This is a genomic window from Campylobacter sp. RM16190, from assembly GCF_012978835.1.
In the GTDB taxonomy this organism is placed as follows: Bacteria; Campylobacterota; Campylobacteria; order Campylobacterales; family Campylobacteraceae; genus Campylobacter_A.
Genome location: NZ_LIWS01000006.1, coordinates 1 through 56,467 on the forward strand (window position 1 = coordinate 1; position 56,467 = coordinate 56,467).

Here is a 56,467-nt window from a genome sequence, read left to right on the forward strand (position 1 = left end):
CATACGAGATTGATCTTTAAGTGCCATATCTATATTCCAAAGCACTAAATCATCATATATATAACCATTTGCTATAAGGGGTAAAATTTCTTCACACAAAATCGTATTTCCGATCTTTCTAGCTATAAATGTTTCAAGACCGACAATCCTATTTGTTTTTATATTTAATATAGGTTGATATAGAAGCGAAAATTCATCATTTAAAAGACTTGATGATATTCTATCGGATAATGCATAGTGATCTCTAAAATACTTATCCGCATCAGGATCAAATATATAGTATTTATTTTTGCCTGATAATTTTGACTGATACATAGCCCAATCAGCCTGCTCTATAAGTGTATCTTGATCGATATCGATTTTTTGAGGATATAAGCTTGCACCAACACTGGCACTCACTCTTAGATGCTTATTGTTTATCACAATATCTCTACTTGCAGCCCTTAATATGTCCTCTAATATATCATTAATCTCATTTTTATAAGTTAAATCATTTACAATAGCTATAAATTCATCCCCGCCAATCCTTGCTAAAACATCATTTTCTTTTAAAACAATGCTAATATTTTTTGAAATTGCGATCAATAGCCTATCGCCAACAGAGTGTCCATGCAAATCGTTTATAGGTTTAAAATTATCTATGTCTATGTAAATAACAGCAATGGAAGTCTTTGTGCTTACAGTATTTATCATTGCATCATTTAGTTTTTTAGAGAATAAAAATCTATTCGGGAGTTTTGTTAGTGCATCATAGTAGGCTATTTGCTCTAAATTTTCTTCTTTTTCTTTAGCATGCGAGATATCTGAAAAAATAGCTATAAAGTTTTCTATGCTGCCGTCTTTGTCATAAACGGTGCTTATAGTCAAAAGCTCTAGGTATTTTTTACCATCTTTCTTTTTATTCCAGATATGACCCCTCCAATATCCTTCATTGATAACATTGCGCCACAAATTAGCAAAAAATTTGCTATCATGAGTACCAGAATTTAATAAATTCGAAGAGCTTCCTATAGCTTCTTCTTTAGAGTATCCCGTTATTTGAACAAAAGCATCGTTTACATCTATAAATTTGCCATCAGTTCCTACTATAGCCATAGCTTCTTGAGAATTTGAAAATAAATTTGAGACTATTTTTTTATATTTATCAGCATCATTTTTATACTTTAGACCGTCTATTTCATAATGGTTACCATTATGTAAAGTATTATTTAAAGAGTTATTGTTTAAATCCATTTTATCTATAATAGAACTGTCTACAAAATACCCTATGACCTCATCTATATTTTTATCGTCACTAGATATAAATTTTAAAAAAACATTACAAGTTACAACTTCTAAATTTTTCTTTGATATTCTAATAGATGATAAAAATTCATAATCTTTTTTTATTGCATTAGTACTAAATAATCTAAATTTGATATTAAATTCATTAAAGATTTTATCAAAGTCTGCAGGATGTATAATATTTTTAAAACTAAAATCATCAGCCAGCATCTCTTCTAGCCTATAGCCTAATATAATCTCGGTATTAATCGAGACGCTTAAAATATCTTGCATAAAGCCATTTTTCCAAGATATTTTAAATATCGGAGAGTAGATATTAGCCTCATTCTCTCTTTTAAAATTTCTCTTATTTATTTTTTCCCAAGTAATATCTTCAATTAGACAAAATCCTAGCTTATTATCATCCGCTTCTATATTTTTCTTTTTTATCAATACATCTTTTATATCGCCATTTGAGAGTATATGTCTAGCTTCGTAAGCTACTGTATTGTCACTACAGTCACAAGTCATAATATTTGCACCTTTTGCACTACCGGCATCAAGGTCTTGCAATCTTTTACTTAAAAATTCATCTCTGGAAAATCCATAAAATTCTAATGCCTTTGAACTAGCCTCTACAATATCACCTGTTTTTGCATCGATCAAAAGTATAACCAGAGGACCCTGTTCAAAAAGGTATCCAAATTTTTTCTCATATTCTAAAAAGCTATTTTTTTTGTTTTGAAAATTTTCATTAACATGGATAATCGAATCCACCATTTCGTTAAAATCAGTTATATAGCCAGTGCTTACATATTGACCGATATTTTCTTCTTTTTCAAGCTTTTTTATAAGCTTTTTTATAAACAATATAGGCTTTATAATACCATTTACGGCAAATTTGACATCCACAAAAACTAAAAATAGCCCTATTAAAAAAAATGCTAGACATATACCTAAAAATAGCCAGTTTGTATACAATATATTGCTAATAGGGCGATAAGTTACAACAGCTGTTCTGGCTTTAGGGATGTATTGAACCATATAAAGATCAAAGTTGTCTGCCCCCCAGTTAATTCTAATACTATTTTGGTCTGCATAATTCATGTCTACGCTATAAATATCAAATATGGCTTTTTGCTTTAGAACAAGCTCTATATCTTGGTGAAACAAAATTCTTCCATCTTTATTAATGATAAAAGAGTTCGCTCCTTCTGAATTTTGCATCTGCAATAGCTCATTATATATGTAATTTAGCTTTACTTCGGCAATTAAAATTTTGCTATTTCCAAGATCTTTTACAATAAATCTGGTTGGAATATCTCCATGATGAAAGTCGAATTTGGATCTATAAAATCCATCTACAAATTTATCCTTCCAAGGTTTTGATTTAAAAAAATGCAGATACTCTTTATTTACATCTCTATGAGAAAAGGTAGAAATTTCAATATCGCCATCAATTGTGGCAACATGCATAGCGTAATATTTCTTATGATTACTCATTGAGTAATCCAAAATAGCCTTTGTGTTAGTATCATCTGATGTTATATATCTGCTAATAAGTGCGAGTTCGTCGTTGACAGTTTTGACATTATTTAAGATAATATTTCTAAGCTCTTGATTGCTTAAATGCATATTTTCGCGAATTTCATTGAATTTAATATTTACAGCAAAAGCTATTATGCAAAATATCGCAATAATGGTGACCAAATTTACGAAATAAACTCTATTTAAAATATTATAAGACAAGCTTTTATTTTTATTGCTTGAAAAAATCATACTCTATAAAAACCTTCCAATTTTATCTAGATAGGCATTATTGTATCATCTTTTTTATTTTTATCTAATATAAGAAATAATAAAAAATTGATTAAGAATAAAATTCACATTTAATATGGCGAGAGGATGAGAGAATCGAACTCCCCGCAGAACGGTCAACCGCCCCACCATCGGATTTGAAGTCCGCGAGCGCCACCAGATCGCTTTATCCTCCACAAGGATCGTATTTTATCAAATTTTATATAAATTTTAGTTTGATTTTTATAGTATTTAATCAAAATTCCCTTGGACTGGCTATGAATATCGGGCTGACTATTAAAAGAATTATTATTTTATTACCTATGTTTTTACTAAGTGGATGCTTAGACATGATTACCCGTCCGATTTCTCCTATGACAGGAGTAAATATATATGACGCCTACTCCATATCTCAGGATGAAAGAGGAATCTACTCAATCGCAAGAGACAAATTTGTAAAAAGTAAAATTCAGAGCAAAATTCTATTAAGCTCAGGACTTAGTAATATCAGTATAGATGTAGAGAGTTTTTATGGAAATGTCTATCTAATAGGCGTTGTACCAGATATTAAACACAAAGAAAAACTTATAGAGTTAACCAAAAACACCGAAGGCGTAAAGAAAATTTACACTTATATAAGATTTCCAACCGACGAAAAAGAATGCGAAAGCAACCTAAACATAATGCTTGCGCTTAAAAATAACCTCTTTAGAGATAGTAAGATAAGCGGCACTAGCGTAAGAGTTAGCGTAGTGCAATGCAATGTCGTATTTACAGGCATAATAACCGATATCGAGCAAGAAAAACACGCCATCTGGTATGCTAAACATATCGAAGGCGTAAATGACGTTTATTCTTTTTTAAGAGTTATGAAGTAAATTTAGCCTAACTCAAAAGCTAAATTTACTTACTTAACAACACTTTTTGCATAAAACGTATGAATGAGCGCAGGTAAAAGCACCAATGCACCAAGTAGCATCATAACCATAACCAGATCAGTAAGAAGTCCAAAGTAGATAGTCGGGATAAAGTTACTCGTAACCATAACACTAAAGCCTAAAAAGATAGCAAAGGAAGTGTAATACATCGCGTAACCTATGCTTGCGTGCGAGGCTTTTATACTCTCCGCCACGCTCTTGCTTCGTCGCTCTTCGCGATATCTATGGATATAATGAATAATGTCATCCACGCCGATACCGATACTTATGGAAGCTATAGTAATACTCATTATATCAAGCGGAATCGCCGCTGCACCCATCACTCCAAAGACTACGCAAAGCGGGATGATATTTGTGACAATGCTGATAATCGCAAGTTTTACGCTCTTAAAAATGACGCAAAATATCACAAAAAGAGTTAAAACAACAAAACCGAAAGAATCAATCTGCGAGTAAATAAGGCTTTGAAGCATATTGTTATAAAGCACCATTGCGCCGCTTATCTCGACTTTCACGTTATCGTCTTTGGTTAAATTTACGATCTCGCTTTCAAGCGTTTTTAAAAACTCATCTCGTCTAAGCCTCTCGTCAGAGTCAATAGTCCTAAGCGAAAATCTCACTTGATTACCCGCGATGCTAACATAAGGGCTTAAAATGATATCTTTATAAATTTCAGGCATCTGCTCATACATCACGCTTAGCAAGAAATCATCAATCACGCCATCATTTAAAATTTCAATGATCTCTAAAAGCGTGCCAAGACTTGAAACCTTGCCCACAAATTCCTTGCTTTCAAGATGACTATGCACCTTTTTTACGATATTCATCTTATAGCTGTTAAACCAGTACTTAGCCTCGCTTTCATTAGCCTTAAACTCATCTTCAAATTCATCTTTGGGCTCGTTTTTAGCTTCGTCTTTACTTGCTTCGTTAAATGTTATAAGCACGTCCACAGGCACTGTTCCGCCGAGTTTAGTGTCGATTATCTGCATACCTTTGTTGATCTCGGTTGAGCTTTTAAAATACTCAATAAAGCTATTTTCAACGCGAAGTTTTGAAATTCCGTAAATTCCAAAAGCAAGCATAAGTCCGCTTACGACAAAAACGGCAAATTTGGATTTCAGAGCAAAATTTGCACAAATTTTAGTAAAGTTAAATTTACTCTCAAACGTCCTAACAGGAGCGAGCTTATCAAGAAGAGAGACTACGCTGCCAAATAATAAAAACGCAAGCACAAGCGAAATGGATATGCTAGTACTCATCATCACGCCAAGCATTATAACAGGCTTTATGTCAGAAAACGCAAGCGATAAAAAGCCGATAACGGTCGTAAATATCGCAAAGAAAGATGGCTTAAATTTATCTCTAAGGGTTAGATAAACGAGCTGGTGCTGATTTAAGCTTGGTTTTGTTATGAAAAATTCCCTATAGCTAACTATGAGGTGAATGACTACAGAAATCGTAATTATCAGCTGAAGAGCTATGAAATTTGACGAGATAACCGTTATCTCCCAGCCCAAAAAACCAAAAAGTCCCGTTGCAAATATAACGCTAACCGCACATATAAATATAGGTAGCACGATCCAGCGAATTTGCCTAAAAAAGAGCCAAAGGCTAAATATCAAAAGCAAGGCGACGCTTATACCGTAAGTATAAAGATCCGATTTTACGAAGCTTACCATGTCGCTTGCGATCATATTTACTCCGCCTAAAAACAGCGTCTCATCACCTCTAAATTTATCTATCACGCCTCTTATATGCTCTATACTAGCCTGCTCTTTTGCGCGCAAAGAGTCGCGATAGGATTTAAACTCAACATTTACGCTTTTTAAATTTTGCTTATCGCCTTTGCTTAAAGTACCGTTTAGTTCTTTATTTAAGAGCAAATTTCTAGCGTTTAAAAGCTCCGTGTATCTTTTATCGTCTTTTAAATTTAAGATGATCGCGGTTGTTTTTAGATCCTTGCTTACAAGCGCGTTTGTGTATAGCGGACTTCTTGCAAACTCGCTCATCACCGCAGTTTTGTTGATATCTTTATCTTCAAGAGTTGGCACTCGCTTGATGATATCGCTTAGCGAGCCGCCTGAGCTTTGAAGAAGCGGAACGTTTAGTATGGATACGACATTTGAAACTAGCTCGTTTTGCTCAAATTCTTTTGATAAATTTCTAATCTTTTCAAGCGTAACATCATCTAAAAGCCCGTTTTTTGGAGTGTATGCCACAACTAAATAATTAGGGCTTGCATATCTTTTGGCAACATCGCGAAAAAGGGCTAAATCTTTATCGTTTTCAAGCAGAAGCGTTTCAGTCGAGGCATCAACGGCAAGTTTTGTGGAAAAATATCCAAAAACAAGCGTTAAAAGCAGTACCGCAGCTATAACTCGCTTAGGATAAAAAACGATAAATTTAAAGATGGATTTCATTAAATTTATTTGCTATCCTCAGGCAAATTTACTGTCTCTAGTCTTTTTAGCAGGTCTTCAAAGCTTCCTTTTTCAAGCAGGCTTCCAAACTGACTTCTATAAGTCTGAACTATGCTAACGCCTAAGATATCAAGGTCATAAATTAGCCAGCCACGATCCTTTGCATCATAAAATTTATAGACAAAAGGATAGCTTTTGCCTTCGCCCACGACTTCGCCGTTTAGCCAGTATCTTTTTTCGTTTGGCTTTGTGAACTCTTTTAAATTTATCTGTTGATCGTTGTAGCTTAGAAGTTTATCTACATATGAGTTTTTAAGGCGAGTTTCAAAGGCTTTATCAAACTGCTCTTTTTGCGCATCGCTTAGTGCGTCATAGCGCTTTGATAGGCTGATTTTAGCCATCTGTTTGTAGTCAAAAAACGGATCAAAGATGGCAAAAATTTTATCCGCTTTTTCATCTTTATTTAAATTTTTGTCCTTTAGCACTTTTATCGCGTTTTGAGTCGCGCTTTCAACGCTTGGTTTTATCTCACTCTCGCTTATCGCAAATAGTGAAACACTCAAAAACATAGCACAAATAATTTTTAAAAATTTCATTTTATTCCTTTATCAAATAGTTGCGGCGCTGTTCGTAAGCATCGCGTAAAAATGGGTATAGATCAATAGCGTCTTTTTTAAGTCTATCGTATGCATCAACATCTAAAGAGATATTGTTTAGTTTTTGATAAATTTTGATCCCGTTTGAAGAGGCTTGAGGATCCACAAATGTTATAGGATTTACAAAATAATCCCCCCAAAATCCGAGCAGATCTCTTAAATTATAAGGTCCTACCAAAGGCAATACTATATGAAAGCCACTTCCAACACCCCAAAAACCTAAAGTTTGACCAAAATCCTCATCATGCCGCTGTAAATTATAATATTTAGCTCCGTCCGTTAGTCCACCAAAACCTATTATAGTATTGGCTACAAATCTTAAAGTCTCTTCTCCGGCTTCTTTAAATTTTAGTTGCAAAACATTATTTACAAACCTCACAGGAAACATTAAATTATCAAAAAAGTTATCAACAGCCTCTCTGGCCGGTTGCGGAATAATATAATTATATCCTTTGAGTGTCGGATTTAATAAATTTTCATATAAGAAATCATTGACATTGGTCATGGCCCTATTATATCCGGACAATGGATCAAAAACCTCTGTTTTGTCTTTGAATTCATCATCAAATTCGCTAATATCATTTGCAAATAGAATGATGAAACCAAGCAAAAAAGAAAAAATAAATTTCATCAAAACCTTTCAAAAAAATTAATAATATCAAAAAAATTATAACAAAAGCTTTGATTTTATAATTTTGTTGCTTTTAAATTTATAAAATTATAAATACACAAAAATAACGCTGAAAAAATTTTCAGTTTATTTTTATATATACTATTTTATACTTAAAAAATTATATTTTTATATCAAAGCAAATAATAGAGGAAATTTTAATGAAAGCTGATGTAAGTTTAGAGTTATTTTTAGATAGCGGAGTGCCTGTTTTAGCAAAACATATAAGCCTTCTTAAGGCTGTAGACGAAACAAAAAGCATAACAAAAGCGGCCGAGTTTGTAGGAATTTCATATAAAAATGCCTGGGATAGTCTTGACGCACTAAATAACCGTTCGGAAAAACCGCTTATAACAAGAGCGCAGGGCAATAAGAAAAATAGCGGAAGTGAGTTGACCGAGTATGGAAGAAAGATGATAAGCGTGTACGAAGCTATGCTTGCATCTCAAAAAGTATTTTTGGAAAAAGTATGTTCAAATATTGATATTTCAACTAACGAAATAGCAAATTTACAACGTATGAGCATGAATTTGAGTGCTAGAAATCAACTATCATGCGAGATAATTAAAATTAAAACAGGAGCCGTAAATTCAGACATAATAGCCAAACTATCAAATGGCGAAATTTTACATGCCGCCGTTACTGTAGAATCAGAAAAAAATTTAAATTTAAAAGTCGGCAAAAAAGTAATTTTTATATTTAAAGCCCCAAGCGTTATGCTTGCCAAGGACGAAAATCTAAATATAAGTGCGGCAAATCAACTAAAAGGCAAGGTGATAGAGGCTAAAATCGGCTCGGTAAGCGCTGAAATAGTCCTTGAGATAAACGATCATCAAACCATCACCGCAATCATAACAAAAGATAGCGCAATGGAGATGAAAATAGGCGTTGGCGACGAACTAACAGCCTTAATTAAATCAAGTCAAATCATAATAGGAGTGTAAATATGAAAAAAACTTTCTTTTCGTTAGTTTTAGCGGCAATCGCGACTTTTAATCTAAACGCTGGCGAGATCAACGTCTTTGCCGCAGCAAACGTAACTTATGCGTTTGATGAGCTAAAGGCTGAATTTGCCAAGACAAATCCGGACACAAAAGTAACCGTAACGCTTGGCGGAAGCGGCGCTTTGACAACTCAGATCAAAAACGGCGCACCTGCTGACGTATTTATGGCGGCAAATATGAAATTTGTTGAAAATCTCGATGAAGCCGGCTTTTCTGCGACTCGTCCGATAGTTTATGCTCAGGGTGCGCTTGCACTATTTAGTATCCGCGACATAGATTTTACAAAAGGCATCAAAGCGGTTGAGGGATTAAAAGCCGTTGCTATCGCACTTCCCGAGTCAGCTCCTTACGGCAAGGCAAGTATTGAAGCGCTTAAAAAAGATGGAATTTTTGATAAGGTTGAAAAAAACATCATCTACACAAAATCGATTTCAGAAGCCTTAAGCTCGGCTCTTAGCGCAGCGGATGCCGGATTTATCGCAGCTAGCGCAATGTATGATCCAAAAATGGCAAAGTATAAAGAGGGTAAAAATTTCATCCTAGTTAATCCTGATCTTTACACTCCGATCGATCAAGGCGTAATCCTTCTAAAACGCGGCGAAAACAACCCTGAAGCCAAGGCGTTTTATGATTTTATCCTAAGCGAAAAAGCAAAAGAGATCTTTAGAAAATTCGGATACAACATATAATGATAAATACCCAAGTTTCAAATATCATCAGCAGCGAGGACGTAAATCTCTTTGAATTTACTTCAGGCGAGATGAAATTTTATATGCTTGGGCTTGAAAATTTAGATGAGTTTAAAATAGGCGACAGCGTAAAACTCGCCTTTAAAAGCTCAGATGTCATCATCGCAACAACTCCTTTGAAAAACTGCTCGCTTACAAACGAGATAAAAGCGACAATCTCAAATTTAACCAAAGGCAATATCACAAGCGTTTTGCATTTAAAGTCTTTAAATTTCGAATTTGAAAGCATAATAACGACAAAATCTTGCGAGAGGTTAAATCTTAAACAAAATGACGAAATTTACGCTTACGTAAAAGCCACTTCACTTTATATCAGCGATAAAAACCGTGATTGAATTTAGATGCAAAAAGACCTTAAGCGGCTCTAGCGGACAATTTTGCCTTGACGTTGATCTAGATATCAAAAAAGGCGAATTCGTAGCACTTTACGGCAAAAGCGGAAGCGGTAAAACTACACTTTTGCGCTTGCTTGCAGGCTTTGAAACCCCTGATAGCGGAGTGATAAAAGTTAAGGACAAATTATTTTTCAATGCGGGCAAATCATTGCCGCCTCAAAAGAGAAATATAGGATTTTTGTTTCAAGATTACGCTCTTTTTGAAAATATGAACGTGCTTAAAAATTTGCTTTTTGCAAACAATGATCTAAAACTCGCAAACCACTTGCTTGATCTGGTTGAGCTAACATCGCTTAAAAACGCTCAAATTTCAAAGCTCTCAGGAGGTCAAAAGCAGCGTGTGGCGCTTGCAAGGGCGCTTATGCGAAAGCCTGAAATCATGCTGCTTGACGAACCGCTTTCTGCGCTTGATATATCTATGCGCGAGAAGTTGCAAGACTATCTGCTTAAAATTCACCGCGAATTTGATATGACGACCATCTTGGTAAGCCACGATATAGCTGAAATTTATAAACTTACTTCAAAGGTATTTGTCCTAAGCGAAGGCGTGATAGAGCGCTGCGGAAGTGCGGGGGAGATATTTTTAAAGCACTCAAATTCCCAAAAGCTTAGCTTTCATGCCAAAATTTTAGAAATTCAAAAGCGCGACTGTATCTATGTGGCGATCACTCTTGTCGGACAGCAGCTTTGCGAAGTAGTCTTAAGCCATCAGGAAGCGGCCAATCTAAAAGCGGGCGACGAGGCTACGCTTAGCGCAAAAGCATTTGCGGCGACTCTTAGAAAAAGCAAAAGCGATGTTTGATATATCAAGTATTGATTTTACACCGTTTTATCTATCGTTAAAACTTGCTTTTGTCACGACGATTATCCTGTTTTTTGCAACACTACCGCTTGCCTACTGGCTAAGTAGATCAAATTTCAAAGCCAAACCGATAATCGAATCCATAGTGGCTCTTCCGCTTGTTTTGCCACCATCGGTGCTTGGATTTTATATGCTTGTATTTCTTTCGCCATACAATTTCTTTGGCAAATTTATGGAAGAAAATTTCGATATACGCTTGGTTTTTAACTTCTCAGGGCTTGTCATGGCAAGCTGTATCTACTCGCTTCCGTTTATGTTTCAGCCGTTGCAAGCCGGGTTTTCAAGCCTGCCAAAGAGCCTTTTTGAGGCGAGTTATTCACTGGGTAAAGGCAAATTGGCTACGCTTTTTATGGTTGCATTGCCAAATATCAAGCCTTCGCTTTTAACTGCGCTTATCGTTAGCTTTGCCCATACTTTGGGCGAATTTGGTGTGGTGCTGATGATAGGAGGAAGTGTTGGTGACAAGACAAAGGTCGCAAGTATCGCCATTTACGAAGCGGTCGAGCTGATGGATTATCAAAAAGCGCATGTTTACTCCGCACTCATGCTCATAATCAGCTTTGCTGTGCTGTTTTTGGTCTATTTCTTTAACGCTAAACAGAAAAAAGCCTAAATTTTAAGCTCAAATTTTACTAATTGCAGCTTTACCAGCGCGGCTTTAGCGCAAATTTATGCTATCATAAAATCAAATTTAGTTAAGGATAAAGCATGATCGTAAAAGATATAAACGGAAACGAAATTGATTTTTTAGAACTGATTAAAAATAAAAACTGCGTTTTAATCGTCTATCCCAAAATGGGCGAGAGTGGGAAATTTCTGCCTGAAGAACTAAAACAAACTAAAGGCTTAACGGGTTGTACGAATCAGTGCAAAGCTTACCAAGCAAATCTTAGCGAAGTAGCTAAATTCGGCTTTGAGGTTATCACAGTTGGGGCCTTAAGTATAGAAAAAACAAAAGAGTTTAAAGAGACCTTAAGAGTAAATTTTAGCTTTTTTAGTGATCAGGGTTTCGAGCTTGAAAAGGCGCTAAATTTAGAAACCTTTAGCACGGGTGACGGCAAGAAATTTTATCATCGTCAAACTCTCATCGTAAAAGACGGCAAAATTTTAAAAAGATTTAATAAAATAAGTGAACCAGAAAATGATGTAAAAAATGTCATAGAAGTAATAAAAAGTCAAATATAGGCAAAATTTAAATGTTAAAGATTTCAAAACTAAATTTTTTATATAATCCAAATAAAATTTAGGCAGGTTATGAATCTTTTTTCTATCGAATTTGCAGTCTCTTTTTTTATTTTTTGGCTGCTTTATTATTTTTTTAATTCAAATATAAAAGCTCAAAAATGGCTAATACTTAGCTTTTCATATCTGTTTTTAGGACTGCTTGGGCTTAAATTTCTAATCATAAACATAGTTTTTAGCCTGATTGTATATTTCTTTGCAAAAAAAATCCACGATACAAATTCATCTTTTGATCTATTTTTAGGCATTGCTTTTGTGGTTTTAACCCTTGCATTTTTTAAATATAACGGCTTTTTCGAACTAAAGTTTGGAGTAATAAAATTTGAAAACATAGCTCTGCCTCTTGGAGTATCGTTTTACTCTTTTATGAGCATAATCTTGCTTGTAGATAGTTATAATCAAGAGATAGATGAGCCGAATTTGCTTGATACTCTTTTGTTTTTGAGCTTCTTTGCAGTTATTATTTCAGGTCCGATTTTAAAACCAAAGCCATTTTTTGAAAGGCTAAACACCAAAAAAGAATTTGGCAAAGAGAATAAGATATTTGCCCTTCTCACACTGGCAATTATCAAAAAACTTCTAATCGCAAACCATCTATTTGATATTATAAATCCAGCCTTTCAAGCACCTCATTCGCTTGAAACATCAGAGCTCATAGCCACTCTATTTGGCTACTCAATCATGCTTTATTGCGATTTTAGTGGATATGTGGACTTTGTTTTGGCTCTAGGGCTTATGTGCGGATTTAATCTTCCGCCAAATTTCAATCGTCCTTTCGCTGCATTAAATTTAAAAGAATTTTGGCAAAACTGGCATATGACTTTGATGAATTTTTTCAAAAACTATATCTATATCCCCCTTGGAGGTAGTCGCGGAGGTACTTTGGCTACTCAAATAAATGTTCTAATAGTATTTTTTATTTCAGGCATCTGGCATGGAGCTGGGATAAATTTCATTATCTGGGGATTAATGCATGGATTTGGTGTTATATTTTTAAATCTCACAAAGGAAATTGATCTGCTTAAATTTGACTTTTTAAAGCGATTTTTTACATTTATCTTTGTTAGTTTTATCTGGATATTTTTTGTAACAGATTTTGCAGGAATGTTAAGGTTTTTAAAGGCTATGAGAGCAAATTTAGAGGGAGATTATTTAAATATTATAGCTGTTTTTGCGATGGCTTTTCTATTTACTTTTATATACGCAAATATAAATTTTAGATCTATTATTTTTAATTTTTTTAGCAAAATAAATCTATTTTTTAGTATGATATTTTTAACTGTATTCGGATTAATCGTATATTTTTTAATGCCTAGCGGTATGCCAAATTTCATATATCAAGGATTTTGATGAGAGCTTTTGCGGTAATATTTGGAGCGCTTCTTATAGTATTTTTAATCCTGCTAAACCCTTTCTCTATATATTTTGAAGCAAAATATCAAAAAGATTTTATTTTGAGTGATACAAAACTTGACGAATTTAGTATCCTTGCTATAAATTTTATAAACAAAGAGCTTGAGCGTCTAAATTTTTTAAAAGACAAACCATCTTCTTTACCTCAAACAACAGAACCTGATTTGGATACAAATTTAACCCAAAAAAAACCTATAATAACCCAAAAAACAGATCAGAATTTAACTCAAACATCTAAAGACACAAACCAAACAAAGATAGCGAAAAAAACTGAGATAGTACCACAAAAAAACATAACTCAGCCTAAAAAGGTAAGCTTGGAATCAAATTCGACAGTTATTTTGGTCGGTGATTCCATTATGAAGGGTTTTGGATGGGGTTTTGAAAATCTCTTAAAAAACAAACAGGTTAAAGTAAAAAACTTAGGCAAATCAAGCACAGGACTGCTTAACAAGAAATTTTATGATTGGCAAAGTGAGCTAGATAAAATTCTAGAAGAAAATAGCGATAAAAACGCCATTTTGATGGCAGCTTTTGGGGCAAATGACACTTATAGCTCTACTTTTGGCAATAAAGTAGCAAAATTTGGCACAGATGATTGGAAAAATGGATACAAAAATAGAGTAGAAGAGATATATCAAGTAGCCAAAAAACACGATATAGATATGGTTTGGATCGGGCTACCTTGTATGGAAAATAAAAAATATAGCGATAAAATGCGAGATTTAAATAAAATTTTTAAAAGCATAGCAGACGAAAAGAGTGTGCAATTCATATCTTTAACAGATGCACTTTGCAAAAACGGGAAATTTATAAAAGCAGATGATAACAAAAAGGCACTCAGAGAAGACGATGGTGTGCACTTAAGCATGCATGGTTCAATCCAAGCGGCAAAATTTGTAATAATTGAGATTTTAAAATGATATCAAGGAGGATGATATGACAGAAGAATATTTTAAAAAGTGGGCTTTAGGATTTAGTGGATGTGATGGTGGAGATATAGGCTCTCCGCAAAGTCCAAGTATTTGGCTATGTGGCATAGAGTGGGGAATGGGTTTTAACGAAGATGAGTTAGAAAATATTTTTAAAAACAATGACGAAAGTATACCTAAAGGCCATGAAAACAACGAGGAAAATTTAGCCTGTCAATTTAATCAAAAAGCTCTCAAACTTTTAGCGTCTTTAAACGGATATGCCGACATTTTAAAGTTTAACAAGGAAGTAAAACCGTTTGTTATCAATTCAAAAGGTTATTTTAAGCTAAATTTATATCCTTTGGCTTTTAAAAATACCGACTTTGCTCTCTGGAATAAGCAACTTAGCATCGCTACAGGCTTTAAAACCAAGAACGAGTATATACAATGGATACAAGAAAACCGCTTTAAAGAGATGAGAAAAAGGGTAAAAATTTACAAACCAAAATTAATAATATGTGTAGGAATAAGCTATAAAGATGACTTTATAAAAGCGTTTGGCGATGATAATGTAGATATCAAACAAAGCGAAGCCGGAGGAAAGAAATTTTACTACTTTAAAAACAAAGATGGGGTTTTGGTTGTAATAACGTATTTTCTTGGCAACAGATTTGGCCTAAGCAGTGATTTAATGCTTAAGGAAACAGGCAAAGAGATAGCCAGACTACTAAAGTTTACTTTATAATAGATTCAGGGTTAATAGCCCCTGAATTTACTCTATCCACTTTACGACATCACTCATATCACGGCGATATTTTGGAGGTTGTTCATTTAGTCTATAGCCAAACGGCACGATGATAGCTACGCGGTGCTTAAGCGGGTCAATGCCTAAAATTTTACCTACCTCTTCGCGCTCAAAGCCCTCCATAGGGCAACTATCCACCCCAATACTTGCCGCCGCATTCATCATATTTAAAGCCGCAAAAAGACACTGTTCGTGCGCCCACTGAAAGATAATCTCATCATTATCTTGAAGCTTTTGCGCTAATTTGGTTTTATAAAACTCCTCTTTAGCTGCGCGCTCTTCAGGCGATTTAAAAGGAAATCTATCTATCATCTTATCTATATACTCGCTACCGCTTTTTAGCTCAGAGATCTTTGCAAGGACAACTACAAGATGAGAACAAGTAGTAATTTGAGCTTGCCCCCAAGATTTTTCTTTTATCTTCTCGCGCATAACAGGGTTTTGGACAACTATAAAATCCCATTGCTCAAGCCCAAGAGAGCTAGGACTTAATCTTCCAGCCTCTAAAATAAACTGGAAATCAGAACTTTTTATCTTCTTTTTTTCGTCAAAAATCTTGCAAGCATGACGAAAATTTATAATTTCCAAATAGTTTTTAGAATCCAAATGCTCCATAAAATCTCCTTTATTTTATGGCTCTTATTTTATCAATTCTATCCTTTAAAAAGCTTGACTAAAGCAGGCATAATCAAATTTCTATCTATAAAATTTATTAAAGCGTCGGCAATTCTGCCTTTATTTATAAATTTTAACTCTTGAGAGATTTCAAAACCAGGATTATTTAAAAGCAGCCTAAGCTTTGCCTCTTCAAGCCTTAAAGCTCTCTTATTCCCACCTCTTCCCTCAAGCATAGCTACGACTACGCCAAGCTTTTCTCTTGTCATCTTGCTTTCCATGAAGCTACCTTATATATGATAAATGCGGCTATAAAAGCGACAAAAGAGGTCGATAAATACGCTGCAACCTCACCTATCATAGAAACTAAAAGTATATTTAACCCGACAAGGAAAAATATAAATCCTATGATGGCTAATACAGTCGCCGTAACGGTAAGCAAAAAGCCGCTGGCACTCTTAAAAAAAGAGTGCCTGATATCATCAGCCTGAGCCTCGACAAGCTCTACAACAGAGACTATAAACTCAGATATATTTGCCATTATTTTTTGAGCAACCAAGCTAGCACGAAGCCAACTCCGGCAGCTATGGCAACGCTTTTTATAGGATCTTCTTTGATAGTGTCATTTACGCTATCGATGCTATCTTTGCCTTTTGCTTTTAGCTCGTCGATGTATTTTTTGATCTCTTCAACATCTATCTGGTCTAAAATTTTATCCTTGCCTTCCTCAACTTTGGAAACTCCGATATCTTTAATTGATTTTACAATATCTTTCAAATCTGATTTCAGCGCATCGATATCGTTTTTTAAATCCTCTAGGTTAATCTCTTTTGTAGCCATTTCTGCTCCTTATAAAATAAATTAGGCCCTGTTTTCATAAAAAATCCACTTTACTATATATTTTATAACAGGTATTAAATATAGATGAAATTTAAACAAATGGCTAAATAATGACTGTGTCAGATTAGAAAGATTAATTTTCTATCCATAAAGCACTATACACTATTATCAAAACCTCATCAATATTTCAATATTTATCAATTTTTAGATTTATCCTAAATTAAATTTATCTTATTTGTGTTATTTTTAGTAACACAACCTACTATAGAACTCATCTCATATCCGGCATCTTTTAAGCGTTTAAGAGCTAAATTTGCTTGCTTTTCATCAACTGCAAGCAAAAGTCCGCCTGAAGTTTGAGCGTCGTAAAGCAACATATCAGCCTCCTTGCCGCTTACAAATTTACTAGCAAATTCACGATTTTTATAACTTCCTGCAGGCAAGAGTCCCATCGCTGCAACCTCTTTGGCACTTGATAAAATCGGGACTTTATCGACAAGAATTTCAAAGCTTATATCAGATCTTAGCATCTCGCTCAAATGCCCTAAAAATCCAAATCCCGTTACATCGGTCGCCGCATGAACGCAAATTTCGCTCATCGCCTCTACCGCATAAAAATTTAGCTGAGCCATATAGCTAGCAGCCTCTTTGATTTGGTCCAAATTTAGCATATCGGCTTTTATGGCAGTGCTTAAAGCCCCCATTCCAAGCGGCTTTGTAAGGATCAGTACATCGCCCTCGCAAGCCGTATTATTCGCCCAAAATTTATTCGGTCTAACGCTTCCTGTTACGCTAAGTCCGTAATACATCTCTTTAGTCTCTATCGTATGCCCGCCCACAAGAGCGCCGCCGCACTCAAGCACTTTACTTAACCCGCCTTGCAGAATTTCGCTTAAAATTTCAGGCTCAAGGTTGCAACTATCAAAACCAACGATATTTAGTGCGTTTATTACTTTTGCACCCATTGCAAATATATCGCTTAACGAATTTGCCGCGGCAATCTGCCCATAAAGATACGGATCATCGACAACAGGAGTTATAAAGTCAAGTGTCTGCACAAGCGCAAGCTCGTCGTTTATCTTAAATACGCTCGCGTCTTCATTCGTATCCACGCGCGTAAGCAAATTCTGGTGCGCCAGATCAAGTCCGCCAATGCTTTTGTGTAGACCCGACGGGTCAAGTTTGGCAGCTCAACCCGCAGCAGCTACAAATTTAGTAAGTCTTTTATCGTTATACATCATAGTTTTATCACATCGTATTTGGCAAGCAAACTCACGACCTCATAGGCGTTTGTCATCTCGCCGATACTTAATTTATCAACCAGCTTATAAGCCTCTAAGCAGCTTCCGCAGCTTAAAATTTTCACACCTGCTTTTTCAAGCTCTTTTAGCGGCGCAAAACTCACATGTCCGCGATCGGTTGTCATTTTAACCGCATTGTTTACGCAAATCACCGCATAAGGCCTGGTTTCAAGCTGAAGAAGCGCACCGATAAATTTTGACATAAGTCCAACGCCTACAGGTCCGCTACCTACGTACTCTTCGCTGATATAGACAACTTTGCCCACCTTGCCAGGCACATTACAAACAAACTCATCAAAATTTTCGGTTTTTATACTAGCTCCGCTTTTAACGGCTTTTATAGTAGTTTCATTGCCGTTTTCAAAGATGCTAAATTTGATATTTTGGCTAGTTAAAAAACGGCCAATGTTCTCTTTTGGAGCTACGGCATTTACTAAAATTTCTAAAATTTCGCCCTCTTTTAGCTCATTTAAGGCGTTTTTAGTGTTTATAACCGGCTGAGGGCACTCTAAATTTCTACAATCTATTTGCATGTTTTTCCTTTTTCTTGTCTCTTCAAACGGACTAAGCCCGATAAACCTTGAAGCTTAGAAGTGATTATATCATTTTAAATTTTAAAGATTTAAAAGCGAAGTTGAATTTTAAAAGAAGTGAAATTTAAAAATTACGGCGCCTAAATCTGCTAAGCGCCTTTTGTGGTTGTTATTTGTTGATGAAGTTTTTCTCAAGCCATTCGATAGCTTTTGCTTCGCTTTCGAATTTTCCGCTCTTTGCAACTTGATTTTGTCCTTCGTAGAAGCGGATCCTGATACCGTCTTGCACGCTATCAACTTTTACTCTTGTGATCTTATCTTTGTTAAGATAGACTCTGTCATTTAGTTTGATATACATTTTTCTCCCTTGTATAAATTTGGTTGTTATTTCTCTTGTTTTTTGATAAACAGCTCTTTAAAGCGCTTGTTTGCGTACTCTTCGATATCGGCTTGAAGCTGCTTATATGCGTTAATGAGCTCATAAGCGCGTTCATTTAGCGTGGTTCCTGCATTATCTCCTCCGCCTTGCTTTGTATTTACAAGATCTTCTTTCATATTTTTTTGTAAAATTTGCAAGTGATTCCAGCACTTTTTATAGTTCATTCCTAAAATTTCAGCCGCTTTAGAGATAGAGCCAACCTGAGCGATCACCTCAAGCACTTCGGTTTTGCCTTTGCCAAATATTAGCTCGCCTTCATTATTTTCTATCCATGTTTTAGTTTTTACTACCATTGTCTTGCCTTTTTTTTCTTTAAAACAGCCGAGTTTGCAGTATTTTACGTCGATCTTATAATCTTTTAAAGTTGAGCGAATTTTCTTTAATCCAACTCCTTTAGCCGCGTCTCTACCATCAGCGCAAAATATCCTTCTTTTCTCATCCAAAAACGGCTCAAGCTTAGCTAAAACCTCTACACTCCCGCTTTCACAATCAAGCTTTCCAAACTGCCCAAGCTCGCAGTTATCTATCTTAACACCGATATCTGAAGCTATCTTGCCAACCTCTTCAATAGGCGTGTTTGTCTTAGCTGAAATTTTAAAAGCCGAACCGCAATCAAGCCTGCCATTTGAATTAAGCAGATCATTTATCAAATTTTCGACCTCTTTGCTCATCCTATAATCCTCTCAAGACCGCTATAAACGTTCATATTTTCGCCCCTTGCAAATCCGCAAAGAGTAAGGTTAAATTTACGCGCTATCAGCACTCCAAGGCTAGTCGGAGCCGTTCGTGAAATAAGTGCCGGCACACCGTGCATAACAGCCTTTGCCACCATTTCAGAGCTTAATCTTCCGCTAACCATCAAAAACGTCTTGCCAAGATCAACTCCTGCTAAACAGGCCTTGCCTACGGCTTTATCGATAGTGTTGTGCTGAGCGATATCCTCTCCGATAAAGAAAGTATTTTCATCCACATAAAGCTTTGCCGTATGCACACAGCCCGTCATCTCATAAAGCTCGCACTGCGTGTAAAACTGCCCCATCTGCTTTAAAATTTCATCTTTTTTAAATTTGACATCGGCTTTTACGACTCTTGCCGCCATCGCCTCCGGATCGATGTTGGCGGTTTGTCCTCTACCGCATCCGCTTATGATGATAGCTTCTTCATCAAAGCGTTCCATACTCTTTTCATTTACTTTTGCGGCTATTTTGACCATAAGTCCGTCATCCTCAAGCCTAACTTCGCTTATATCTTTTGGACTAGCTATTATATTCTCGCTTATAAGATAACCTGCGGCAAGTGCTTCTTGATCCACAGGTGTCGCCATCATAGCACCGAAGCGTTTGTCGTTGATCTGAATTTCAAGCTTGATCTCACGAACCAAAATATCATCTTTTAAAATTTGCTCATCACCTTTAAATTTGGTGATTTGCGTGGTATAAATCGGTTGCATCGACTTCCTTTAAATTTTAATAAAACATAGTTATTCTATTAAAATTTACATTTGAATTGTATTAGATTTTAACTTAAATAAAGCATAAAACTTAAACTTAGTTTATATCGTAGTATTGGGTATCTTGAAGCTTTTTAGATATGATTTTTTAGCATATTTCTTAAATTTTAAATTTAAAGGGAATTTGAACCCAAATTCCCTCTTTATAAATTTTAAATTTGACCCTTGCTTTGAAGCTCTTTATACCAATAGCTATGAAGTATAGCCACCTCTTCTTCCTCTTTATATCCCGTAACCATTGACCAGATCGCTCCGTGAATAGCGATTGCCGCCATGTAGATATGCACAAAGAAGAAAGTAGCGCACACGATACCTAGGATGTTGTGGATGATAGCTGAAAGTCTAAGAACCTCTATCTGGCTCATGCCAAGCCAGCCTGCAACGTTTGGAGTTGAGAAGTCTAGGAAATACATCGCTGCTCCCGTTGCTATCATGATAAGACCGCCGGGAATCGCTATCCAATACCACGCCTTTTGACCGGCGTTAAATTTACCCGCAGGCACAGGTCGCTTAACCTTTGAAAGATAGCCACCCACTATCATCATCCATTTGATGTCATAGATCGCAGGAAGCATTCTTTTTGTCCAGTAAATCATCATCGGAGGCACGGAAACCGCAAAGATAATAGTTGCTATACCGTGCAAATTCTTACAGACTCTAACAAAAGTTCCGCCACCAAACAGATCGCCCCACATCATGATTATGCCCGTTGGGACAAGCACTATCCAAGATACCGCCGCAAGAGCGTGAGATACGCGCTCAATCACTCCAAAAGCATAAATTTTCTTTCCGTCATGGCTAAAATGCTTTGGACCTATGATCAAAAAGTGAAGAACAAAGGCAAACACAACGGCAGCAAGTATAGCAACTACGCCAAACGCGAAGTAGTCATTTCCTTGGATAAAGGTAAAAAGGGGACCAAATCCGTCTTCATAAGGCTTGATGTTTTCAACCCTGCCCGCAGCCCAAACATTACTTTCATATTGATTTGTGCCGTCAGGTAAATTTAGAGCAAAAGCGCTTATAGCAAACGCAAAAAGAGATAATATTTTTCTCATAATCTATCCTTTGTGTAATAGGCTATCTTCCAAGTCGGGCTTTGCTTGATATCTTTTATACCGTAACCTCTAGCGTTTACCCTGTCTTGATAGATTTGTGCAATTATAGCAGATTCCCCCACAAGTAAAGCTTTAGTTGAACACATTGCCGCACATACCGGCACTTTCCCCTCTGAAATTCTGTTTTGACCATACTCTTCAAATTCATGTTCGCTATTTGTAGCCTCAGGACCGCCCGCGCACATGGTGCACTTATCCATAGAGCCCTTAACCCCAAACACGCCGCTTTTTGGAAATTGAGGCGCACCGAAAGGACAAGCATACAAGCAGTATCCGCAGCCTATGCAAATTTCTTTATCGTGAAGGACGATTCCGTCGTTTCTAATATAAAAACAATCAACAGGACAAACCAAAGAGCATGGAGCATCTTCACAATGCATACAAGCAATAGATGTAGAAATTTCCTTGCCTTGAATTCCTTCGTTTAATGTAATAACTCTACGCCTTCTAACACCTATAGGCAGCTCATGAGCCTCGTCACAAGCTACGGCGCATCCGTTACAATCTATACATCTATCATCATCGCAATAAAATTTTAATCTAGTTAAATCACTCATATTACGCCTTTTCTATGCGGCATAGACCGCCTTTTGTCTCAGGAATTTGAGTTACTATGTCATATCCGTAGTTAGTAACCGTATTCGCACTCTCGCCGGATGCAAAAGGTTTAGTTCCATCAGGGAAATTTCGAGTCAAATCAACACCTTGCATCACTCCCGCAAAGTGAAACGGTAAGAATATCATATCAGGCGCTACGGAGTGAACTATCCTTGTTTTTACTTTGATTCTAGTTCCCTCAGGAGAGTAAATCCAGATCATATCGCCGTTTTTAAGCTGATATTTCGCAGCAAGCTCAGGATGCACATCGGCAAACATCTCAGGAGTTAAGCGCGCTAGATATTTGCTCGCTCTATTTTCCATACCGGCTCCATTTAGATTTACCAAACGTCCGGTAATCAAATTTACAGGGAACTCTTTAGCAAAATCTTTGCTTTGCTGCAAGCTCTCGTATTTTGTAAATACGCGGTAGTGATTTGGCTTATCCTTAAAGCTTGGATATTTTTTAGCAAGATCTGTTCTTGGCGAATGTATTGGCTCGCGGTGCTGAGGAATTTGATCCGCAAATGTCCAAACTATCGCTCTTGCTCTTGCGTTTCCGTAAGGAGCTATGCCCTTTTCCATACATTTTTCGGCTATGATATTGCTATCGTCAGTCGCCCAGCTGGCACCTATTTTAGCTTTTTCTTCTTCTGTTAGAGTGATGCCTAAAACTTTTTCGATATTCTCTTTTGTGATTTGAGGATATCCGCCTTTAACAGCAGAACCTACAGGCGCACTGCCCTCGCCTGCTAGCTGATTTACGCCGTTATGCTCTAAACCGAAGCGATTTCTAAAGCCCATACCGCCGTCGCTTACAGGCTTATCTATGGCGTATAAATTTGGACTTCCGCAGTGGCTTGTAGTCCAGCAAGGCCATGGCAAGCCGTAGTATTCGCCCTCAACAGGGGTGCCTTTTTTACCAAGAAGAGTTTTTTCATCAAATTTATCCCAGTTTTCTTGGTGTTTTTTAAGTCTCTCAGGAGTCCAGCCCGTAAGTCCGATACTCTTTACTATGCTTGAAATTTCTCTAGTAGCGGCTTCCGGCCACTCGATCTTACCGTTTTCATCACGAATAGTTCTGGTTAATTCGTCATAAAATCCTATACGTTTAGCAAGTTCAAATAAAATTTCTTGATCAGGTTTGCTCTCATACATTGGCTCGATAGCCTGAGATCTCCACTGCCCTGAGCGGTTTGTGGCTACAACCGTTCCGCTTGTCTCAAACTGAGTAGCAGAAGGAAGCAAGAATATATTATCTTTTTTATTTGTAACAATACCCGCTTCATTTACGAAAGGATCGGCTAATATAAGAAGCTCAAGATTATCAAGACCCTCTTGAACTTTAGCTTGTTGAGCTGTGGATGTGATACCGTTTCCTATGACAAATAGCGCCTTTAGGCTTGCTCCTGCGTTATCTATAGGATCGTTTCCATTCTTTCCGTCAAGCGGTCCAGCCCACCATCTAGCAAGAGTAAAGCCCGGTTTAAACATCCATTCAGGCTTAACGAAATTTCCTTGCAACCACTCGTAATCAACTTTCCACATCTTAGCAAAGTACTTCCAGGAGCCTTCATTTTTAGCGTAATATCCAGGTAAGCTGTCAGGAGCGTTTGCCATATCACTTGCGCCTTGAACGTTATCGTGTCCGCGAAGGATGTTACATCCGCCACCGCTTACGCCCATATTGCCAAGTATTAGCTGAAGGATAGGAGCTATACGAGTGTTTGAGCTTCCTATGGTGTGCTGAGTTAGGCCCATAGCCCATACGACAGAGCCTGGTTTGTTTTTAACGAAAACTTCAGTTATCTCTTTAAGCGTGCTAGCTTTTACACCAGTTACATCCTCAACTACTTCAGGAGTCCATTTTTTAGCCTCTTCGCGGATTAAATCTATACCGTAAGTTCTATCTTCTATGAATTTTTTATCTTCCCAGCCGTTTTCAAAGATCAAATTCATCATTCCATACATAAAAGGTATATCTGTTCCCGGACGAATTTGAGCGAAATAATCAGCCTTTGCCGCAGTTCTTGTATATCTTGGATCAACTACGATAAGCTTAGCACCGTTATTTTCCTTAGCTTTTAAGAAATGTCTAAATCCAACAGGGTGATTAACTGCCGGATTTGCGCCTATTATAAATATAGATTTTGCTTTTTGGATATCTCCAAGGTGGTTTGTCATAGCGCCGTAACCCCAAGTATTCGCCACACCGGCGACTGTTGCACTATGTCAAATTCTAGCTTGATGATCTAGGTTGTTCGTTCCAAACATAGCAGCGAATTTACTTATATAGTAGCTTTGTTCGTTGCTAACTTTGGCAGAACCTAGGAACATAACTTGTTCTGGATTTTCCTCTCTATATTTTTTAAGCTGAGCGCCTATTCTGTCAAACGCTTCAGTATAACTTATGCGTTTCCACTTGCCATTTTCTTTAACCATAGGGTACTTTAAGCGACAATGAGAGCGAATCATATCGATCATATCGCTACCCTTACAGCAATGACCACCTGCACTTACCGGGTGATCTTGAGCAACCTCTTGACGAACCCAAACACCATTTTCAACCTCTGCAATAACTCCACACCCAACAGAACATGCTGTACAGATGCTCTTTACGATTCGAGAATTTGGAAATGGATTCTTTTTCTCTTCACTACTAGCCTCTCTTGTAACTCCGCTTGCGGCAAGTCCGCTAACAGAGCCTATGGCAGTAGCAAGCGATGCCATCTTCAAAAACGATCTACGACCGATTTTGCTTGGCGCAATACCTATATTAGCTTGCGACATCCTAGCCCTTTCTATACCTTATTAAATTTACTTTGCTTGTTGATAGTAAAATTCCCATGTTTTGCTTCTTGTATAAAGCACCTCACTTTTCTTACTTTTCCCACTTTTTAAATTTGATCCTGCAGAATATGCAGCAGTTGCAGCTACAGCTGCTGCACTTCCGGCAAAACCAAGTTTTTTGAGAAATTCACGTCTTGTTTTTTCCATTATTCCTCTCCCTCAAAATTTTTAGCTGTCATTTTTCTAACTCTATTTTTCTCTCTTCTAATCATCTCCGAACGAGATATATTGTCATAAGATTTCTTACTTGACTCGTCACGAACTAGAGGTTTTGATAACTCATAGCATATTCTTTCAAACTCTATAAAACTTTGAAGAAGCATCGCTACATCTTTATAAATTTTAGCCTCTTCGTGCATAAATAATTTTTCACAAAACTGATCTATATATGGATTTATAGCCACTTTAAACAACTGCTCGGCAAGCTCTTCGTATTCGCTTTCTCCTCTGGCAGATCTATTTACAAATTCGCTCATAAGAGTAAAAACGAATCCTACGCTATCTTCATTCTCTTTAAAATTTTTCTCATTCCTTCTAATGTCCGTATGCGCCAGTATCTTTCTTATCTTGGCGCATACACTTCCTATCTCAAAACCCTCGTCGTAATAGGATAAGCTATTTCTAAGCGGCTTTGGAGGAGCGTGAAATATATTATCGTATTCATCTATTATATTTTGCGAATTTTTCTCATCAAAATTTGAGTTAAGCCTCATTACGGTTGCAACCGAATTTTCATCAAAGTTAGCAGTAGTCATTAAAGATAGCATTTTTGAAACGCCATCGAATCTATCCTCTTTAATACTAAAGACAAAAAGTCTTGAAAAAAGCGAATAGTAAAGCGCTCTAGCAGCTGCTATTTCCCTCATGCTTGCCATCTTTATTTCCTTTTTAATCTCAAAGCCAAAACTATTTATCCAAAATTTCGACAATGAAACTATACTACGACTAAGCTTAGCAAATATACTTAAAAAAATATAAGCCCAAAAAGTTAATTTTAGCTTAAATATGCCTTAATTGCATAATTCAAACTCTCTATTTTTAGGGCTTTTAGAGCTATTCCTGAAAACAAATTTTTACTATTTTTTATTAGAAACAAATCTTAAAATCAATTTATATTATTATCAAAATAGTATAAATTTTAAAAAACTAGAATTAAGTATGATATTTTTATGAATTTTATTGTTTTGTTTTAGAAATTGCCAAATTTATCTTATCATCCATCTCATAAAATTTATATATCAAATCAACACTTTTATAACTTATGCTTTTTTGGTTCCAAGGCTCTTTTTTTACTTTTTTTAGCTTTTTCATTTTTGATAGCTCTTTTTTAATAAGGCTTTTTATAGACATATTCATGCCATGTTCTAAATTTTTAATAAATTTACCGTCTATTTCACTCTCATCTTTTATCATATTTAAAGTAGCATCGAATCCAAACTCTCGAAGTATTTTATAAAGCTCCGCCTTGTCGCTTGCTGGAGCAATACTAGTATCTTTTACGGAGTGATAACTGACGTAAATTGGCTTTGGATACCCACTTTGTATTTTTAAGTGATCCAAATTTAACAAATAACGTATCTCCTCCCTTGCTTCAGAGAAATAGTTTGGCGAATTTTGACTTAAGGTCCAATAAGTCTTATCAGAGCAAAAGATATTAATATTATTAAAAAATAGTGTAGTTGAAAAGCCATAATATTTTTTATAGTCAACCTCTTTGCCAAATCCTATAAAAGAAAAAGGATTGTTTGCATAACAACTATTATCTATCACTCCGTCAATTAACCACGGGGCAATTTTTGCAGCCATGTGAGCTAAATATCCACCATGTGAGCTACCCAGCATAATAATATTAAGATTATCCGTATTTGCTCCAAAAACTTTAAATGGCGGAGAATTTTTAATAAAAAGCAGTGTGTTTATGAGATCTTGAGCTTGCATAATCCCAAAATTTTGATATTCATTTTTAGTTGGCTGAATAGTTACGGAAAGTTCCATTAAATAATCATCAGGAAGTTCTCCTTTAGCTTTTTTGTCAGATATTGTTTGATTAAGACCAAGTAAAATGCTTTGTGTCATTTGATAACTCTCTAAAGAGCTTAGATCTCCGCCTATTGGCATTTAGCAGCTAAATAATACTGATCAATTTTATCCATACAAAAGACAGAACCGACTTGAGGTCTATTTCCGATACAATGATAATTCACAATGACAACAGCTACACCAAATTCCTTTACAGCAAACTTGGCCAGATGCTGTTTGTAAGATGAATCTGCATCGCCGCCAAGTCCTGACACTATAAATAGCATAGTTTCTATCTCGCGCTCGTCATCATAACTTATACGAAATTCCAAAAGTGAATCTCGCTTGATATTAAGCTCTACATCATCACATGAAGCAATTTCATAGCTCTTATTGACTATCATTTTATCTCTTTAATTCCTATCCTTATATTGCTCGTATCCAAATTTTCTAATTGTTTTTATTTCGCCGTTTTCTTTAAGAAGTAGCAGATCAGGCAGTTTAATTCCGTTAAAAGTCGTGTTTTTTACGATAGTGTAGTGGATCTGATCTTCAAATATCACTCTATCGCCGATCTTTAGCTCGCTATCAAATTTATAATCCGCTTCCCCCGCGTCAATCCCCACGATATCGCCTGCTAAACAGGTATTGCCGCCAAAGCGGTAGCTAAATTTGCCGTTTTTACTCTCGCCGCGCACCGCAGGACGATAAGGCATTAGTATGGTATCAGGCATATGCGCTTCAGCTGATGTGTCTAAGATGGCGATATTTTTCTCGTTTTCAACGATATCTAGCACGCTTGATATCAAAAATCCGCACTGCCAGCCAACCGCCTCTCCAGGCTCTAGATATACTTCTACGCCGTATTTTTGGCGGAAATTTTTAACCAGCTTTATAAGCAGATCAACGTTATAGTCTTTTCTAGTGATATGGTGTCCGCCGCCGAAATTTATCCACTTCATCTTAGGTATAAACTCGCCAAATTTCTCTTCAAACGCCATAAGTACGGTCTCTAGGCTCTCGGCACTCTCTTCGCAAAGCGCGTGAAAATGAAGCCCCGTGATACCATCAAGCAGATCAGCTCTAAAATTTTTAGCAGTTATTCCAAGACGGCTAAATTTGCCGCACGGATTATACATATCAGTCGGCGCAACCGAGCTTTCAGGATTTACTCTAAGTCCGCATATAGCGCCTTTTCCAAGAGCTTTATCCTTAAATTTTTGCCATTGATTAAAGCTATTAAAAACAACATGCTTTGAGATATATAAAATTTCATCGATATCCTCGTCTTTAAACGCCGGCGAATAGGTATGAATTTCGCCTTTTATGTAATCTTTTGCAAATTTTGCCTCATGCAAGCCGCTGCAAGTAGCTCCGTCAAGATATTCGCTTACGATATCCATCACCCCGCTTAGCGCAAAGCCTTTAAGCGCTACTAGAATCTTCGCGCCGCTTTCATCTTTAACACGTTTTAAAATTTCTAAATTTTTGCGTAAAAGCGCCTCTTCGCAGACATAAGCAGGTGTTTTTATACTATTTATTATTTCTTTCATTTTTTCTCTTTGAGTTATAAATATAAGTCTACTAGTATATCTAAATTTAAAAATTTTAGGCTAAAATGGGATAAATTTTTAAAGGATATATGATGGTAGAAATTGAGTTTTTAGGACCCATCAAGCTCGATACTATAAAGCTTGAGGCCTCAAATTTAGCAGAGGTTAAAGAAAAGCTAAACAGATATACCGATTTTGAATTAAACGAGTGGCTTAAAATTTGCGCGGTTGCCGTAAATGACGAGATAGTTAGCTCTCTTGAGACCCCTCTTAAGGATGGGGATAAAATTTCGATTTTACCACCGGTTTGTGGAGGTTAAGATGGAAATTTACGAAGGAAGCCTAGAGGTCGAAAAGATCACAAATGCTTGGTATAACGAATTTAAAGACAAAAATTGCGGTGCGTTTATAACCTTTGTGGGCATAGTGCGTGAAGAGGGTGGCATAAGTGCGCTTAGCTTTGATATCTATGAGCCGATTTTAGCCAAATGGCTTAAGGGTTGGGAAGAAAGAGCCGAAAAAGAAAACGCTTATGTGCTTTTTGCTCACTCAAAAGGCGACGTGCCGGTGCATACAAGCTCGTATGTAGCAGGCGTTGTGAGCCCTCAAAGAAAGGTAGCTTTAAAGCTTATAAACGAATTTGTAGAGGACTTTAAAGCAAATGCGCCTATCTGGAAATACGACATCATAGATGGCGAGAGAATTTACGCTAAAGAGCGAAGTCAAGCGATCAAAGGCGCAGGACTTTTGGCATAATCCTCTTTATATTAGCACCAAACTACGCCATTTTAAAAGCGTAGTTTGGAAATATTTTAATACCTATTAAGCAACTTTTTTATGAAAAAATCCTACATATACAGCGAATATAAATCCGATAACTACAGCCCAAGGTGCTGCCGCGGTTATTCCGCTTGGAGAGCTAGCTAATAAAAAGTTATGCGCTACTGCAGCGCCGGCCATCATACCTATAACAAAAATTACAGAGCTTAGGTTTCCAGCACCCATTTGAACTAGGTGTTTACCAGGGCATCCCTCGCTTAGGCTAAAGCATAGTCCAGCCAGTACCATACCCAAGAAATTCCAGATATAGTTGTTGTGTGCGATAGGTTGAGCTTCAAAGCCGAATTTATACTGACCAAGAGCAATATTGGCAATAGTTGCAAATACTATCACACTTACAATACCACTAAACATTGAAAAGTCTTTTCTAAATAATCTACTAAACGATCCAACACTACAAAATTTGCTCTTTTGCATCAAAACACCGATTATAATACTTAAAACAAGCGAGGCAACTATAGGGGCATGCTGAGATCCAGGGCCTTTAGCAGACTCAAACAGTGGTGCATTGTCGCCAAGCTTTAATCCAAAAACCAAAGCCAAAAGCATAATGACTCCTATAAAAGTAGGCAAAAATCCCATAGCTGCAGGGAGTCTCTCACCTTCTGTGAGTGCATATCCGCGCTTTTTAAAGAATATTCCGACACCAACTCCAGCAGCAAGTCCTAGCAAACCAGCTATTGCGGTCATATCACCGCCTCCCAGACGCAAAAAAGCTCTCCAAGGACATCCTAAAAACACAAGACATCCTATCATCGCAAAAGCACCTAAGAAAAAGCGAGTAAATGGCGATGAGCCCGTAGTAGCTGCAAATTCTTTAGTCCAAAACATGCTAGCAATAAATCCGCCAATAATCAGACCTATAATCTCAGGCCTCACATATTGCACAACAGCAGCTCTATGAAACCCAAGCGCACCTGTAGTATCACGCAAAAAGCAAGCAGCACATACACCCATATTTCCAGGGTTACCAAGGTATACCAAAATCGCACCAAGAAGACCCAAAGCACCGCCGGCAGCGATAAACCATTTATAATTTGCAAAATTCATTGAAGTTCCTTGAAGAATTGTAAAATCAACCTGATTTCTTGGATGTGATTTTACAATTGTGAAAATAAAAAGCTAATAAATTTTACTGCTTCGTTTAAATCAAAAATGATAGAATATGCAAATTTTAAATAATACTATAATTACACTAAGGATACATAATGAAAGAATGGGCTAAATACGAGGATACTTTAGAGATCTTAAAATCCACCATCACACCTTGGGATAAGGTGCAAAAGGTAGCCATCACCGAAGCACTTGATCGCAACATAGCGGTAGATATCGTGGCTAAAGACAACTACCCTCCAAAGCCGACCTCGGCTATGGATGGATATGCTTTTAAATTTAGTGAAGATATCAGCGAACTTGAGCTTCTCACCGATCTTCCAGCTGGCACACACAAAGGCATAACGGTAGAAAGTGCAAAGTGCATTAAGACCTTCACAGGCTCGCTTATGAGCGAAGGAACCGATACTCTCATACCTGTTGAAAACGTCGAAGTAGAAGGCACAAAAGTTATCATAAAAAAGCCTGTTAATAAAGGTTTTGCAGTTAGAGAGATAGGCGAAAGCTATAAAAAAGGTGAAATTTTAATCAAAAAAGGCACCAAAATAGGCTACGCAGAGGTTGCCTTGCTAGCAGAGCTTGGGATGTTTCACATAAGCGTATTTGTGCGCCCGCGAGTTGCGATACTAGCAACCGGAAGCGAGATAAGAGATCTTGGCGAGCCGCTTGAAAACCCTGCTCAAATTCACAGCTCAAACCATATAGCAGTTGCACAGATGGTTCGCAAAATGGGAGCCGAGCCGATAGTTTGCGAGATAGCAAGAGATGATGCAAATACCGTAAAAAACGCTATTATCAGCGCTTTAAAAAGTGCCGATATCCTAGTAACTACGGGTGGAATTAGCATGGGGGATTACGACTTCGTAAAGGGCGCGCTGAATGAAAATTTTAAACTAATAATAGACGGAGCGGCGATAAAACCAGGCAGACATATAAAAGTCGTAAAAAGCGAGGATAAATATATCTTTGCGCTTCCCGGATTTCCGTATTCGGCGATGGTTATGTGCGTGCTTTACGTGCGAGTTTTGATAAATTCGTGGTTTAATCTGCCCGAGCCAAAGATAACTGCGATAATGGATGAAGATTATAAAAAACGCTCGCCGTTTTTGGAATTTACGGCTGCAAATTTAGTAAATCGCGACGGCAAACTCTACGTAAATTTAGACGGTAAGAAGCTTGGAAGCTCTGCTATCGTAAATAACCTCTTAAACGACGCAGCTCTTTTAATCATCCCAAAAGAGACCGAATTTATCGCTCGTGGCGAAGTGGTCGAAGTTCTAAAGATGGTTTAATGAAAATTTTGGCTCTTTAAAAGAGCCTAAATTATACCTCAACGTTCTTTTACATTAAAAGCGAGGCTAGCCATATGAAATACATTCTTAGTCTTTCCAAAAAGCTCTTTTAACTCCCCGTCTTTTGTCACACTTTGATTGTAAGAGATACTAACGACCCACTCGCCAGGATGCGTAAGTCTTATCTTGGCCACTCCATTCATCAAAAACGAATAATAAGCAGTACCGCCAACTTGACCTAAATTTTCATTATCAGCTCTTATAAATTCGTTCATCTTATCGCTTACGCTTATTTTCTTTCCATTAAAAAGAACTTCAAACTCAACTTCATCGCCAACTTTTAAATTAGATATATTACCCCTTGGCATAATTTCAAGAGCGTGACCAAGAGGCTTTAGTTCGCTATTGAAATTTAAATATCTCTTCGCAAAGGCTTGATATTTAAGCGCAAAAAGCACCTTTGAAGCGTCATTTATCTCATTAAGAGGCTTTTGTTTCATTCTGGATTTGCCGTTTTTATCGATGTATTGCGTGACAAAAGCTGGTTTTGTGACGGCTTCAAAAGTTACATTTTTAGGCATATCTTTTTTGAGTGAAATTTTATTAAAGGCAAAATCGGCCTCAAAAACACTAAATTTATCACCCTCCAAAAACGGCTTTGGCGGACTAAATTCAGGAAAATAAAGCTTTGAAACTCCATTCTCGTCTATCATTTGAAATTTTTGTAAATTTACGCTTCCGTTTTCAGAATTTACCATATCATCAATTGGTATTTGATGCCCCCAGCCGACATTTACAAGCAAATGCCCCGGTCTATGCACCGTATGCTCGCTTAAATTTATCCAAAAAGTATGAGCAAAAGCGTTTATTGCTAGCGCTGCAATTAAAAAGAAAATTTTTATATTTTTCATTACATCTCCTTTAAATTTATACCTAGTATAGTCTTTATGATGAATATTATCAATTTAAATTTATCGCCAAAAGGATTTATTTTAATGCTAAAAGGATTTTTTTATGAAATTAAATTTCAAAAATTTTTTGCTTAAAATCTCAAAATTTGCAGTACAATAGCGCCTAAATTTTAAAATTTTAGGAACACTTCAAAATGCTTGTCATAGGTGATTATAACCTCGAAAAATTCAGCATTACAACAAAACCTTGTATGCAAAAATATCTTGAAAAACTCCAAAATGAAATCGAACTTAGCATAAGCGATTATACATTTGCGGCAAATTATATCTGGCTTTCAAACGCAAGCGGCTTTTACGCGGTCATAGAGGATTGCTTTTGCCTCTTTGTGATGACAGGAAGTGAACTTAGCATGCTTTTGCCACCTATCGGTAAGTTTGAAAATCTGAAAAACGCTACGGAAAAATGCTTTGAAATCATGAATTTAAACAACAGTTCGCGCCACTACTCAAGGATTGATTACGTGGCTGAAAATATCCTTGAAAAATTTGCCGTGATGATCGATGAGAGCGCAAATATCTTTGATGTTTTTGAAGATTACTTGTTTGAAAAAAAGCTGGTTGATTACATATACAAAACCGATAGTTTGATCGAGCTAAAGGGCAACTCCTATCATACAAAACGCACAGAGATCAACAAATTTAAAAACACCTATCCAAATTTTCGTATCGAGACGCTAGAGCCCGCAAAGCACAGTAAAGAGATCATAACTCTAGCTAATATTTGGGCGCAAGAGCGCATAAAATACATACCAAAAGAGCAAGCAGATGAGTTCATGGAGGGCATGTATCAGGAAAAAGCGGCGATTAAAAAAATGCTTCAAAACTACGAGGCTCTCGAGCTTAGCGGCATAGTTTTATACATCAACGACATATTGCAGGGCTTTACGGTCGGCGAGAGGATCAACGATAAGGTAGCAAGCGTCATCATAGAAAAGACGAATTTTGAAGTGCTTGGTTGCGCGCAGTTTATATTTCGCGAATTTAGCAAAATTCTCAAAGAAAAATACGGCTGCGAGTTCATAAACGTGGGCGATGACATGGGGTTTGAAAACCTTAAAAAAGTAAAGATGAGCTACCGACCAGAGCAACTTTGCGTAAAATACACGATCTATCAAAAATGACCTTACAAAAGCCAAATTTAACCGATATAAAGGCACTTTTTGAGCTTGAGAGCGCCTCTTTTGATAGGTTTAGCAGCCCTCTTTCAAAAAGAGCTTTTAGGTATCACATAGATAAAAATTTCATGCTCGCAGCAAAAGAAAATGGCGAAATTTTAGGCTACATTTTGATATTTGCCTATCTTAAAACTCCTCGCATCTACTCGCTTGCAGTTAGTCCAAAAGCTAGAGGTAAAGGAGTTGCAAAAGCGCTTATAAGCGAGGTTTTAAGCTGGTTTGAAAGCTTGCGTCTTGAAGTTAGAGTTGATAACGTAGCGGCGATAAATTTGTATAAAAAATTTGGCTTTAAGCAAACTAAAACGCTTAGCAAATACTACGATGACGGTTGCGACGCTTTAGAGATGATTTGGTTAGCAAAGCGCGAATTTAAATAGTATCAAAGTGGCGCGCTAGAGTTTTTGCGCTTGCAAAGGCAAAGTGTATGTTGTATCCTCCAAGCATGCCCGTAACGTCCAAAACTTCGCCGATAAAGTATAAATTTCTTTGCTTTTTACTCTCAAAATTTTGATTTAGCTCGCTTGTTAGCACACCGCCTTTTGTAACTTCCGCTCGCTCGAAACCAAATGTGCCGGCAGGTGCGAATTTGTACTCTTGCAGCTTTAAAATTTCGGTTTTTTCGGCTTGGCTATATTCATTAAAGCTCTTATCGGCTAAATTTCTTGACCTTAAAAACTCAAGAGTAAATCGCTTAGCAAGCGGTAAGATCGTAGAAAGCTGCTTTTTTGAGTTTAAATTTTTAAAGCTAAAATTTGGCAGAAAATTTAAACTCATCGTGCCCTTTTGCCAAAATAACGAAGCGTTTAAGATCGCTGGTCCGCTAATGCCTTTATGCGTAAATAAAACATCTCCGATAAATTTTCGCTCGGCTAGATTTTTTGCGCTTAAAGAAATTTCGGCATTTAGGCTAACGCCGCTTAAATTTTTAAACCAAAACTCATCCTTTTGCACCGTAAAACCGACCAAAGCAGGAGCTGTTCTGGCTACTTGCATGCCAAAGCTGCTAGCTATCTCATAGCCTATCTCACTTGCGCCAAGAGCCTTATAGCCAAGTCCGCCGCTTGCGATTACAAGATGTTTGGAGCTGAATTTTTGCCCGCCGTGAGTTAAGACTTCAAAGATTTCATTTTGTGAATTTGATAAACCATTATGGGTGTTAACATCGCTTTTAGTAGGATCTGAAATTTTAGACACACTTTTTACATCGCAGTTATAAAATATCTTTGCTCCGCTTTGCTGCGACGCTCTTAAAAGCACGCCAAGAACGTCTTTAGCCGAGCTAGCGCAAAAAAATTGATTTTGTTTTATCTCTTTAAATTTAAGCTCGCTAAAAAACTCAAGCACTTCGCTAAAATCTAAATTTAAAAGAGCTTTTGCGACAAATTCTTCATCACCAAGATAGTTTTGCGCGCTTATATAGCGGTTTGTGACGTTGCATTTACCGCCTCCACTTGCGATGATTTTTTTACCGGCGGAGGGATTTTTTTCAAGGATGGCTACACTTTTGCCGTGCAAATTTGCTGCCAAAAAGAGCCCGGCAGCTCCTGCACCGATGATTAAGATATCGTAAATTTGATTTGCAGCAGTCATCTTGCCAACCTCTAAAAATTAATATATGGCAAGATGACTAAAAAATTTTTAGAAACTATCTTTTAGCGCGAAAAATTTCTTCTCTTGCTCTGAGTCTAGGTTGTGCTTCTCGTCGCGATTTATATAAAGCTTAAAGATTATATTATTGTCTTTGCCGTAAAAATGCAAACTATGTCCAAGCATACCCATAAATTTAGTACTTGCAAAGCCTATATTGGCTATCGCATCTTTTTTTAAATGTCCGCCTAAAAAGCCACTTTTACCGCAGAAATTTAAATATCCTTGAGCTTTTTTAGGGCTTGAAACTTTAACTTTAATCTCTATTATAAATTCAGGAGTATTTTTTATGAAATTCATCTCTCCCCAGCTACTAAGCTCTTCAAAAATTTTTTCCAAATGCTCAGAGCCAATAAGCTTAAACTCGTCCTTGCCTCTATGTTTTAAAACCTCGAACTCGCTAACTCCAAGTTGCTTTGCAGCCTCATAAACAGACATCTTTTGATCTTCAAAAAGCTTGTCAATTTTTTGTTTTAAATCACACATTGTTTATCCTTTAAATAATTTTGGTAATTATATTCAAAATTTAATAAAGAATAAATAAAATATTGCTAAATAAAAATTTAAGCTTTTAAAATCTCTCTGATTCTCTCTTCAGTGATTAGAGTTGAATTGTATTTAACGACAAAATTTGCCGAAGTCTTGTAATACTCTATCAATCCTTTTTCGTCTTTTAGCAGTTCAAAGTCTAGTACTTGATCTAATCCAAAATACAAATTTTTAAATATCACAGGATTATCAAGCCATCTTAAAAGCACAAGCCAAATAATACAAAGTGCTATGAAAACAGCACAAAGCACATCTAAATCAAAATATTTTAGTAATACTCCAGCCCCGACTCCGCCTATGAAACTACCCATAAAACCAGATGAGTTAAATACGCCAAGAGCAGCGCCCTTTTCGTTAGCCTTTGCAAATTTTGAAGCAATTGACTGCATTATAGGCTCATGCATGTTAAAGCCTACGAAAAACAGCACAACACCTATACAAAACACTATCTCGCTATTTGCCAAAGCAAAAAAGAGGTAAGAGGCTATAAATAGTACTATGCCAAGTATCAAAAGGTGCTTACCAAGACCTCTTTTTTCGCCCATTGCGCCACCTAAACCCATTGCGATAAATCCAAAAACCGTCGAAACGGCATAAATCTTCCAAAGCTCATCTTTGCTTCCGCCAAAATTATGAACCAAAGCGATAGGAATGATGAAAAAAGCTACAGACATCAACATCTTTTGCATAAAATTTGTAGTATTCATAAGAAATAAATTTTTGTTTGAAAGTAGCTTAAAAAATGGAGTCTTCTCCTCTTCATGCCAAGTTTTGCTCTCTTTTGGAACGGCAGTGTATAAAAGGATAATACAAAAAAGACTCAAAGCAGCACTTATATAAAATAAGCTAGAAAGCCCGAATTTCGCACTCATTACTGGGGCTACGAGCATAGATAGCGCAAAGCTTATGCCGATAAATGCGCCCATTATAGCCATCGCTTTGCCCCTTACTTCTTCTTTTGTGCTATCGCTTATCATGGCAGTGGCAACCCCACCTATAGCGCCGGCTCCTTGGATAAAACGACCTAAAATCATGGTGTAAATATCAGTCGCATTAGCGCAAATCAAAGCTCCCACGATAAATATCAAAAGCCCAAAAAGCAGAGTGATCTTTCGACCAAACCTATCTGAAATATATCCAAAAGGTATCTGAAATATAACCTGGGTAAGTGCATAAACACCGATCAAAACTCCTACTAAAAATTCGTTCGAGTAGTTAAGCTCCAAGGCATATACGCTAATAACCGGCAAGATGATAAAAATACCAAAAAATCTGCTTCCTATAATAAAAGATAGAGGCAAAACACTTTTTAACATATAAATTTTCCTTTTAAAAGAGAGATTGTAGCTTAAAATGGCTAAGATATTTTTAAATTTTAAATAGATTTTAGGTAAAATCACGATTAAAATTTGAAAAAAGGCAAACCGTGAAAATATTACTAGCCACATCAAATAAGCGCAAAGTTAAAGAGATAAAAAGTTTCCTAAAAGAGTATGAAATTTATGCCTTAAGTGAGATTTGTGAGCCTTTTGAGATCATTGAGGACGGAGATAGCTTTAAAGAAAATGCACTCATTAAAGCAAGGGCGGTTTATAATAAAATTTGCGAGCTAAATTTGCAAGATGAGTTTATAGCTCTAAGCGATGATAGCGGCATTAGTGTTGATGCGCTTGGCGGAAAGCCTGGCATTTACTCGGCTAGATTTAGCGAGATCGCAACGGACGAGGCAAATAGAGCCAAGCTGATATCAGAACTAAAGGCGCTAAATTTAAGCTCATCGCCAGCGTATTATACAGCCTGTATCGCGGTTACAAGTAAATTTGGAGAGTTTAGCATGCACGGCTTTATGCACGGAACTTCCCTTACTAAAGAAAGAGGCGAAAACGGCTTTGGCTATGATGCACTATTTGTCCCAAAAGGCTTTGATAAAACCCTTGGCGAGCTTGATGATGAAATGAAGCTTGAAATTTCTCACCGTTCAAAGGGCTTGGAATTGGCTAAATTTGTGCTCAGAAGTATAGAGAGGAAGTTTAATTACTCTTTATCAAATTATTAAAATTATGTTCGCTTAATTTTAAATCAGCCCTAATTTTTAAAAAGATTGCTTCATAGTTTCTAGTATCAGAAAATTTGATGACTTTATTGTTTACTATTTGAGGAGGAGTAAAGACAGTATAGCTAGTCCTTCCACCAACCAACACTCCGCCATCCAAAGTAGGCAATAAGATATTAACAGCCGGATCTTCTCCGATGTTATGCATATCTTTTTGATCTATAATTTTTCCATTGCTACTTAGCTCAATCATTTTTACAAGATTCCTGCCCTTTTCTTCAGTGTTTATAGCAACTAAAATGTTATCTTTCCTGTATTTGGCTAATGAAAATGCAAATGCTCTGCCACTTTTACTTTCAAAAATTTGCTTTTCCCAAATGACTTTACCGCCGCTTGCTATATTCATTATATTAATGCTTTTTGAATTTTTTAGAACTTTAGAAAACAGCACATTTAAAGAACCGTCACTCATCTCAATCATATCATAAAAATATTCATCGTTTTCATCATGCTTAATGTTAAAAAGCATTTTGCCATTCATATCAAATTTAAATATTCTTAAATTTCTAACAGCCAAAATAAAATTTCCGTCTTTAGTCTTTATGATCTTTTTAATCACATCTGCAGGTCTTGTATGCTCAACTACGGTTGCATCTTTATTTAAATCTTTTGGGTCAGAAATATACTCATAATGAATATCTTCAGGAATATGTGATGCATCAATATTTTTTTGCCAAATAATTTCTCCATCTTTACCAAATCTATAAAGTTTATTGTGATAGTCACATGCTAAAATCTCATTGTTGTTTATTGATATTGCTTTTTTTAATATATGAGGAAACTTTTTAACAATCTGATGACTGTGTTTATCTATCATATAGGCATCTTCTTCATGACCCAATATAAAATACTGCCCCATCTTTGCAGCAGCTAAACTTAAAATTCCTGAAATATTTTTTGTAAATTTTTTATTCCAAATTTCTTGTCCGCTTTCGTCTATTTCTACAAAAAAAGCAGGACGACTATCAAGTTTATGCTCTCCTGCTATCAAATATCCATTATCGGTTTTAACAATATCAACAATAGATACAAAGTTATTTTTAGCAAATGGCAGCTCCCAAAGAGGTTTCGGTTTTTCATAGCTCTTATTAAGAGGCTCTTTTATAATTTCTGTTTTTATCTCAGTTATAACTTTTGCTTCTTTAGGCTTTTGTCTTATATCTAATTTTTCTCCAAAATTATAAAATACAATAGACAAAACAATAATAATTAAAGATAAAAATACAAATATTTTATCAGCAAATATCTTGTTTGGGTCATTGTATTTATCTTTGATAAACACCTATAAATCCTTCAAATTTCACTTCAGTAGAAACTATCATATATTTTTCATCCGGAGATAAGAGCATTACGACATCTTCTGCCTCAGGAGCATTGCGCTTTATCATCCTAATCGGCTCTAGCTCATTGCTCAAATTTACTATATCTACACCTGATAAATTTATACTATTTTTACCACCTCTACTGATAGCCAGATAAGCCTTGTGCCTATCTTTTGATACATCAAAGTTATATAATCTACCATCTGCAATGTATTTACCCAGTGGTTTTATAATACCGAATTCACTGATATCGTAAACATCTAAACTTTCAAGCTTGTTCATATAAAGTCGTTTTTTATCTTCTGAAATTTTAATGCTTATGATGGCTCCGGTGCCCTTTTTACTTGCAACTTTTTTGATATTTTTTGGATCGCTTATATCAAACATATATAAACCTTCAAAGTCAGACATAAAAATATACTTATCAGAATATATAGCTATATCGCCCTTTTCTATAGGAGCAGCGCCACGAAAACCTTTAAACTCTCCGACTTTTTGCATATACCCTTTAGATAAATCAAGTATAGCCATACCGTCAATAGTTTTAATAAAAGCTAGATTGCCGTCATTGCTTAACTTGATTCTAAAACAACCTTTCATATCAAATTTTGCAATTACTTTTATATTTTTAAAATCTCTAATATCAAGCTTTAAAACTCCGATATTAGGACTTACAACATATAAACTTTGTCCGTCTTTACTCTCGGCTATGTCAATATCTTCAACATAATGCTTTGCTTCAGGAAAATAAAAAAGCCCAAGCAGCTTGATTTTTTCTATATTTGATATATCTATGATGCTTATACCGTCTCTATCATGCCCTAAAGTGAATAATCTTTTTTTGTCATTAGATATTTTCATATCACGAACTTCAAATGGAATTTGAATTACGCCGCCTATAGAGTCCTGTCTGTAGATAGTAGCATCCGAGCTTTTTATCTCTTTTATCTGAACTTCTTTTATTACTTTTACGATAGGCTCATTTTTTTCTTCAACACTCAAATATTTAAGATAAATAAATACAAAAGGAACAAAAATCAGTATTAAGCTAAGATATACTGCAATTTTTTTCTTTTGTCTATTATTTGGATCCAGCATATAAATTCCTATCACACATCCATCAAAAATGACTCTTTGATGGCTTCATTTTTTTGACTATTTTTTATCTTTTCATCAAGCTTTAAAGTAACTTCTTTTAGCGCTTCAACTTCATTTTTTACTTTTTTTAGCGCTTCTGATTTAAGACTATCCATTTTACTCATAGCCTCATCTATCTGTGCAAAAGCTTGTTTTAATACCTCTATATTAAGAGTTCCACTTGAAGACATCTCATATACATCGATTGCTTGAGAGTTCATTCTTTTGGCGTTTTCAAGCAAAATTTCATTTGCAAGTGTTTTTGTTTTTTCAGCTGTCTGTATGACATTTTTTTGATTTTCTAAAGATACGGCTAGAGCAACACCTATCTCTATCGCTCTTTTAGTGACTAATTTTACATTTGAGATATTATCTATAAGCTCCCAATTTGTATTTATTATAAAATCACTTGACAATAATCCTTGCTGAGTAACAGCTAAAATTTCATATATACTTCTTGTTTTTTTATTTAAATTGAGTAAAACATTATTCTCGTAAAATTCTCTTTCTTTTGGTTCTAATTTCAATAAATTTTGCTCTATGGCTTTAATGATTTTTTCAAACACAATAGCTTTTTTTTGAAGACTTATTGCTCTATTTTTATAATACTCTTTATCATCTTGCAATATAGCATTATCCTGCCTCAAAACTTGCTCGCCATCTTCTATATGAGATAATGTCTCATTTATTACATCTTTTGAGTTTTGAAACTTCTTTAAGTATCTATTGATAGGTTTTCCGATAAATGGTATAGCAGATAGAAAATTATTTTTACTAAAATCAAATTTATAAGGATTTATCTCCGTAAGCTCTTCATTTAATTTAGTTAAAGAACGACTTATACTTTGAGTTTGATCACTTTCTATACTATCAAGCTTGCCAAATTTAGTCATAAGCAAAGATGAGGAATTTTCAAGCTGTTTAACATCATCAATTGTGATATTTTCTAATATCTCTCTAATATGCGAAGCGTCTTTTCCTGACAAAAATTCTAACAGCTCTACAGCTTTATTAGATATTTTTTCTTCATCTTCTTTGCTTAAATCATTTTTAAAAACAAGCTTATCTTCATCTATAAAAACATTTAAATCATTACTTTTTAGAGTGTCTACTACAAGATCATTTTGCACCATATCTCCTTATTTTTTATTCATATTTTTCAAAATTTCAAGCATTCTTTCAAGCTGCATTTTTATAGATACAACTTCCTTGTTGTTCTCGCTTTTTACGCTAAGTTCGTTTATGTAACTATCAAGTAAATTTAGCAATGTATCGTTTTGGTCTTTGTTTTTCTTAATTTCTTGCAAAATATTATTTTTCTGCACTAAACTGCTTAAAGCGCCTACTCCTTTTTCAAGACTTTTTATAAGACTTAAATTATCAATATACAAAAATAGAGTTTTATTTATAAGAGTTAAAATTCTAGTTGATGCCAAGCTTTGTTTTGCAAAATTTTTATTTACGAAAATTTGCACAGCTTCAATCTTTTTAAAAATATTTTCATCTTGAGATAGATCAAAATCTTTCACAACTCTAGCTTCAAAAAGATGAAATTTCTCTTTTTCTCTTTCAAATTTAAATTGCTCTTTAGTATTTATAAAACTCATATAAAATACCAAAGACCATATCAAACAAAGACCGACAAGTACCGTAAAAATATCTTTTTGAAATGGCGACCACTCAAAAAACAAAAGTGCCAATATAAAACTGTATAAAGAAGTAAAAACAGCCAAAAACGAATAAAAAAAATAAGGCTTTTTTCTAAGGAAATATAATAATTGTTCAGACATCATAAAGACTTTGAATTTAAATTTTTAATTGTAATTGTATCTAAAAAATATAAAAATTTACTTTTTATTAAATTAAGTGTATACATCAATTTTTATCAAGCCGAATGCTAAATTTCAAAAATGAATTCAAATTTTACTTACTCTGCTTTAAGCTTCACTGACTACTTATAACCTTCTTTACCATTCTCTATAAAAGCTTCATTTAAAATATATGTAATTCAATTATAACCTAATGTATCATTGCCCTATTATGGTTTTTGCCTATTTTACTACGCAACGGACGTGAGCTGCTTAAATGCCAAGAGGTCTATATCACGAGATGAGCATGCGTTCGCCAACTCCGTTTGCACACCCTAGAAGCTGGATGTATCACGCGTTTTGCTTTATGCTTGGCTTTGGCAACTCGCGAACAGACGTAGATCACAACAAAAGATGAGAAAAGTGTATAGAAAGACGGTTGAAGTAGCGGCTACAAACGGCTTGGGCGACTACCGAGCAGCACTAACATTTCAAGATGACGTTATGGATACGTATTCGTCTAATACACGCTTAGTATAATAACAAATCTAATATTTTGCTTTTTTATAGTTGTCTTACTGGCTATATTTATCAATTTTTTTACCAAATTTGAACCTGCCAAATTTACATCTTTCTTTCAAGGCTCAATCAGATATAACACCTATATATTTTTTAGGTATAGTAAACGCAATGTACGGAGAAAACGGCATCTTAACCGCTGCCTTTTTAATGGCTTTTATCATACCACTTATAAATATATTTTGCGTTTGCATTTTTGCAATTTATATCAAAAACGGCAAATTTTCAATACAAAATACATTTAAAAGCATAGTAAAAAATCCTCTGATTTTAGCCTGTGTTTTAAGTCTTTTTGCAAACTTTTTGGGCATTAGAAGTGAAATTTTTGAACCCTTAAAGCTTATAGGAACGGCTGCCATCACAACTGGTCTTTTATCAGTCGGAACAGGATTAAAATTTGAACAAATTATAAATTTAAAGCTTGATTTTTATTTATCTAGCTTCTTAAAACTTATTTTTTATCCAATGATAGTTTTCATAGGCTCTAAAATGATAGATTTATCGCCACAAACTGCGATGGTTTGCATATTTTTTGCCTCTATGCCTACGGCAACGTCAAGCTATATATTAGCAAGTCAAATGGGAGGCGATAAGAGCCTAATGTCAGTTATCATCACCTTTCAAACGCTGATTTCTATCGTCACAATCTGGCTGATTTATGTTTTGGCAGTAATTTAAATTTAAATATACTTGTTATTTTATTTATTTTTATAAATTAAACACTATAATACTCCATAATTAATTTCAAATATAGAGATCAAATCATGAGCAGCACTAACAATCAAGAAAATCAAGATATAGCAGAATACAAAGAAGAACAAGAATCAGAATATGGCTCATATGAAATAACGTATAATCTAACAAGCTACGGTATAGATTTCCCAGTTGATAGTCTTGTAAGCAGATATGATAAAGAAAAAATATACTTACCAAATTTTCAGAGAAATTATGTTTGGAATAAAAAACAAGCTTCTAAATTTATAGAATCTTTATTATTAGGTCTTCCTGTGCCTGGCATATTTTTATATAAAGATATAGATGAAAAGATGCTTATAATTGATGGATATCAAAGAATAGAATCTATTTCAAGATATTTTAAAAATTCATTCGATAATAGCGATTTTAAACTGAGTGGTGTCAATAAAGATTTTAATGGAAAGATTTACTCTAAGCTCAATGAAAACGAAAAAGATAAAATAGCTACCTCGATCATACATGCAACCATTATAAAAGCAGATAATCCCAAGAAAAAAAACTACCATGCTATTTATGAAATATTCGAAAGACTTAACACAGGTGGCGTAAAATTAAGTCCACAAGAGGTTAGAAATTGTGTATCTGATGGAAAATTTAGACAAAAAATAACAGAATTATCTAATCTTGATATAGTCAAAAATTTTATATCCATTGACAAAAAAAGAAAAAAAGATGAAGAAATTATATTGAGATTACTAGCTTTATCTTTCATTGAATACACAGGAAATATGAAGCAATTTTTAAATGATTTTATGTTTGCCAACAAAGACATAGATAGTCAACAAATACATCAAGCACTTAATCTATTTGTTGAAATAATACAATTTATGAACCAAATTGATGCTAAAGAATATTTTAGAAAAAACGATCAGCTTAGTATAGCAATACTGGATTCTTTATGGGTAGGAATTTATAAAAATTATGAATTGTTGAAAAATAAGCATATTGAACAGATAAAAGAAAAAATTGACCAATTAATGCAAAATGAGCAATATAAAGAAGCTATAAAGACTGGCACAACGCACAACACTAATAGTGTCAAGGATAGATTAGAAAAATCGATAGAATTTCTTAGTAATGTATAATGATTTTATAAAATTTAATCAAGCAATAAATGATTTAAGCGTCAAAATAGACAATTTGACAAAAGATGACAGTATAGATATGGACATAATAGACCATTTAACAAAATACTTAATAATATTAATGTCCGGATATATTGAAAAATTTTTTGAAAAAACCATTAAAGACTGCTTAGATGGCAAGTCAATACCCAAAGAAATTAAAAATTTTATTAATAACAATTTACAAGATATTACAAATTTAAAACCAACAAAACTAAAAAGTATTTTAGAAAAGTTCGATAGTGCATGGAAACAACAAATAGAAGAAAAGCATGCAAATGCGCTAGGTGCAATAATAAAAGCAAGAAATGATATAGCACATTGCAATAATACCAACATATCAAAGCAAGATTACATTAAACACTTTAACACAACAAAACAAATGCTAGAAAAAATAGAACAGGAATTATTTAATAAAATATAAGGAGCAATTATGAAACATATCTTAATTATCGGAGCGGGTGGAGTAAGCCAAGTAGCTACGGTAAAATGCGCGATGAATAGCGATGTATTTACCACTATCACGCTTGCAAGCCGTACAAAAAGCAAGTGTGATGCGATAGCTAAATTTATAAAAGAGCGCCTTGGAGTAACTATAAACACAGCTCAAATCGACGCTGATGACACAAATGCGGTCGTAGAGCTCATCAAGCAAATAGGGGCTGATTTACTGCTAAACGTAGCGCTTCCTTATCAGGATTTGACACTGATGGACGCGTGCGTAAAAGCCGGAATTCCTTACATAGACACGGCAAACTACGAGCATCCTGACACTGCGAAATTTGAATACAAACTTCAATGGGCAAAAGACGACGACTTCAAAAACGCAGGCACTATGGCTTTGCTTGGAAGCGGCTTTGATCCGGGTGTAACAAACGTATTTTGCGCCTATGCACAGCAAAATTTGTTTGATGAAATCCACGAGATAGACATCCTAGACTGCAACGCCGGCGATCACGGATATCCTTTTGCTACAAATTTCAACCCAGAGATAAACCTGCGCGAAGTTAGCTCAAAGGGCAGGTATTGGGAAAAAGACGAAAGCGGCGAAGGCAAATGGATAGAAACCAAGCCTATGGAGATAATGTTTAAGTGGGACTACCCGAAAATCGGCGTAAAAGACAGCTACCTGCTATATCACGAAGAGCTTGAGAGCCTAGTTAAAAACATCAAAGGACTTAAAAGAATTCGCTTCTTTATGACCTTTGGACAAAGCTATCTAACTCACATGAAATGCCTTGAAAACGTCGGTATGCTGCGCATAGACGAAGTCGAGCATAATGGCATGAAGATAGTGCCTATCCAGTTTCTAAAAACCTTGCTTCCTGACCCTGCCAGCCTTGGTGCAAGAACAAAAGGCAAGACAAACATCGGCTGCGTCATAAGAGGCATAAAAGACGGCAAAGAGCGCCAAGTCTATATCTATAATGTCTGCGATCACGAGGCTTGCTATACTGAAACAAGCGCGCAAGCTGTTAGCTACACCACAGGCGTTCCTGCGATGATAGGCTCGATGATGGTTGCTAAGGGCATTTGGAACGGCAAAGGTGTCTTTAACATGGAAGAATTTGACGCTAAACCGTTCATGGACGAGCTTATGAAGCAAGGCTTGCCGTGGGAGATCATCGAGATGAAACCTGGCGAGAGATATGAGGTAGTAAGAAAAATTTGATATTTTGGGTCATTTGACCCAAAATAATTTTGCAAAAACACACCTATAAGGCATTTGATGAACATAAACAAAAAATACTGCATAGAAATGCTTCAGAAAGAAAATGACAAAATATGCCTTAAATTGAAATATGAACAGATCAAACAAATTATAGGAAAAGCCGAGAAGGAAAAAATAAATAACGAAGAATTTTTTACACTTGATAATAATATAAAATTTTTAATTATCAAAAATGATTTTGTTATAAATAATTACAATCTTACAGAAGTATATCCAAAAGAAACTTTATTCGTCTGTTTTGAAGCTTATAGTACTATATTTATTGTCACTCCTATGGATGTGGCAAACACTTCTTACAAATATTTTTTTGCAGTAACAAACAATAAAGATATATTTGACAACCCAAACAATATATATAAATACTTTAAAAAAACAGTCACCAATCACTGTGAAAATCAAAATTTTATAAATCAATGTTTTAGCAAGTATTATGATATAAATAATAAAATATTCAAAAGAGAGTTTGTTGATGATAAATACAGTTTTTTAATGTATGCAAATACAAAAAATGAAAATTCTATAGTCCTTGTTAAACCTGCTAAACAAATAAATAAATATTTTTACGGAACAAGCATATATATAAAAGTATTAAAACAGCAACTCTTATCAATAATCTATATAGCCAAATTAGAGTATTTTATGAATAAGTTACAAAACAAAAACATTAAAAACATTGAAGAGTTAATAAAAACTAAAGAAAATTTCTTAGAATATATAATAGATTTTCCTAAACCAAAAAAGTCTAGCTTTGAAGATTTTGAAATAAATAAGACAATAAGACTTGCTTATGAAATAGATAGTCAGACAAATGAAGTGTTAAAATATTTTAATGAGATATTTTCTGTAAGACAAGAAAAGTTTGCCGCAAAAAACAATCGTAGAATGTTTTTGATTACAATACTTGCATCTATATTTACAGTACTTACATTCATAAGCGTCATAACAGATACTCTAACATTAAAAGATAGGTACGATTGGCCTATAAATGTTTTATCAAAAGAATATATTATTGAATATTTAAAGCAAGATAAACTCATTGATATAGATATAAATAAAACAAATTTATTAAATTACAAAATAAATCAAGAAGTTATAAGGCAATTAAATAATATAAATAAAAAATAAGATTAAAACACTTTATATTAAAATTTATATTAGTCAGTTATTTTTTATTTTGCAGCTTCTCTCTTAAAAGATTAAAAATTTCATATTTTGATTTTTCGTATTTATCTAAGATTATCGCGTCGTTTTCACCGATTGGCTGGATAAGCCCGTCAGCGGCTTCTCTATCAAGCCTTCCTCTTTTAAATTTCACGTTTAAAACCTGAATATCTCGCTTTTTATCCACAACGCGAGTACTTATCTCATCGATATCTTTAAAATAAAATTTATGATACTTAGAGCCTTTTTTCACGCCAAATCCGTCATCAAAAATTTCTATAAAACTCTCTTGAACTATCTTTTTCAAACAAAAAACGGCACATACCAAAGTCACAGCCATAGTAAAAATTCCAGATCCGCCAAGCCCGTAGTAAAAGTACCCCACAAAGCCCGCTGCAAATAGCAAAACCGACATCACAAGCGAGCCTATAGCGCCTTTTTTATTCTCTTTTATCTGCATAATCTTCCTTTTTGTTTCACAAAATTTCGCGCTCAAAAGCTAAAATTTAAAAATTATTATATCAAAACGGCTTTACAAATTTAAAGTATATAAAAACTCAAATTTAGCCGCTAAGTTAAGTTGCGCTATAATAATATCACGTTTTAAGGAGCTATTTTTAGCATTTGCACTCTAAATTTAGGAGTAAAAATGAATGCAAAATTTATAGTTTTATCTCTTTTTTTGCTACTTGCCGGTTGCGACAAGAAGGTGGACGACACGCATTTTAACGGCTATTTAGAAGGTGAATATATCCACATATCGCCTTATTTTAGCGGACGCATAGTAAAAATTCACGTAAAAGAAGGCGAGATTATTGATTCGGGCAAGTTGCTATTTGAGCTTGAAGATACTTTGCAAAAAGCGAATTTAAACATAGCTAAAGCGAATTTAGCCTCCCTTGAAGCAAAGCTTGAGGATCTAAATTTAGGCATGCGAAAAGAAGAGATCGAGCGTATCAAAGCCAAACTGCAAGAAGCCAAAGCGGCAAGTTGGCTTGCAGATAAAAATTGGCAACGAACTAAAAAACTAATAGCCAAAAACTCGGTTTCTAATAAAGAAGCAGATATCGCAAAAGCCGAATTTGAAAGAGCAAGAGCCGTAGTAAGCGAGCTTGAAGCCTCTTTAAAGATCGCAAATTTGCCCGCCAGAGCAAATCAAATAAACAGCCTAAAAGCGGACATTAATGCACTCAAAGAAGATATCAAAGCCAAAGAGTGGCAGCTAAATGAAACCAAAATTTACGCTCCAAAAGCCGGCAAGATCGAAGAAATTTTTTATAAAGAGAGCGAGTGGGCGTTAAACTCAAAGCCCGCTATACTGCTACTTCCCGTAAACGAGCTAAAAGCCAAATTTTTCGTGCCGATCGCTTATATCGGCGAGTTTAAAGAGGGACAAAAGATAAAAATCGGCTGCATTGGATGTGAAAATTTAACCGCAACCGTTAGCAAGATAGCCTCTAAGCCCGAATACACCCCGCCCATCATATACAGCGAAAACACCCAAGATACGCTTACGTATCTCGTTGAAGCCCTGCTTGATAACCCAAGCGAGTTTTTACACCCATCTCTTCCCATCAGCGTAAGGCAAAAGCGATGAGTGAGTACGCCATAGACGTGCAAGGACTCTCAAAGAGTTTTGCCGGGCGAGTCATCATGGATAAGGTCGATATCAGAGTGCGAAAGGGTAGTGTTTGCGGATTTTTAGGACCAAACGGAAGTGGCAAGACGACCACGATAAGAATGCTTTGCGGACTTTTAAAAGCCGATAGCGGAAGTGGGCAGTGTCTTGGATATGATTTTTTAACGCAGTCTGACGCCATAAGGCTAAACACGGGCTACATGACACAAAAATTCGGCTGGTACGCCGATCTAACCGTTAGAGAAAACTTAGAATTTGTAGCGAAACTTTTTAAGATCAAAAACCAAAAATTTGAGATAGATAGGACGCTTGACGAGCTTGGTCTTACAGCTAGACAAAACCAAAGTGCAGGCGCTCTCTCAGGCGGCTTAAAGCAACGCCTTGCGCTTGCGATGTGCCTTGTACATAGCCCTAAACTACTCTTGCTTGATGAGCCTACCGCAGGCGTTGATCCAAAGGCTAGAAGAGAGTTTTGGGATATCATACATCGCCTTGCAAACGACGGCGTAACGGTGCTAGTTTCAACCCACTACATGGATGAAGCCGAGCGCTGCCATGAGCTTATCTACATAGCTTACGGCAAAATTTTAGCCCAAGGCAGCGAAAATGAGATCATCTCCAAATACAAACTTGACATCTGGGATCTAAGCGGCTCGCGCGCAGCTGAAATTTCAAGGCTAATAGCCTCAAGCAGAGCGGTTCATACAGTTTCTGCCTTTGGAAACAGCTATCACATCGTAGTGCGAGATGCGAATTTGCTCCAAAGCGAGATAAAAAATCTTGGATACTCAAACGCTCAAGCAAATTTAAAGCCGATAAAAACGAGTTTGGAAGATATATTTATCCATCTTTTAAACATTTTTGAAGATGAGCGTGCGTAGGAAAAATCATGCAAAAATTCTCAATCCTTAGAATTCACGCCGTAGTTATCAAGGAATTTCGCCAAATTCTAAGAGATAAAGGCACACTAGCCCTTATCATCATCATGCCGCTTATGCTTATGCTGCTTTTTGGCTACGCGATCAACAACAATCCAAGAAATTTACCAACCGCACTTGTCATAAATTCGCAAGGAGAGCTTAGCAGATCGCTTATTAAGGCCATGCAAAACACGGGATATTTTCATATAAAGAGCGTTACGAGGGATTTAGAGCTTGCAGATGAACTGATGAGAAAAGGCAATGTGCAGTTTATTATCCACTTCCCGAATGATTTAGAACGCGATCTGACAAGAGGCTTTGTGCCAAAAATTTTAATCGACATTGACGCTACCGATCCCGCCTCATCGGCTCAGGTTTCAAGCGCGCTTATAAGAGCTTTTAACCAAGCCATCTCAAGGGATAAATTTAGCACAGAACGTCAAAACAGCGAATTTGAACTGATAGTTCATACCAAATACAACCCTGAGCTTTTAACAAGATATCAGATCATCCCGGGGCTAGTGGGCATACTTCTTACGCTTACGACTATTTTGCTGGCGGGAATTTCGATGACTAAAGAGTATGAGCGCGGCACGATGGAAAATTTGCTCGCGACACCGCTATATCCGACTGAGGTGATGCTTGGTAAAATTTTGCCCTATCTTTTTATCTCGTATCTGCAAATTTGCGTGCTTTTGTTTATCGCGCGATATCTTTTTGAGCTTCCCGTCATAACGAATTGGGGCTCTCTCATAGCCTGCTGCACTCTTTTGATGCTTGCAAATTTGGGAGTTGGATTTACTTTTAGTACACTTGCTAAAAATCAGCTTCAAGTTATGCAGATGACTTACTTTTTCTTTTTACCTTCACTGCTACTTTCGGGGTTCATGTTTCCGTTTTACGGTATGCCAAAGTGGGCGCAAATTTTAGGAGAATTCTTCCCGCTGACGCACTTTTTACGTATGATTAGAGGAATTTGGCTTAAAAATGCTCTTATAACAGACTACGTCTATGACGTGATAGCTATGTTTGTGTTTTTATGCGCTAGTACCGCTTTATCGCTGTATAGATATAAAAGAACGCTTGATTAGATTAAAGCCCGAATTTGGGCTTTAAATCATTTTTCTACGGCAAGCTTTAGGCTAACTTCAGTTTCGCTCCAAGTTTTACCTGCATGAAGAGCCTTGCACATCTACTACTTTAGCCATTATCGGCTCTTTTTTAAATATCTCTATACTCTTTGCAAAATCGGCAAATTTATCGCTTTTAGTCGATTTAAACTCAAATTTCTTACTCGGGATCGTCGCTAAATTCATTATTTTTAAAAATTTTATAAAAATCAACAAACCATAAAACAAAAGCAATTACGATCAAAGTAGCCGGCAGATGTATATAAAATCCACTCCAAGCATAGGCAAAAAACCCTCTAAAAATTCCCGCAGCCACGACCAAAACAAAAGCTATCTTGCTAAGAAGCAAAAACTCAAGCTCCTGTCCGCTATGACGAAGCCCAGCGATATTAAAGATAAGCATAATGCTAAATATCATGCCGTTAAGCGCGAGGATGTGAATCATGTTTGCTTCAAGTCCAAGACCCAAAATTCCGCTTATGCCAAAGATAGCGTAAGCAGCCGCCACAAGAAGCTGCATAAGGTAGTAAAAAACGATGAAATTATGCCTTAAAAGCTCTTTATAATGCCACTCCTTAAGCTTGGCAAACACCGCAGCACCGCAAGCTAACGCCACATAACTTATCGCGCCGCTTGATTCAAAAAACACGCTTAAAATCAAAAACACACAAACGCAACAAATGGCGATATTTTTATAGACCAAATTTGGAACAAACACAGCCTCATCCATATCGCTTTCGCGCTTTATCGCCTCGCGTCCAAGCACCATACTAACGCGAAATGATATGAGCAAAATCGCGATGATATGCAGATGAATTTGCAAATTTAAAAACTTCTCTTCACCGCTTAAAAGATAGCAAATTTCAAAGAGCAAAATTCCAAGCAAAAAGCCCATAACCCCGAATTGATCGTCGTTTTTATCAAGCCAGATCATATAAGCGCAAAGCATCACCAAATACGCCCAAAAAATCGCCATAAAAAGATGAGCAAACCACAAATTTACGAGTGAGGCAAAGAAACTAAGAGCAAAAATTCCAAACAAAATATAAGCATGAATTTTAAGCGATTTAGTAAAATTCGTCCAGTCGGTAAGGCCAGTGAGCAAAAATCCCGCATAAGCAAGCGCGCCCACAAGGTGTAAAAATATAAATTTATGAAGGCTTATAAAATCAACCGGCGCAAAAAATACAGCCCCGCCAAGTGCCGCACAAATCGCGCTTGAAAGGAAAAATATCCGCATAGGATAGGTAAAAAAATCATTAATCATAGTAAATTTTCCCCTTAAAATTCTCGTTTATCACGGCGTTTAAGTAATCAAAATTCCTATCTTCAAAGCGCTTTTCAAGCTTTAGCTTGCGCTCGATGACAGCACCCTTGCTCTCAAGGAAGCAAATTTCATCACTCATCTTAGCCGCCTCCATCCTGTCATGCGTCACAAGCACTACGCTCATGCCGTTTTTCACGCGGTCTGCGATCATCTCCATCAAAATTTCTTTCATATCATAATCAAGCCCCGAAAACGGCTCATCCATCAAAAGCAAATCAGGCTGGGTAACGATAGCGCGCACGAAGGCGACCCTTTGGCGCATTCCGCCGCTTAGCTCATCAGGATATTTTCTAGCGTCCTTTTTGCCAAGACCAAGCCTTTCAAAGTAGCTAAGCACTAGACTTTCATCAGGTTTATCCATAACCAAAAGCACGTTTTCAAGCGCGTTTTTCCACTCTAAGAGGCGGTTTTCTTGAAAAAGATAGGTCGTGCGGGCGAATTTGTTGATTATGCGCCCTTTTCTTGGCTCTATGATACCGGAAATTAGCCTAAGTATCGTGGTCTTACCGCACCCGCTTGCGCCAAAAAGAGTTATAATCTCGCCGCTTTTAACATCTAGGCTAAAATTTCTCACGACCTTATCGCGCAAAATTTCATATTCTACATTTTTAAGTTCCAGCATTATCGCTCCTTAGCGCTTCCAAGGCATGAGTGCTATCTTTAAAGGCTCGATGATTAGGTATTCAAAAAGCATGATAAGCGTGATAACAAGCACGACGTAAGCCATCACCTCGGTCGTATCAAGCATGACGCGCGCGCTTGCTATCTTTGAGCCCATTCCTTCATTCGCTCCCAAAAGCTCAGCCATAATGACTATCTTAACGCCCATCGCCACAGCCACACTCAAAGAGCTTATGATATATCCCGTAAGATGCGGGATATAAAGGTGGCGAATTTTCCTAAGAAGCCCAAGATGATATGCGTCAAACATCTCCTTTAGCTCCTCGCTAACGCTCATCATACCTACCGCCGAGCTTGCAAACGTTAGCGGCAAAACGGTTATGATGATGGTAAAGATAGTGCTAAAATTTCCAAATCCGAACCAAAATATTGCCATCACTATCCAAATGATCGGCGGCATAGCCAAAAGCACCGTTATAAGCGGCTTTAAAAGCGCGGCAAAGCTCTTATAAGCACCGGCAATAAGCCCAAGCGTGATGCCGATGATACATGCAGTTCCCACACCCACAAGCGACCTAAACAGCGTTACATCAATCTCGCTTGCTTTATATTCAAGCAGAAGCGAATAAGCCTTAAGAAAAACGACCTTTGGAGCAGGCAGCATAAATTCGCCGAATTTCTCGCTACCAAGCTGCCAAAGAGCAATCAAAAGACATATCGTGGCAAAGCCGCTAAATCCGCCCCAAAGATAATCAACCACGCGGTTTATCACCGCGCGATCCCTTTTAACGTTATCGATTAAAATCATAAAAATAGGCTCTTATCAGGCATTTTCCCGCCTAAAATTTTTGGATTTAGCTCAAACAACACTTCAAAAAAGCTCATCAGCTCATCAGTCAAATCGCTTGCTTTAGTTACAGTCAAATTTGAACGTTCAAATGCATTTGCAAGAGCGGGTTCCGGTGCAGGAAGATACTGAGCGCCGATCTTAGCTGCACTTTGTTTGTTTTGCAAAATCCACTTAAGAGCGTTTTGCAAGTCATTATGAAATACTTCAAAAACCTCTCTGTTAGCGTTATAATAATCCAAACTCACTATAAGACCTGCTTGCGGGATATATGGCTTTATGCCAAAGCTCTCGCCCCAAATTTCAGGCAGTTCAAAGCCCACGCTTACATCCACGCCCATCTTTTTACCCTTAAGTATGGCAGCCGAGCTCATAGGCTCGATGGATAGTGCAGCGTCATAGTCTTTTTGTAAAAAGAGCCCAACCGACTCAGGCGGAGTTTGCACGTAGGTGATGTCGATCTTTGAGATGTCTATGCCGCGCTTTTTGCAAATGGCGCGAAAGACGAGATCGGGCATATCGTTTTTAAAAGGCATGATAAGCTTTTTACCGACCAAATCCTCTATACTTTTTATGCTTGCGTCTTTAACAAGGACGTTTTGAAGTCCGTTTGTCATGATGTTTAGCATGCCAAATTTTATGCCTTGGTTGGCTAAATTTACGCCCACGTTACTAGGTGCGGCAGTTAGCTTCATATCTCCGCTTGCCACACCCGCGCGAAGCTGGTCGGGGTTGCTCCAAATTCGCAGTTTCATATCGTGAGTTTTATTAAGCTCTCCTTGCATAGTCGCAACCGCAAGCATAGTACTTGGGATGGCAGGCATTCCCCAAATATCAAACCTCTCTTTTGCAAACAAATCTGGGGCTAATGCCGTTACTCCAAGAGCTGCGCCTAAACCTAAGAAATTTCGTCTTTTCATCTTTTATCCTTTGTATTGATCTAAATTTTTAACTAAAATAAAGTCGTAAAAGCAAAGTATCGCGAGATGATTTTTTGAGCTTTGAAGCAAAATTAAGCAAAGCTAGGCAGATAGCCTGCTGCAGTGAAAATTTTGCAAAATCTCAAAAAAGCGCTCGCGAGACTAGCTTTTATCAAAAACTTGAGTGAAAACTCACAAACACCGTTCTGCCTGGAGCATTTACTCTCCTTGGATCAAGAGCAGCAACGTGATCGCCACTTATAAACTCCGCATACTCCTTATCAAAGATATTATTTATGCCAAATCTTAAGCCGAATTTATTTCTAAACTCAACCGCACCGTAAACGTCTATGAGCGTAAACGCTTTGGTCTCTTTGCTGTCTATGCCAAGACCTGTAGTTTTATCAAAATCGCCTCTGTTTTGCTTGGCAACATATCTAAGCGCACTGCCTAAACTAAAGCTTCCAAAGCTTGCGTAGCTTTTGTAATCAGCTGCCAAATTCGCTTCAAACGGACGAATTTGATAAAGGGCTCTGCCGTCTGTTTTGTTTTGTCCGTAGTTGTAAAAAAGCGCCGCTTTTAAGCCAAAATTTTGTAAGAAGTTATAGCTTGCGCTTAAATTTGCGCTGTAAATTTTAGCATCAACGTTTCTGGAGATAACGGCGTTTTTATTCATCGGCGCAGGAGCTTTTGAGTGCCTGCGATCATAGATGATGAGATCTTTTACGTCGCTTGCGATAAGATGAGCTTTAATCGCAAAGCTATCCTCGCCCTGCTTTGAGCTTAGGTACTCTTTGAAAAACTCGCTTTTATACTCAAGTCCCAAATTCACGCGGTTGTGGCGCTCGGGTTTTAAGAACGGATTTGATATCCAGCCGTTATCAAGCGGTCCGTAAAGGGTGTTAAAGCGCTCCATATTTGAAGGCATCCTGCTAATGCTCTCAAGTGCCGCGTAGTAAAGATCCTTTTCATTCGGGCTAAATTCGTATTTCAAACTCGCGCTTAAAGCCTTATGCTTGATGTCGCCGTCTAAATTTTCGCCGTAAATTGACTTAACCAGCCCTTTTATCGTTGAAATTTGAGGCATAGGCGCTGAGTATGCGTTGTTCGCCGCACGCAAATTCGAGCTCATCCACTCGTAGTTAAGCGCCAAATTTAGCTTGTTTGCTTCGTTAAATTTATAAGATATCTCGTCAAACACTCTCACGCTTTGGTTTTTAACATCACCGAAGCGATAT

At 36.3% G+C, this 56,467-nt stretch carries 60 protein-coding genes, 1 tRNA gene and 1 pseudogene (1 of these 62 cut by a window edge); 25 read left to right on the plus strand and 37 right to left on the minus strand.

The genetic code is table 11. From position 1 onward, the window contains the following. Both CDOM16190_RS07265 and CDOM16190_RS07270 read right to left on the minus strand, forming a co-directional pair. A partial coding sequence (locus tag CDOM16190_RS07265; protein WP_170019690.1) for a diguanylate cyclase domain-containing protein occupies window positions 1-3,042 on the minus strand: 3,042 nt, incomplete at its 3' end. Between the two features lie 116 nt (window positions 3,043-3,158). Further along, window positions 3,159-3,256: transfer RNA gene (locus CDOM16190_RS07270), tRNA-Sec, on the minus strand. A gap of 82 nt (window positions 3,257-3,338) precedes the next feature. Between CDOM16190_RS07270 and CDOM16190_RS07275 the strand changes: the two genes are divergently transcribed. After that, window positions 3,339-3,938, plus strand: a complete 600-nt coding sequence (locus CDOM16190_RS07275; protein ID WP_170019692.1) for a BON domain-containing protein — start codon at window positions 3,339-3,341, stop codon at window positions 3,936-3,938. A 29-nt stretch (window positions 3,939-3,967) separates the two neighbouring features. Here the strand turns inward: CDOM16190_RS07275 and CDOM16190_RS07280 are convergent, their stop codons facing one another. From CDOM16190_RS07280 to CDOM16190_RS07290, 3 genes are read right to left on the minus strand one after another with little or no spacing between them, the layout of a single operon-like run. Then, window positions 3,968-6,421 carry an efflux RND transporter permease subunit gene (locus tag CDOM16190_RS07280; protein ID WP_170019694.1) on the minus strand — a complete coding sequence of 818 codons (2,454 nt, stop codon included), beginning with the start codon at window positions 6,419-6,421 and terminating at the stop codon, window positions 3,968-3,970. A gap of 5 nt (window positions 6,422-6,426) precedes the next feature. Then, window positions 6,427-7,017, minus strand: a complete 591-nt coding sequence (locus tag CDOM16190_RS07285; RefSeq protein ID WP_170019696.1) for an MlaC/ttg2D family ABC transporter substrate-binding protein — start codon at window positions 7,015-7,017, stop codon at window positions 6,427-6,429. Between the two features lies 1 nt (window position 7,018). Further along, the gene (locus CDOM16190_RS07290) at window positions 7,019-7,708 is read right to left on the minus strand and encodes an MlaA family lipoprotein (RefSeq protein WP_170019698.1); all 690 of its coding nucleotides are present in this window, start codon (window positions 7,706-7,708) and stop codon (window positions 7,019-7,021) included. A gap of 200 nt (window positions 7,709-7,908) precedes the next feature. Between CDOM16190_RS07290 and CDOM16190_RS07295 the strand changes: the two genes are divergently transcribed. From CDOM16190_RS07295 to CDOM16190_RS07335, 9 genes are all read left to right on the plus strand, one after another. Next, entirely contained in the window at window positions 7,909-8,691 is a 783-nt protein-coding gene (locus tag CDOM16190_RS07295) for a TOBE domain-containing protein (protein WP_170019700.1), read from the plus strand. Window positions 8,692-8,693: 2 nt separating this feature from the next. After that, on the plus strand, window positions 8,694-9,440 hold the full coding sequence (modA, locus tag CDOM16190_RS07300; protein ID WP_170019702.1) for a molybdate ABC transporter substrate-binding protein: 747 nt from the start codon (window positions 8,694-8,696) through the stop codon (window positions 9,438-9,440). After that, on the plus strand, window positions 9,440-9,835 hold the full coding sequence (locus tag CDOM16190_RS07305) for a TOBE domain-containing protein (RefSeq protein ID WP_170019704.1): 396 nt from the start codon (window positions 9,440-9,442) through the stop codon (window positions 9,833-9,835). The genes modA and CDOM16190_RS07305 overlap by 1 nt, the downstream gene beginning before the upstream one ends. After that, window positions 9,828-10,697, plus strand: coding sequence for an ABC transporter ATP-binding protein (locus CDOM16190_RS07310; protein WP_170019706.1), 870 nt, complete (start codon window positions 9,828-9,830; stop codon window positions 10,695-10,697). The genes CDOM16190_RS07305 and CDOM16190_RS07310 overlap by 8 nt, the downstream gene beginning before the upstream one ends. Then, window positions 10,690-11,370: a molybdate ABC transporter permease subunit gene (gene modB / locus CDOM16190_RS07315; protein ID WP_170019708.1), complete on the plus strand. Its 681-nt coding sequence runs from the start codon at window positions 10,690-10,692 to the stop codon at window positions 11,368-11,370. The genes CDOM16190_RS07310 and modB overlap by 8 nt, the downstream gene beginning before the upstream one ends. A gap of 95 nt (window positions 11,371-11,465) precedes the next feature. After that, the gene (locus CDOM16190_RS07320; protein WP_170019710.1) at window positions 11,466-11,942 is read left to right on the plus strand and encodes a redoxin family protein; all 477 of its coding nucleotides are present in this window, start codon (window positions 11,466-11,468) and stop codon (window positions 11,940-11,942) included. A 69-nt stretch (window positions 11,943-12,011) separates the two neighbouring features. Beyond that, on the plus strand, window positions 12,012-13,349 hold the full coding sequence (locus CDOM16190_RS07325; RefSeq protein WP_170019712.1) for an MBOAT family O-acyltransferase: 1,338 nt from the start codon (window positions 12,012-12,014) through the stop codon (window positions 13,347-13,349). Further along, entirely contained in the window at window positions 13,349-14,335 is a 987-nt protein-coding gene (locus CDOM16190_RS07330) for a DUF459 domain-containing protein (RefSeq protein WP_170019714.1), read from the plus strand. Before CDOM16190_RS07325 ends, CDOM16190_RS07330 begins: the two co-directional genes overlap by 1 nt. Before the next feature lie 16 nt (window positions 14,336-14,351). Next, window positions 14,352-15,071: a hypothetical protein gene (locus CDOM16190_RS07335; RefSeq protein ID WP_170019716.1), complete on the plus strand. Its 720-nt coding sequence runs from the start codon at window positions 14,352-14,354 to the stop codon at window positions 15,069-15,071. A gap of 27 nt (window positions 15,072-15,098) precedes the next feature. Here the strand turns inward: CDOM16190_RS07335 and CDOM16190_RS07340 are convergent, their stop codons facing one another. The 16 genes and pseudogenes from CDOM16190_RS07340 to nspC form a co-directional block, all read right to left on the minus strand. After that, on the minus strand, window positions 15,099-15,746 hold the full coding sequence (locus tag CDOM16190_RS07340) for an NAD(P)H-dependent oxidoreductase (protein ID WP_170019718.1): 648 nt from the start codon (window positions 15,744-15,746) through the stop codon (window positions 15,099-15,101). 38 nt (window positions 15,747-15,784) lie between these two features. Beyond that, window positions 15,785-16,027 carry a hypothetical protein gene (locus CDOM16190_RS07345; protein WP_170019719.1) on the minus strand — a complete coding sequence of 81 codons (243 nt, stop codon included), beginning with the start codon at window positions 16,025-16,027 and terminating at the stop codon, window positions 15,785-15,787. Continuing rightward, complete coding sequence (locus CDOM16190_RS07350; RefSeq protein WP_170019721.1) at window positions 16,012-16,287, minus strand: hypothetical protein; 276 nt, start codon at window positions 16,285-16,287, stop codon at window positions 16,012-16,014. Before CDOM16190_RS07350 ends, CDOM16190_RS07345 begins: the two co-directional genes overlap by 16 nt. After that, window positions 16,287-16,586, minus strand: coding sequence for an ElaB/YgaM/YqjD family protein (locus tag CDOM16190_RS07355; protein WP_170019723.1), 300 nt, complete (start codon window positions 16,584-16,586; stop codon window positions 16,287-16,289). Before CDOM16190_RS07355 ends, CDOM16190_RS07350 begins: the two co-directional genes overlap by 1 nt. Before the next feature lie 215 nt (window positions 16,587-16,801). Then, the gene (selD, locus tag CDOM16190_RS07360; RefSeq protein WP_170019725.1) at window positions 16,802-17,824 is read right to left on the minus strand and encodes a selenide, water dikinase SelD; all 1,023 of its coding nucleotides are present in this window, start codon (window positions 17,822-17,824) and stop codon (window positions 16,802-16,804) included. Next, on the minus strand, window positions 17,824-18,420 hold the full coding sequence (gene yedF, locus CDOM16190_RS07365) for a sulfurtransferase-like selenium metabolism protein YedF (protein ID WP_170019727.1): 597 nt from the start codon (window positions 18,418-18,420) through the stop codon (window positions 17,824-17,826). The genes selD and yedF overlap by 1 nt, the downstream gene beginning before the upstream one ends. Window positions 18,421-18,589: 169 nt before the next feature. Beyond that, window positions 18,590-18,778 (minus strand): sodium-dependent tyrosine transporter, encoded by a 189-nt coding sequence (locus CDOM16190_RS07370; protein ID WP_169941203.1) that lies wholly within the window; start codon window positions 18,776-18,778, stop codon window positions 18,590-18,592. A gap of 26 nt (window positions 18,779-18,804) precedes the next feature. Next, window positions 18,805-19,530 carry a winged helix-turn-helix domain-containing protein gene (locus CDOM16190_RS07375; protein ID WP_170000845.1) on the minus strand — a complete coding sequence of 242 codons (726 nt, stop codon included), beginning with the start codon at window positions 19,528-19,530 and terminating at the stop codon, window positions 18,805-18,807. Then, entirely contained in the window at window positions 19,527-20,309 is a 783-nt protein-coding gene (gene fdhD / locus CDOM16190_RS07380; RefSeq protein WP_170019729.1) for a formate dehydrogenase accessory sulfurtransferase FdhD, read from the minus strand. The genes CDOM16190_RS07375 and fdhD overlap by 4 nt, the downstream gene beginning before the upstream one ends. Window positions 20,310-20,521: 212 nt before the next feature. Then, a complete protein-coding gene (locus CDOM16190_RS07385) occupies window positions 20,522-21,427 on the minus strand; it encodes a formate dehydrogenase subunit gamma (protein ID WP_170019731.1) in 906 nt (301 codons plus the stop codon). Beyond that, a complete protein-coding gene (gene fdh3B / locus CDOM16190_RS07390) occupies window positions 21,424-22,044 on the minus strand; it encodes a formate dehydrogenase FDH3 subunit beta (protein WP_170019733.1) in 621 nt (206 codons plus the stop codon). The genes CDOM16190_RS07385 and fdh3B overlap by 4 nt, the downstream gene beginning before the upstream one ends. Window position 22,045: 1 nt before the next feature. Beyond that, window positions 22,046-24,874, minus strand: a complete 2,829-nt coding sequence (locus CDOM16190_RS07395; RefSeq protein WP_170019735.1) for a formate dehydrogenase subunit alpha — start codon at window positions 24,872-24,874, stop codon at window positions 22,046-22,048. A 27-nt stretch (window positions 24,875-24,901) separates the two neighbouring features. After that, complete coding sequence (locus CDOM16190_RS07400; RefSeq protein WP_170019737.1) at window positions 24,902-25,081, minus strand: twin-arginine translocation signal domain-containing protein; 180 nt, start codon at window positions 25,079-25,081, stop codon at window positions 24,902-24,904. Next, window positions 25,081-25,809: a TorD/DmsD family molecular chaperone gene (locus CDOM16190_RS07405; protein ID WP_170019739.1), complete on the minus strand. Its 729-nt coding sequence runs from the start codon at window positions 25,807-25,809 to the stop codon at window positions 25,081-25,083. The genes CDOM16190_RS07400 and CDOM16190_RS07405 overlap by 1 nt, the downstream gene beginning before the upstream one ends. Window positions 25,810-26,110: 301 nt before the next feature. After that, window positions 26,111-27,357: pseudogene (locus CDOM16190_RS07410) on the minus strand (DUF2920 family protein). A gap of 9 nt (window positions 27,358-27,366) precedes the next feature. Continuing rightward, entirely contained in the window at window positions 27,367-28,506 is a 1,140-nt protein-coding gene (gene nspC, locus CDOM16190_RS07415; protein WP_170019740.1) for a carboxynorspermidine decarboxylase, read from the minus strand. 92 nt (window positions 28,507-28,598) lie between these two features. Between nspC and CDOM16190_RS07420 the strand changes: the two genes are divergently transcribed. Both CDOM16190_RS07420 and CDOM16190_RS07425 read left to right on the plus strand, forming a co-directional pair. Next, window positions 28,599-28,826, plus strand: coding sequence for a MoaD/ThiS family protein (locus CDOM16190_RS07420; RefSeq protein ID WP_170019742.1), 228 nt, complete (start codon window positions 28,599-28,601; stop codon window positions 28,824-28,826). A gap of 1 nt (window position 28,827) precedes the next feature. Beyond that, window positions 28,828-29,262: a molybdopterin synthase catalytic subunit gene (locus tag CDOM16190_RS07425; protein WP_170019744.1), complete on the plus strand. Its 435-nt coding sequence runs from the start codon at window positions 28,828-28,830 to the stop codon at window positions 29,260-29,262. A gap of 66 nt (window positions 29,263-29,328) precedes the next feature. Here CDOM16190_RS07425 and yedE read toward each other — a convergent pair whose 3' ends face one another. Next, window positions 29,329-30,396 (minus strand): YedE family putative selenium transporter, encoded by a 1,068-nt coding sequence (gene yedE, locus CDOM16190_RS07430; protein WP_170019746.1) that lies wholly within the window; start codon window positions 30,394-30,396, stop codon window positions 29,329-29,331. Between the two features lie 158 nt (window positions 30,397-30,554). Here yedE and CDOM16190_RS07435 point away from each other — a divergent pair, with 158 nt between their 5' ends. After that, window positions 30,555-31,751, plus strand: a complete 1,197-nt coding sequence (locus tag CDOM16190_RS07435; protein ID WP_170019748.1) for a molybdopterin molybdotransferase MoeA — start codon at window positions 30,555-30,557, stop codon at window positions 31,749-31,751. A 38-nt stretch (window positions 31,752-31,789) separates the two neighbouring features. Here the strand turns inward: CDOM16190_RS07435 and CDOM16190_RS07440 are convergent, their stop codons facing one another. Next, on the minus strand, window positions 31,790-32,662 hold the full coding sequence (locus tag CDOM16190_RS07440) for a DUF4198 domain-containing protein (protein WP_170019750.1): 873 nt from the start codon (window positions 32,660-32,662) through the stop codon (window positions 31,790-31,792). Window positions 32,663-32,856: 194 nt separating this feature from the next. On the opposite strand from CDOM16190_RS07440, the gene CDOM16190_RS07445 reads away from it, so the two are divergent. Next, complete coding sequence (locus tag CDOM16190_RS07445; protein WP_170000843.1) at window positions 32,857-33,843, plus strand: DUF2156 domain-containing protein; 987 nt, start codon at window positions 32,857-32,859, stop codon at window positions 33,841-33,843. Continuing rightward, window positions 33,813-34,274 (plus strand): GNAT family N-acetyltransferase, encoded by a 462-nt coding sequence (locus CDOM16190_RS07450; RefSeq protein ID WP_249321577.1) that lies wholly within the window; start codon window positions 33,813-33,815, stop codon window positions 34,272-34,274. The genes CDOM16190_RS07445 and CDOM16190_RS07450 overlap by 31 nt, the downstream gene beginning before the upstream one ends. Here the strand turns inward: CDOM16190_RS07450 and CDOM16190_RS07455 are convergent. The 3 genes from CDOM16190_RS07455 to CDOM16190_RS07465 all read right to left on the minus strand — a co-directional run bounded on the left by CDOM16190_RS07455 (window position 34,267) and on the right by CDOM16190_RS07465 (window position 37,409). Beyond that, window positions 34,267-35,487 carry a BaiN/RdsA family NAD(P)/FAD-dependent oxidoreductase gene (locus tag CDOM16190_RS07455; protein ID WP_170019752.1) on the minus strand — a complete coding sequence of 407 codons (1,221 nt, stop codon included), beginning with the start codon at window positions 35,485-35,487 and terminating at the stop codon, window positions 34,267-34,269. The two genes, CDOM16190_RS07450 and CDOM16190_RS07455, sit on opposite strands and share 8 nt — an antisense overlap. A 48-nt stretch (window positions 35,488-35,535) precedes the next feature. Next, complete coding sequence (gene hutX, locus CDOM16190_RS07460) at window positions 35,536-36,030, minus strand: heme utilization cystosolic carrier protein HutX (protein WP_170019754.1); 495 nt, start codon at window positions 36,028-36,030, stop codon at window positions 35,536-35,538. Window positions 36,031-36,107: 77 nt separating this feature from the next. Continuing rightward, window positions 36,108-37,409 carry an MFS transporter gene (locus CDOM16190_RS07465; protein WP_170019755.1) on the minus strand — a complete coding sequence of 434 codons (1,302 nt, stop codon included), beginning with the start codon at window positions 37,407-37,409 and terminating at the stop codon, window positions 36,108-36,110. A 110-nt stretch (window positions 37,410-37,519) separates the two neighbouring features. On the opposite strand from CDOM16190_RS07465, the gene CDOM16190_RS07470 reads away from it, so the two are divergent. Continuing rightward, window positions 37,520-38,149, plus strand: a complete 630-nt coding sequence (locus CDOM16190_RS07470) for a non-canonical purine NTP pyrophosphatase (RefSeq protein WP_170019757.1) — start codon at window positions 37,520-37,522, stop codon at window positions 38,147-38,149. On the opposite strand, the gene CDOM16190_RS07475 is transcribed toward CDOM16190_RS07470, so the two are convergent. Genes CDOM16190_RS07475 through CDOM16190_RS07490 form a run of 4 tightly spaced genes read right to left on the minus strand, consistent with a single transcriptional unit; the run spans window position 38,124 to window position 42,365 of the window. Beyond that, on the minus strand, window positions 38,124-39,488 hold the full coding sequence (locus CDOM16190_RS07475; protein ID WP_170019758.1) for an aryl-sulfate sulfotransferase: 1,365 nt from the start codon (window positions 39,486-39,488) through the stop codon (window positions 38,124-38,126). The genes CDOM16190_RS07470 and CDOM16190_RS07475 overlap by 26 nt on opposite strands. Then, a complete protein-coding gene (locus CDOM16190_RS07480; RefSeq protein ID WP_170019760.1) occupies window positions 39,472-40,626 on the minus strand; it encodes an LVIVD repeat-containing protein in 1,155 nt (384 codons plus the stop codon). Before CDOM16190_RS07480 ends, CDOM16190_RS07475 begins: the two co-directional genes overlap by 17 nt. Window positions 40,627-40,637: 11 nt before the next feature. Beyond that, window positions 40,638-41,795, minus strand: a complete 1,158-nt coding sequence (locus tag CDOM16190_RS07485; RefSeq protein WP_349644385.1) for a toxic anion resistance protein — start codon at window positions 41,793-41,795, stop codon at window positions 40,638-40,640. Window positions 41,796-41,804: 9 nt separating this feature from the next. Then, window positions 41,805-42,365 carry a hypothetical protein gene (locus CDOM16190_RS07490; RefSeq protein WP_170019763.1) on the minus strand — a complete coding sequence of 187 codons (561 nt, stop codon included), beginning with the start codon at window positions 42,363-42,365 and terminating at the stop codon, window positions 41,805-41,807. A 385-nt stretch (window positions 42,366-42,750) separates the two neighbouring features. Here CDOM16190_RS07490 and CDOM16190_RS10735 point away from each other — a divergent pair, with 385 nt between their 5' ends. From CDOM16190_RS10735 to CDOM16190_RS07520, 6 genes are all read left to right on the plus strand, one after another. Continuing rightward, entirely contained in the window at window positions 42,751-42,891 is a 141-nt protein-coding gene (locus tag CDOM16190_RS10735; RefSeq protein WP_249934145.1) for a hypothetical protein, read from the plus strand. A 272-nt stretch (window positions 42,892-43,163) separates the two neighbouring features. Further along, window positions 43,164-43,730 carry an AEC family transporter gene (locus CDOM16190_RS07500; protein WP_170019765.1) on the plus strand — a complete coding sequence of 189 codons (567 nt, stop codon included), beginning with the start codon at window positions 43,164-43,166 and terminating at the stop codon, window positions 43,728-43,730. A gap of 86 nt (window positions 43,731-43,816) precedes the next feature. Then, window positions 43,817-44,893 (plus strand): DUF262 domain-containing protein, encoded by a 1,077-nt coding sequence (locus CDOM16190_RS07505; protein WP_170019767.1) that lies wholly within the window; start codon window positions 43,817-43,819, stop codon window positions 44,891-44,893. Continuing rightward, window positions 44,886-45,356 (plus strand): HEPN domain-containing protein, encoded by a 471-nt coding sequence (locus tag CDOM16190_RS07510; RefSeq protein ID WP_283956946.1) that lies wholly within the window; start codon window positions 44,886-44,888, stop codon window positions 45,354-45,356. Before CDOM16190_RS07505 ends, CDOM16190_RS07510 begins: the two co-directional genes overlap by 8 nt. Window positions 45,357-45,365: 9 nt before the next feature. Continuing rightward, on the plus strand, window positions 45,366-46,604 hold the full coding sequence (locus CDOM16190_RS07515) for a saccharopine dehydrogenase family protein (protein WP_170019769.1): 1,239 nt from the start codon (window positions 45,366-45,368) through the stop codon (window positions 46,602-46,604). Between the two features lie 57 nt (window positions 46,605-46,661). Next, window positions 46,662-47,789 carry a hypothetical protein gene (locus CDOM16190_RS07520; RefSeq protein ID WP_170019771.1) on the plus strand — a complete coding sequence of 376 codons (1,128 nt, stop codon included), beginning with the start codon at window positions 46,662-46,664 and terminating at the stop codon, window positions 47,787-47,789. A gap of 37 nt (window positions 47,790-47,826) precedes the next feature. On the opposite strand, the gene CDOM16190_RS07525 is transcribed toward CDOM16190_RS07520, so the two are convergent. Beyond that, window positions 47,827-48,285 carry a molybdate transport repressor gene (locus CDOM16190_RS07525; protein WP_170019773.1) on the minus strand — a complete coding sequence of 153 codons (459 nt, stop codon included), beginning with the start codon at window positions 48,283-48,285 and terminating at the stop codon, window positions 47,827-47,829. Between the two features lie 189 nt (window positions 48,286-48,474). Between CDOM16190_RS07525 and CDOM16190_RS07530 the strand changes: the two genes are divergently transcribed. Genes CDOM16190_RS07530 through CDOM16190_RS07540 form a run of 3 tightly spaced genes read left to right on the plus strand, consistent with a single transcriptional unit; the run spans window position 48,475 to window position 51,475 of the window. Continuing rightward, window positions 48,475-49,422 (plus strand): HlyD family secretion protein, encoded by a 948-nt coding sequence (locus CDOM16190_RS07530; RefSeq protein WP_170019775.1) that lies wholly within the window; start codon window positions 48,475-48,477, stop codon window positions 49,420-49,422. Next, window positions 49,419-50,345: an ABC transporter ATP-binding protein gene (locus CDOM16190_RS07535; protein ID WP_170019777.1), complete on the plus strand. Its 927-nt coding sequence runs from the start codon at window positions 49,419-49,421 to the stop codon at window positions 50,343-50,345. Before CDOM16190_RS07530 ends, CDOM16190_RS07535 begins: the two co-directional genes overlap by 4 nt. An 8-nt stretch (window positions 50,346-50,353) precedes the next feature. Next, window positions 50,354-51,475 carry an ABC transporter permease gene (locus CDOM16190_RS07540; RefSeq protein WP_170019779.1) on the plus strand — a complete coding sequence of 374 codons (1,122 nt, stop codon included), beginning with the start codon at window positions 50,354-50,356 and terminating at the stop codon, window positions 51,473-51,475. Between the two features lie 75 nt (window positions 51,476-51,550). Here CDOM16190_RS07540 and CDOM16190_RS07545 read toward each other — a convergent pair whose 3' ends face one another. From CDOM16190_RS07545 to CDOM16190_RS07570, 6 genes are all read right to left on the minus strand, one after another. After that, window positions 51,551-51,700 carry a hypothetical protein gene (locus tag CDOM16190_RS07545; RefSeq protein ID WP_170019781.1) on the minus strand — a complete coding sequence of 50 codons (150 nt, stop codon included), beginning with the start codon at window positions 51,698-51,700 and terminating at the stop codon, window positions 51,551-51,553. Beyond that, window positions 51,675-52,781 (minus strand): NnrS family protein, encoded by a 1,107-nt coding sequence (locus tag CDOM16190_RS07550; protein ID WP_170019783.1) that lies wholly within the window; start codon window positions 52,779-52,781, stop codon window positions 51,675-51,677. The genes CDOM16190_RS07545 and CDOM16190_RS07550 overlap by 26 nt, the downstream gene beginning before the upstream one ends. Further along, a complete protein-coding gene (locus tag CDOM16190_RS07555) occupies window positions 52,774-53,463 on the minus strand; it encodes an ABC transporter ATP-binding protein (protein WP_170019785.1) in 690 nt (229 codons plus the stop codon). The genes CDOM16190_RS07550 and CDOM16190_RS07555 overlap by 8 nt, the downstream gene beginning before the upstream one ends. 9 nt (window positions 53,464-53,472) lie before the next feature. Beyond that, entirely contained in the window at window positions 53,473-54,270 is a 798-nt protein-coding gene (locus tag CDOM16190_RS07560) for an ABC transporter permease (protein ID WP_170019787.1), read from the minus strand. Continuing rightward, entirely contained in the window at window positions 54,267-55,229 is a 963-nt protein-coding gene (locus CDOM16190_RS07565) for an ABC transporter substrate-binding protein (RefSeq protein ID WP_170019789.1), read from the minus strand. Before CDOM16190_RS07565 ends, CDOM16190_RS07560 begins: the two co-directional genes overlap by 4 nt. Before the next feature lie 172 nt (window positions 55,230-55,401). Then, a protein-coding gene (locus tag CDOM16190_RS07570) for a TonB-dependent receptor domain-containing protein (protein ID WP_170019791.1) crosses the window boundary here: on the minus strand, window positions 55,402-56,467 show its 3' portion. 782 nt of this gene lie beyond the right edge of the window; 1,066 of the gene's 1,848 nt are visible here — the last part of the coding sequence; its start codon lies beyond the right edge, outside the window; the stop codon is at window positions 55,402-55,404.

What these genes read in the sequence shown, in the direction of transcription:
- CDOM16190_RS07480 (WP_170019760.1), bottom strand. Translation starts at nt 40,626, where the DNA reads ATGCTGGATCCAAATAATAGACAAAAGAAAAAAATTGCAGTATATCTT.
- CDOM16190_RS10735 (WP_249934145.1), top strand. Translation starts at nt 42,751, where the DNA reads ATGCCAAGAGGTCTATATCACGAGATGAGCATGCGTTCGCCAACTCCG.
- CDOM16190_RS07535 (WP_170019777.1), top strand. Translation starts at nt 49,419, where the DNA reads ATGAGTGAGTACGCCATAGACGTGCAAGGACTCTCAAAGAGTTTTGCC.
- modA (WP_170019702.1), top strand. Translation starts at nt 8,694, where the DNA reads ATGAAAAAAACTTTCTTTTCGTTAGTTTTAGCGGCAATCGCGACTTTT.
- CDOM16190_RS07500 (WP_170019765.1), top strand. Translation starts at nt 43,164, where the DNA reads ATGTACGGAGAAAACGGCATCTTAACCGCTGCCTTTTTAATGGCTTTT.
- nspC (WP_170019740.1), bottom strand. Translation starts at nt 28,506, where the DNA reads ATGAAAGAAATAATAAATAGTATAAAAACACCTGCTTATGTCTGCGAA.
- CDOM16190_RS07530 (WP_170019775.1), top strand. Translation starts at nt 48,475, where the DNA reads ATGAATGCAAAATTTATAGTTTTATCTCTTTTTTTGCTACTTGCCGGT.
- CDOM16190_RS07345 (WP_170019719.1), bottom strand. Translation starts at nt 16,027, where the DNA reads ATGGAAAGCAAGATGACAAGAGAAAAGCTTGGCGTAGTCGTAGCTATG.
- CDOM16190_RS07510 (WP_283956946.1), top strand. Translation starts at nt 44,886, where the DNA reads ATGTATAATGATTTTATAAAATTTAATCAAGCAATAAATGATTTAAGC.
- CDOM16190_RS07290 (WP_170019698.1), bottom strand. Translation starts at nt 7,708, where the DNA reads ATGAAATTTATTTTTTCTTTTTTGCTTGGTTTCATCATTCTATTTGCA.
- CDOM16190_RS07560 (WP_170019787.1), bottom strand. Translation starts at nt 54,270, where the DNA reads ATGATTTTAATCGATAACGTTAAAAGGGATCGCGCGGTGATAAACCGC.
- CDOM16190_RS07445 (WP_170000843.1), top strand. Translation starts at nt 32,857, where the DNA reads ATGCTTGTCATAGGTGATTATAACCTCGAAAAATTCAGCATTACAACA.
- CDOM16190_RS07280 (WP_170019694.1), bottom strand. Translation starts at nt 6,421, where the DNA reads ATGAAATCCATCTTTAAATTTATCGTTTTTTATCCTAAGCGAGTTATA.
- CDOM16190_RS07455 (WP_170019752.1), bottom strand. Translation starts at nt 35,487, where the DNA reads ATGACTGCTGCAAATCAAATTTACGATATCTTAATCATCGGTGCAGGA.
- CDOM16190_RS07275 (WP_170019692.1), top strand. Translation starts at nt 3,339, where the DNA reads ATGAATATCGGGCTGACTATTAAAAGAATTATTATTTTATTACCTATG.
- CDOM16190_RS07420 (WP_170019742.1), top strand. Translation starts at nt 28,599, where the DNA reads ATGGTAGAAATTGAGTTTTTAGGACCCATCAAGCTCGATACTATAAAG.
- CDOM16190_RS07465 (WP_170019755.1), bottom strand. Translation starts at nt 37,409, where the DNA reads ATGTTAAAAAGTGTTTTGCCTCTATCTTTTATTATAGGAAGCAGATTT.
- CDOM16190_RS07320 (WP_170019710.1), top strand. Translation starts at nt 11,466, where the DNA reads ATGATCGTAAAAGATATAAACGGAAACGAAATTGATTTTTTAGAACTG.
- CDOM16190_RS07435 (WP_170019748.1), top strand. Translation starts at nt 30,555, where the DNA reads ATGAAAGAATGGGCTAAATACGAGGATACTTTAGAGATCTTAAAATCC.
- fdhD (WP_170019729.1), bottom strand. Translation starts at nt 20,309, where the DNA reads ATGCAACCGATTTATACCACGCAAATCACCAAATTTAAAGGTGATGAG.
- CDOM16190_RS07375 (WP_170000845.1), bottom strand. Translation starts at nt 19,530, where the DNA reads ATGAGCAAAGAGGTCGAAAATTTGATAAATGATCTGCTTAATTCAAAT.
- CDOM16190_RS07505 (WP_170019767.1), top strand. Translation starts at nt 43,817, where the DNA reads ATGAGCAGCACTAACAATCAAGAAAATCAAGATATAGCAGAATACAAA.
- CDOM16190_RS07515 (WP_170019769.1), top strand. Translation starts at nt 45,366, where the DNA reads ATGAAACATATCTTAATTATCGGAGCGGGTGGAGTAAGCCAAGTAGCT.
- CDOM16190_RS07350 (WP_170019721.1), bottom strand. Translation starts at nt 16,287, where the DNA reads ATGGCAAATATATCTGAGTTTATAGTCTCTGTTGTAGAGCTTGTCGAG.
- CDOM16190_RS07520 (WP_170019771.1), top strand. Translation starts at nt 46,662, where the DNA reads ATGAACATAAACAAAAAATACTGCATAGAAATGCTTCAGAAAGAAAAT.
- CDOM16190_RS07385 (WP_170019731.1), bottom strand. Translation starts at nt 21,427, where the DNA reads ATGAGAAAAATATTATCTCTTTTTGCGTTTGCTATAAGCGCTTTTGCT.
- CDOM16190_RS07285 (WP_170019696.1), bottom strand. Translation starts at nt 7,017, where the DNA reads ATGAAATTTTTAAAAATTATTTGTGCTATGTTTTTGAGTGTTTCACTA.
- CDOM16190_RS07440 (WP_170019750.1), bottom strand. Translation starts at nt 32,662, where the DNA reads ATGAAAAATATAAAAATTTTCTTTTTAATTGCAGCGCTAGCAATAAAC.
- CDOM16190_RS07405 (WP_170019739.1), bottom strand. Translation starts at nt 25,809, where the DNA reads ATGGCAAGCATGAGGGAAATAGCAGCTGCTAGAGCGCTTTACTATTCG.
- CDOM16190_RS07325 (WP_170019712.1), top strand. Translation starts at nt 12,012, where the DNA reads ATGAATCTTTTTTCTATCGAATTTGCAGTCTCTTTTTTTATTTTTTGG.
- yedF (WP_170019727.1), bottom strand. Translation starts at nt 18,420, where the DNA reads ATGCAAATAGATTGTAGAAATTTAGAGTGCCCTCAGCCGGTTATAAAC.
- fdh3B (WP_170019733.1), bottom strand. Translation starts at nt 22,044, where the DNA reads ATGAGTGATTTAACTAGATTAAAATTTTATTGCGATGATGATAGATGT.
- CDOM16190_RS07540 (WP_170019779.1), top strand. Translation starts at nt 50,354, where the DNA reads ATGCAAAAATTCTCAATCCTTAGAATTCACGCCGTAGTTATCAAGGAA.
- CDOM16190_RS07525 (WP_170019773.1), bottom strand. Translation starts at nt 48,285, where the DNA reads ATGCAGATAAAAGAGAATAAAAAAGGCGCTATAGGCTCGCTTGTGATG.
- CDOM16190_RS07370 (WP_169941203.1), bottom strand. Translation starts at nt 18,778, where the DNA reads ATGTATATCAAACTAAATGACAGAGTCTATCTTAACAAAGATAAGATC.
- CDOM16190_RS07425 (WP_170019744.1), top strand. Translation starts at nt 28,828, where the DNA reads ATGGAAATTTACGAAGGAAGCCTAGAGGTCGAAAAGATCACAAATGCT.
- CDOM16190_RS07565 (WP_170019789.1), bottom strand. Translation starts at nt 55,229, where the DNA reads ATGAAAAGACGAAATTTCTTAGGTTTAGGCGCAGCTCTTGGAGTAACG.
- CDOM16190_RS07340 (WP_170019718.1), bottom strand. Translation starts at nt 15,746, where the DNA reads ATGGAGCATTTGGATTCTAAAAACTATTTGGAAATTATAAATTTTCGT.
- modB (WP_170019708.1), top strand. Translation starts at nt 10,690, where the DNA reads ATGTTTGATATATCAAGTATTGATTTTACACCGTTTTATCTATCGTTA.
- CDOM16190_RS07355 (WP_170019723.1), bottom strand. Translation starts at nt 16,586, where the DNA reads ATGGCTACAAAAGAGATTAACCTAGAGGATTTAAAAAACGATATCGAT.
- CDOM16190_RS07330 (WP_170019714.1), top strand. Translation starts at nt 13,349, where the DNA reads ATGAGAGCTTTTGCGGTAATATTTGGAGCGCTTCTTATAGTATTTTTA.
- CDOM16190_RS07400 (WP_170019737.1), bottom strand. Translation starts at nt 25,081, where the DNA reads ATGGAAAAAACAAGACGTGAATTTCTCAAAAAACTTGGTTTTGCCGGA.
- CDOM16190_RS07545 (WP_170019781.1), bottom strand. Translation starts at nt 51,700, where the DNA reads ATGAATTTAGCGACGATCCCGAGTAAGAAATTTGAGTTTAAATCGACT.
- CDOM16190_RS07550 (WP_170019783.1), bottom strand. Translation starts at nt 52,781, where the DNA reads ATGATTAATGATTTTTTTACCTATCCTATGCGGATATTTTTCCTTTCA.
- CDOM16190_RS07335 (WP_170019716.1), top strand. Translation starts at nt 14,352, where the DNA reads ATGACAGAAGAATATTTTAAAAAGTGGGCTTTAGGATTTAGTGGATGT.
- CDOM16190_RS07295 (WP_170019700.1), top strand. Translation starts at nt 7,909, where the DNA reads ATGAAAGCTGATGTAAGTTTAGAGTTATTTTTAGATAGCGGAGTGCCT.
- CDOM16190_RS07305 (WP_170019704.1), top strand. Translation starts at nt 9,440, where the DNA reads ATGATAAATACCCAAGTTTCAAATATCATCAGCAGCGAGGACGTAAAT.
- CDOM16190_RS07555 (WP_170019785.1), bottom strand. Translation starts at nt 53,463, where the DNA reads ATGCTGGAACTTAAAAATGTAGAATATGAAATTTTGCGCGATAAGGTC.
- yedE (WP_170019746.1), bottom strand. Translation starts at nt 30,396, where the DNA reads ATGAATTTTGCAAATTATAAATGGTTTATCGCTGCCGGCGGTGCTTTG.
- hutX (WP_170019754.1), bottom strand. Translation starts at nt 36,030, where the DNA reads ATGTGTGATTTAAAACAAAAAATTGACAAGCTTTTTGAAGATCAAAAG.